The following is a 57671-nucleotide window of genomic DNA, read 5'->3' as shown; positions in this document are numbered from 1 at the left end:
CTGTTACTGGTGGCGCTGTTTGTCTTGGGTATGGCGATGTCCACGCAGTTCACCGCCATGAACACCATTACGCTGGCCGATTTAAATGATGAGAACGCCAGCGGCGGTAATAGCGTGCTGGCCGTCACGCAGCAGGTGGCGATAAGCTTTGGCGTCGCCGTTAGCGCGGCGGTGCTGCGCTTTTGGCAGGATGTGGAAAGCAGCACCGTAGGGCAGTTTCATGCCACCTTCTTGACCATGGGCGTGGTCACTGCGGCCTCGGCCGGCGCGTTTTTGCTGTTGCGGGCGGGCGACGGGCGCAACCTTATCGCCAATCGCGAGAAAAAGAAGAAAGCGGCTTAGGCCGAACCGCGTTCCACCAGCTCCGGCGTCAGCTCAAGCATTTGCTGGCTGGCGTCGGGATCGCGCAGGCGATTAATCAGGGTATCAATGGCTAACTCGCCCAAGGCATCCTTGGGCTGATGGACGGTGCTGAGCGGCGGCGTTAGATAGCGGGCCAGTTCGATATCATCGTATCCCACCACCGCCATATCCTGCGGCACCGAAAGTCCCGCCTGAAACAGAGCATGGTAAACGCCCACCGCCATCGCATCATTGCTCGTGAACACCGCCTGCGGTGGTGTCTCCAGCGCAAGCAGCTGGTTCATGGCATTAAAACCGCCCTGAAATTCGAAATCGCCGTCCACCACGTACGCCTCGGGCACCGACAATCCGCTGTTGCGCATGGCCTTATGAAAACCTTCAAGGCGCATACGCGCCGGCGTTTTATCCTGCGGTCCAGCAATGCAGGCAATGCGCGTATAGCCGCGATCGATAAGATACTGCGTGGCCAACTCACCGCCCAGCAGCGCATTGTCCTGAATAATGTCGCCGCGCCCTTCAAACGGCGCCCAGTCCATCATCACCATGGGCACGGACGGATAGCGGTTAAGAATTTCGGCCGAAGGCAGATGGCTTTCCGTACACATTAGCAGCAGCCCATCAACACGCTTTTGCATCAGCGTTTCCAGGCTGCGATTCATGCGCTCTTCGTCTCCTTCGGTATTACACAAAATCAGGCTGTAGCCGCGCTCGTAGCAGCAGTTTTCTACCCCGCGTACCACTTCAGCATAAAACGGGTTGCTGCTGGCGGTAAGCAACATACCAATGGTGCGCGTTTCGTTGAGCTTGAGGCTACGGGCCAGCGCTGAGGGCGCGTAGTTCAACTCGCTAATGGCCTGCTGTACGCGCGCCCGTACCCGCTCACTCACAAAGCGGTTGTTGTTAATAACGTGGGACACCGTAGAGGTGGAGACGCCCGCCAGGCGAGCGACATCTTTCATGGTAGCCAAGGGCTTAATCCTGTTGCAGCAGGAAGGCGTCAATTTCCGTGCGCCACGGCACGGAGGGCTGAGCGCCAGGACGCGTTACCGCGATGGCCGCCGCCGCATGGGCAAAGCGCACCGCCTCGCGCAGCGCCATGCCTTCCAGCCGCGCGGTAATAAACGCACCGTTGAACGTATCGCCCGCCGCAATGGTGTCGACCGACTGCACGCTGAATCCTGGGATGCGTTCTCCTTCGCCCGCAACGCTGAGCCACACGCCTCGACGTCCCAGCGTGATCAGCACCGTATTGATGCCTTTCGCATGCAGCGCAGCAGCGGCGCGTGCAGCATCGTCATCGTTTTTCACGGCGATGCCGGTCAGAATCTCGGCTTCGGTTTCGTTAGGCGTGATGATATCAATATGGGACAGCAGCGCATCGGAGAGCTGCGTGGCAGGTGCCGGGTTAAGAATCACTTGAGTGTGATGCGCACGCGCGATCTCTGCCGCCGCCAGCACGCTTTCCAGCGGTGACTCAAGCTGCATCAGCAGCGCGTCGGCCTCGGCGATCACCTGTTGATGACGCGCTACGCACGCAGGCGTCAGCGCCGCGTTGGCACCGGAATAGATCCCGATGTTGTTTTCACCTTCTGCATTCACAAAAATCATGGCGACGCCGGTCGCTTCACCCTCAACCGTTTCCACCGGTGCGATATCAATGCGGTCCTGCTCAAGCTGCTGACGAATACGCTCACCGATGTCATCGGCACCGACGCAGGCAATAAACGCTATCTCCGCGCCAGCACGACCCGCAGCCACCGCCTGGTTAGCGCCTTTGCCGCCAAAGGCGATCTGATACTGTTTCCCGATCACCGTTTCGCCCGGACGTGGGAAGTGCGCGAGATTAAGAATGTGGTCGGCATTGATGCTGCCAAGAACGGCCAGTTTTGCGTGTGTGCTCATTAGACGTGATCCAGAAAATGCGCCACCGAGACGGTGGCGCGTTGCCATGCTTTTCTTTGGTTTTTATTTAGTAACCAGCTTCAAGTCAACCGGATTGATTGCCTGCACTTTTTCGCCTTTCAGCACTTTATCTGCAGTATCGACGCCGATCACGCCAATTTTCTCAGGCATTTGCGCCACGGTCGCCGTGAGCTTACCGGATTCAACCGCTTTCACGCCGTCAGCCGTGCCGTCAAAGCCCACAACCAGCACATCGGTTTTACCGGCAGTTTGCAGCGCACGCAGTGCACCCAGCGCCATCTCATCGTTCTGCGCGAATACCGCCTGCACATCCGGATGCGCCTGCAGCAGGTTCTGCATAACGTTCAGACCTTTAGTACGATCGAAATCTGCGGGCTGGCTGGCCAGCACGTTGAATTTGTGTGCATCAGCAGCTTGCTTAAAGCCTTCACCACGCTCACGCGCTGCTGAAGTCCCCGCGATGCCCTGCAGCTCAATGATTTTCGCGCCGTCGCCCAGTTTTTTCGCGATGAAATCACCCGCCATTTTGCCCCCGAAGCGGTTGTCAGAGGCGACGTGGCTAACCACTTTGCCCTGCGCGGCCTGACGGTCCAGCGTGATCACCGGGATATTGGCCTGATTTGCCATTTTCACTGCATTGCCTACCGCGTCGGAATCCGTGGGGTTGATCAACAGCAGTTTGGTGCCGCGCACGGTCAGATCCTGCACGTTTGCCAGCTCTTTCGCCGGGTTGTTCTGCGAATCCAGCACCACCAGGTTATAGCCCAGCTTATCGGCTTCTTTCTGTGCGCCGTCTTTCAGCGACACAAAGAACGGGTTATTCAGGGTGGAAACCACCAGCGCAATCGTGTCCTTGGCCATTGCGCCAGCACTGAGGGTGGCGCCAAGGATGACGGCCAATGCAGTTAACTTTTTCATTTATATAATCCTGTGTGAAGGTCAGAGTGATTTACTGCTTTTGTTATCCACCAGCACGGCCAGCAGAATGACAACGGCTTTAACAATCATCTGGTAGTAAGAGGAAACGCCCATCAGATTCAGACCGTTATTAAGGAAGCCGAGGATCAACGCACCAATCAGCGTGCCCATGATGCGTCCTTTACCGCCCGCCAGGCTGGTGCCGCCCAGCACCACCGCGGCAATCGCATCCAGCTCATAGCCGGTTCCTGCCGTAGGCTGCGCAGAGGAGAGGCGCGCCACTTCAATCGTACCTGCCAGCGCCGCCAGCAGACCAGAGAGTGAATAGACAATAATCTTGACGCGGTTCACGTTGATGCCAGAAAGGCGCGTGGCGGATTCGTTGCCGCCCAACGCATAAATGTAGCGGCCCAAGCGCGTGTGATGCAGCATGTACCATGCGAGGGCAAACACCACGGCCATCAGCCACACTGGCGTCGGGATCCCCAACGGGCGACCGATACCAAACCAGCCGAACAGATCGGCGTTATCGCTGAAACCGGTATTAATCGGACTGCCGTTGGTATACACCATGGTGACACCGCGCAGCAGCAGCATCATCACCAGCGTGGCGATAAACGCCTGCACTTTGCCACGCGCCACGATCACCCCAGTTACGCCGCCAATGGCCGCCCCCAATGCCAGTGATGCCGCCACGGCGACCAGCGCATTGACTTCCATCCCCACGATCGAGGCCGCTACCGCGCCGGTCAGCGCCAGCAGTGAACCCACGGATAAATCGATGCCCGAGGTCAGGATCACCAGCGTCATGCCGACCGCCATAATGGCGTTAACCGACGTCTGCTGCAGAATATTGAACATGTTCGGCAGCGTGAAAAAGTTAGGGCTTTGGCTGGCCACCACCGCGATCAGCACCAGCAGCGCAATCAGCGACTTCTGCTCCATCAGCCAGGCTTTACTGAACCAGCGGCGACGGGCGGGTAAGGTTTGGGTACTCATACAACTAACTCCTCGCTGTGTTGCTTGCCTACTGCAGCGGCCATCAGGGATTCCTGAGAAGCCTCTTCACGGGAAAATTCGCCACTGAGATGGCCTTCGTGCATCACCAAGATGCGATCGCTCATGCCCAGTACCTCTGGCATTTCAGATGACACCAGAATGATGCTCAGCCCATCGGCTTTAAATTGGTTAATTAACTGATAAATTTCTTTTTTTGCGCCAACATCCACGCCGCGCGTAGGCTCATCCAGAATCAACACGTCTGGACGCGTCATCAAGCCGCGCGCAATCGCCACCTTTTGCTGATTCCCGCCCGACAGCAGGCCAATCGGCTGCGCCATCGACGGTGTTTTCACGTTAAACAGGCGGATAAAATCGCCCACGGCCAGCTGCTCTTCGCTATGTTTGAGGGTGCCCGAGGCGTGGCTGAAATAGCGCAGCGCCGTCAGCGACATGTTCTCTTTGACTGACATGCCCAGCACCAAGCCATCGCGCTTGCGATCTTCAGAGATATACACAATGCCGTTGGCCAGTCCGTCCTGCGGCGTGCGGGTGATCACCTGGCGGCCGTTGAGCGTTACCTTGCCCTGGGTGCGGGGCAGCGCGCCGTAGAGCACTTTCATCAGCTCCGTACGTCCGGCCCCCATCAGGCCGGAAATACCAAGAATTTCCCCTTCACGCAGGGTAAAGCTGACGTTATCCACACCCGGACCGCTGAGATTTTCCACCGTAAGCCGCACCGCGCCGGGTGGATTTTCGATATGGGGATATTGATCCTCGAGCTTACGGCCAACCATCATTTCGATCAGACGCTCTTCGCTGAGATCGCTTACCGCGCGCTCGGCAATAAATTGCCCGTCGCGAAACACGGTGACGTCGTCGCAAATCTCAAAGATCTCTTTCATGCGGTGCGAGATGTAAACGATGCCGCAGCCCTGCGCTTTCAATTCATTGATCACGCGGAACAGCGACAGCGTTTCGGTATCGGTAAGTGCGTCAGTGGGTTCATCCATAATGATGACTTTCGACTCAAAGCTAAGCACTTTGGCGATTTCCACCATCTGCTGATCGCCAATCGACAGCTCGCCGACCAGCTTGTGGCTATTAAAGCGCAAATTAAGACGCTTCAGCAGCGCATCGGCTTCGGCATACATCGTTTTCCACTGAATGCGGCCAATGCGGTTCACCGCTTCGCGCCCTAAGAAAATATTCTCAGCCACCGTCAGCTGAGGGATCAGGTTAAGCTCCTGATGGATGATGCCAATGCCCGCTTCCTGTGAGGCTTTGGGTCCGCTAAAGGTGACCTCTTTTCCCAACCACTGCAGCGAACCGGCGTCCATGGAGTAAATGCCGGTGAGCACTTTCATCATGGTGGATTTCCCGGCACCGTTCTCACCCACCAGCGCCATCACACGGCCGGGATAAACGGCCAGCGAGGCGCCATTCAGCGCTTTCACGCCGGGAAACGATTTTTCTATCCCTTTGAGTTGCAATAAAGGTTGCATGCTGACCTCAGAAGGTGACGCCGGCGCTCAGGATGACATTCGCATACGGAGAACACTCTCCGCTGCGAATGACCGCCTGACTGCTCTGCGTCTGTTGTTTGAACTGTTCATGACTGGTGTAATGAAGGCTAATCACATTTCCCTGGTGCTGTTGCAAGGCTTCGAGCACAGCGAGCAGTGCGTTGTGGAGCTGCGGATTGTGCTGCTTAATCTCCTCCGCCATCAGGGCGCTTTCGACCTGCATCTCCTGCGTGACGACCTCAACCACCTGTAAAAACGCAGGCGTGCCCGGTGTCAAAGCCAGATCAATGCGCTGCGGACCGGCTGGGATCGGCAAACCGGCATCGGCGATGGTCAGCGTGTCGGTGTGCCCCAGGCGAGCAATCACATGAGAGAGTTCAGCGTTAAGTAAGCGACCTTTTTTCATTTCTTCCACTCCACAGCGAAACGTTTCGCTTGCTGGAGTGTATAAAATGTACAAGGCAACTCAATGACGGAATAAGAGAAATGTGATCATTATCGAAACGTTTCGCGTGCGCCGTGAAAAATTTGAGTTTGGGGTAGAAAGCGGAGCCACGGACGGGCTCCGCGGCAGGCCTTAGGGAAGTTTACGCACCTGTTTAACATCCAGTTCAACGGCGTTGAAATCCTTATCCAGTTCGCCGGTGAGTTCAACCTGATCTTTCGGCGTGACGGTCACGCCATTCCAGCGCTTGTGGTCGATTTCCACTTTCATCGTGCCGCTGCTGTCTCGAAACTGGTAATCCTCATCGCCAATCTGTTTCTCAATATGGCCACGCAGGGTGATCCAGCTATCATCCTTCATCTCTTCAGCCTGTTTTACCGTGGTCACGCTGGCCTGATTCGGCTGAAAGCCGCCTTTAGCCGACTGACTCGCGGGCGCGCCGGGATCCACAAAGCCACCTGATTGCGCGGCCATCACCGGCGTTGTCGCTAAGGCTACGATTGCTAATAACGCTGCATGCTTTTTCATTTGCCTGCCTCTGTTGGGAAAGGGAAAGGTTACGTCCATGAGTAAAGCACAGCGTTCTTAACAGGATCTTAAGGGCTTATCATTGAGTAAAAATAAGCTAACGTCGGCGATAAATACTGTACTTGCACTAAATCGCTTCGTATAACGGCGCAGAGAGCAAAGGAGAACGCATGCGTATTATGTTAATTGAAGATGACGCGATCATTGGCGACGGGTTGAAAGTCGGATTGACCAAGCTGGGGTTTAGCGTGGACTGGTTCGCTTCGGGCGAAGCGGGCTATCGCGCCCTGGACGCGGCCCCGTGGGATGCCGTGATCCTCGATTTATCGCTGCCAGAGCGTGACGGATTAGCCATCCTGCGTGACTGGCGCCAGCAAGGGGCAGACGTGCCGGTGCTGATTCTTACCGCGCGCGATGCGCTGGATCAGCGCGTACAAGGATTACAGCTTGGCGCCGATGACTATTTGTGTAAACCGTTTGCCTTGACGGAAGTGGCCGCGCGCCTGGAAGCGCTGATTCGTCGCCGCCACGGTCAACTGCAGCCCGAGCTGCGCCATGGCAACGTCGTGATGGCACCGTCCAGCCACTGTGTCTGGCTGGACGGCGAGGCCATCGCGCTCAAGAGCCGCGAACTGGCGCTGCTGGAGCTGTTTCTGCGCCATCCCGGACGCGTCCTGACGCGCGCCCAGCTGGAGGAGAAGCTCTACAACTGGGACGATGACGTCTCCAGCAACGCCGTCGAAGTGCACATTCACCATCTGCGTAAGAAATTGGGCAGCGCGTTTATTCGCACCGTGCATGGCGTTGGCTACATGCTGGGAGCAGCAGAATGAGCCTGTTTTTGCGTCTCGCCGTCGGCGTTGTGTTGCTGATCCTGATGTGCGGCAGCCTGGCTGGCCTGCGCGCCTGGCAGCAAACGCGCGACAACGTGAACACGCTGTTTGATACCCAGCAGATGCTGTTCGCCAAACGCCTGCTGGCGCTCGACCCCAATAATTTGCACGAATACGCCCTGCCAAAAACCAAGCGTCTGCTGCGTCATCATCGCGGTAAACAGGATGATGACGCGCTGGCCTTTGCGCTGTTTACTGCCGCGGGCGAACCGCTGCTCAACGACGGTGAGAACGGGCGCGATATTCGTTTCGACCCCCAGCACGATGGGTTTCAAGACGATCAATTAGAAGACGACGACGACCGCTGGCGGCTGCTGTGGCTCTCGTCGGCGGACAAGCGCTACCGCGTGGCGGTAGGGCAGGAGTGGGAATACCGCGATGACATGACGCGCGATCTGGCGCTCAGCAGCTTACTGCCGTGGCTGATCGCTATGCCGTTAATGCTACTGCTGCTGCTAGCGCTGGTGTGGTTCGAACTGCGTCCCTTGAAACGTCTTACCGCGTCACTCCACCAGCGCCAACCGGACGATGCGACGCCGCTTGCCACGAAAGGCGTACCCAATGAAGTGAAACCGCTGTTGGCCGCGCTCAACGACCTGTTCAGCCGAACCGCGCAGCAGGTGGCACGCGAACGCCGCTTTACCGCCGATGCGGCCCATGAACTGCGCAGTCCGCTGGCGGCGCTGCGGGTGCAGAGCGAGGTGATTCAACTGGCGGACGATGATGAACCGATGCGCCAACGGGCGCTACACCAGCTCGACAGCGGTATTGCACGCGCCACGCGACTGGTGGATCAGCTGCTGACGCTGTCGCGTGTGGAGGCCGATGACTTACGCAGCGAATTTCAGTCGGTATCCTGGGCCACGCTGCTACAAAGCGCCATCGCTGAACAGATGTCGCAGGCCGACGCGCAGGGCATGCAGATACGGCTCCACCTTCAGGCGCAGCCAGTGATGAACGGTCATCCGCTGCTGCTGAGTTTGCTGCTGCGGAATTTACTGGATAACGCCTTGCGCTATGCACCTGCGGGTACGCAGATTCAGCTGACGTTGGCCGCGCGCCGCCTCACCGTGGAAGATAATGGCCCAGGCGTTAGCGAGCAGCAGCGGGAGAGGTTGGGGGAACGATTCTGGCGACCGCCGGGCCAGGCGCAGACTGGCAGCGGCTTAGGCTTATCCATCGTGAAAAACATTGCTCAGCTGCACGGCATGCGTCTTGAATTTGGTCATGCCGTGCCGCAAGGGCTGCGCGTCACGCTGCGTTGGTGAGGCGCCGCGTTAAATTTCCACCTGCGTACCGAGCTCGATCACGCGGTTAGGCGGGATCTCAAACTGATCCGGTGCGCGCAGCGCATTACGCTGTAGCGCCAGGAACAGCTTGCCACGCAGCCGTAAATACCAAGGCCGCTTGCCGATAATCAGTGACTCGTGCGACATAAAGAACGAGGTTTCAATCATCCGGCAGTTAAGCCCCTCTAAGCCACAGCGGTGGAATATCTCTTCAACGTTGGGCGTTTCTCGCCAGCCGTAGCTCGCCACCACGCGCCAGAAGGTCGGCGACAGCTGCTCAATGGTCACACGGCGCACGTTATGGACATAAGGCGCATCTTCGGTTCGCAGCGTGAGCAGCACCACGCGCTCATGCAACACCTTGTTATGTTTGAGATTATGTAACATAGCAAAGGGAATCACGTTCAGCGCGCGCGACATATACACGGCCGTGCCCGGCACGCGTACCGGCGGTGACTTCTCCAGGGAGGCGATCATCGCTTCCAGCGAGTTGCCGTGCTCGTGCATACGGCGCAGCAGGCGGAAGCGCTCGCTTTTCCAGGTGGTCATCACGATAAACATGATCAGGGCTAGCGTCAGCGGCAACCAGCCACCCGAGAAGATTTTGACCAGGTTCGCGGAGAACAGCGACACGTCAATGCACAGCATGCCCGCCAGCAGCAGGCCGACCAGATAGCGGTTCCAGTGCCAATTCTGAATCGCCACGGTGGCGCACAGGATCGCGGTCAGCACCATGGTGCCGGTCACGGCGATGCCATAGGCCGCCGCCAGGTTGCTGGAGTGCTCAAAGCCGATAATCACAATCAAGACCGAGAAATAGAGCAGCCAGTTAATCACCGGAATGTAAATCTGCCCCGACTCCTCTTCCGAGGTATGAACAATACGCATCGGCGGCAGATAGCCCAGGCGCACCGCCTGACGGGTCAGCGAGAACACGCCCGAGATCACCGCCTGTGAAGCGATCACCGTTGCCAGCGTCGCCAAAATCAGCATCGGGATCAGCGCCCAGTCCGGGGCCAGCAGGAAAAAGGGGTTTTTAATAGCTTCGGGATGCTTTAACAGCAGCGCACCCTGACCAAAGTAGTTAAGCACCAGCGACGGCAGCACCACCGCAAACCACGCCAGACGGATCGGCAATTTACCAAAATGCCCCATATCGGCGTAGAGTGCTTCAACGCCGGTGATGGCCAATACCACCGCGCCGAGCGCAAAGAACGACACTTTTTTGTATTCGATAAAGAAATGCACCGCCCAGCTCGGATTCAACGCCTGCAGCACTTCTGGATTGCCCATGATGCTGCGCGCGCCCAGTAAGGCGAGGACGATAAACCACAAGAGCATCACCGGTGCGAACAGCTTTCCAACGATACCGGTGCCGTGCTTTTGAATGATAAACAGCAGCGTCAGCACCGCAATGGCCAGCGGCACGATATAGGTATCCAGGCTCGGGGCCGCAATTTCCAGCCCTTCCATCGCCGACAGCACTGACACGGCGGGCGTGATCACCACTTCGCCATAGAAAAAGCTGCCGCCAATTAAGCCCATGATGACCAGAATGGCGGTAGCACGCGCGCCGGTGTTGCGTCCCGCCAGCGACATCAAGGTGAGAATACCGCCTTCTCCCGCGTTGTCCGCGCGCATGACATAGCTGATGTATTTCAGCGACACCACCAAAATCAGCAGCCAAAAAATCAGGGAAAGGAAGCCAAAGACCGCATCACGCTCCACGCCAAAGCCAAACTGTCCCGAAAGACATTCGCGTAAGGTATAGAGTGGGCTGGTGCCGATATCGCCATACACCACGCCAATTGCGGCCAGCGTGACGGCGCCAAGGGACTGTTTCTTATCCGAGCTCATAGGTTGTCTTTTTCAGGAGCGAAAGAGGCCGTAACGTTTCGCTCTCATCATCAAAAAGCGCACAGTATGCACATATTCCCAAAAAAACCCACTTTTCAAAAGCGTGATTATCCGCTTATCAACCCGTTAATTCGCCGACATTGGGCCAAAAAGCCTTACGAAACCCGCACGTTACTGCGTTTCAACCTTCTGAAACAAAAAAGCTGACGGCTATCAACGCTTTCACGCATGATAATCAGTAGAGTATTGCGCTCGCCAGAATGTGACGGCTCAAGGTTCAGAAGGACAATGATGTGATTATGGCTCAACCCCATCTTTTGGCAGAAAGAATTTCTCGCCTGAGTAACGCCCTGGAAAAGGGGCTGTATGAACGGCATCATGCGATTCGGCTCTGCCTGCTGGCGGCATTGAGTGGTGAAAGTGTCTTTTTGCTCGGGCCGCCGGGCATCGCCAAAAGCCTGATAGCCCGCCGCCTGAAATACGCCTTCCAGCACGCCCGCGCGTTTGAATATCTGATGACCCGTTTCTCCACCCCGGAAGAGGTGTTTGGCCCTTTGTCCATTCAGGCGCTCAAAGATGAGGGCCGCTATCAGCGGTTGACCAAGGGCTATCTGCCCGATGCCGAGATCGTTTTTCTCGATGAAATCTGGAAGGCGGGCCCGGCAATTTTGAACACGCTGCTCACTGCCATCAATGAACGCCGCTTTCGCAACGGCGACTGCGAAGAAAAAATCCCCATGCGTCTGCTGGTGACCGCCTCCAATGAGCTGCCGGAAGCCGACAGCGGACTGGAGGCGCTGTATGACCGCATGCTGATTCGGCTGTGGCTGGACAACGTACATGAAAAGCAGAATTTCCGTAGCCTGCTCACCCACCAGCAGGATGAAAATGATAATCCGGTAGCAGAAGCGCTGCGTATCAGCGATGAAGAGTACCAGCAGTGGCAAAAAGGCATCACCCAGGTGGCGCTGCCCGATCACGTGTTTGAGCTGATTTATCAGCTGCGTCAGCAGCTGGAAAATTTGCCGAACGCGCCCTACATCTCCGATCGCCGCTGGAAAAAAGCCATTCATCTTTTACAAGCCAGCGCGTTTTACAGCGGTCGCACAGCAATTGCGCCGATTGATCTGGTGCTGCTCAAAGATTGCCTGTGGCACGATGTTGCCTCCATGAAGCTGCTGGACAGTGAACTCAATGCTCTGATGACGCAGCACGCCTGGCAGCAGCAGTCGCTACTGCACACGCTGCAGCAGATAAACGCGCGGCGGCTGACGCTGCAACAGCAGCAGAGCGTGGCGCAGGCGCTTACGCTGGAAAAACACAGCAGCATGTTTAGCCGCAAGCCGCACTACGCACTGCCCGCCTCGCTGATCGAAGATTCGCTGACGCTGATGCTGCAGCAGCCATTGTTGTTGCACGATATCCAGGTTTCACACGTGGTGGTGGGACGAGAAGCGCTGGAACAGTGGCTGCTGAAAGGCGGCGATATACGCGGCAAGCTCAATGGCATTGGCTTTGCGCAAACGCTGGATCTGCTGGTGGATAGCCACCATTGCCTCACGCTGCGTGACACCAGTTTGCAGTCAACCCGTTTGACGCTACCGGGCGCCGCAAACAGCCAGGCCGTGCCGCAGGAAATTCAGGAAGCCTACGATGCACTGGAGACCCAGCTGCGCGCGCAGCGCACGCTGTTTAGCCAGCACCAGCGCTGTTTGTTCATCAGCGATGAGTGGCTGGCCCTTATTGAAACCAGCCTCCAGAACGTGGCGGAACAGCTGAAACAGGCGCGAAAATGATTTCACTGGAGTCGCTGAGCGCGCTGCTCTCCATCGGGGAAACGGAGCTTATCGAAGACCTGATCATCGCGCTGTTGGCGTCTCCACAGCTGGCGCTGTTCTTTGAAAAATTCCCTCGCATGAAGCAGGCGCTGATGCTCGATCTCCCACGCTGGCGACATGAGATCGCTGATCAGATCCGCGCCACGCCGGTGCCTGAAGCGCTGGCGCAAGAGTTTCAACTGTTTCAACAGATGCAGCTGATCGACACCGCTGCTTTTTCAAAACAGCTGCCGGCGATCATGCACCAGCTGACTCACCTGGCTTCCCCTTTTATCGCCGATGCCAGCAAACTGCTGCTGCACACCGACCATGCCCAGCTCAGTAACGCGCAGCATACGCTGTTTCTACAGCGCTGGCGGCTCAGCCTGACGCTGCAAACCCTGACCCTCAATGAATCGATCCTGGAAGAGCAGCGCGAGCGACTGATGGCCGAACTGCAACAGCAGATGGCGATCAGCGGTCAGCTGGCACCGATTTTAACCGATGATGATGAAGCCGCGGCCGGGCGCCTGTGGGATCTCAGCAAAACGTCATTGCAGCCGGGTGACGCCCAATTAATCGTGCAATTTGGTGATTTTCTGGCGCAGCAACCCGAGCTGATGCAACTGGCACAGCAGCTGGGGCGCAGCCGCGAGGCAAAGTCGGTGCCGTCGCAGGAGGCGCCGCTGGAAGCATTTCATCAGTTAGTACGCGAGCCGGATAACGTGCCAGAAGAGGTCAGCGGGCTGCATCAAAGCGACGATGTGCTGCGCCTGCTGCCGCCGGAGCTGGCGGCGCTCAGCATCAGCGAGCTGGAACTGGAGTTTTATCGCCGTTTGGTTGAAAAACGGCTGCTGACGTATCGGCTGCAGGGCGACGCCTGGCATGATAGCGTATCGCTCCGTCCGGTCAGCCACCAGCAGCATGAGGCGCAGCCGCGCGGGCCGTTTATTGTCTGCGTGGACACGTCGGGCTCCATGGGCGGCTTCAACGAACGCTGTGCCAAAGCGTTTTGTCTTGCGCTGCTGAAAGTGGCGCTAGCCGATCGGCGTCGCTGCTACATCATGCTGTTCGCGCATGACGTGATTGGCTACGAACTCACCGCCGATAACGGTATTGAACAAGCGATTCGCTTTCTGAGCCAGCGCTTTCGCGGCGGTACCGATTTGGCGGCCTGCCTTGCCGAGGTGGTGAAACGCATGGAGGGCAGCGCATGGCAAGAAGCCGATGCCGTGGTGGTCTCTGACTTTATTGCGCAGCGCCTGCCCGACGCGCTCATTGCCACCATCAAGCAGCGCCAGCTTCACCATCAGCAACGTTTCCACGCCGTGGCCATGTCGACCCACGGCAAGCCTGGGGTTTTACGGATATTCGATCATATTTGGCGGTTTGAGACAGGTCTCAAAAACCGCCTGCTGCGGCGCTGGCGGCGCTAATTCATCTTGCAGAAATGCATATTTGCTATAGTGAATTACCCGCTGTGTTTATTCAGCTTACGGAGTTCACTGTGACCACCGCCGATCCCCACTCTCACTTACCCGCGCCGACCCGTACCGTTCGGCTTTCTGGCACCAGCAGCGACGAAAAGCGCGCCGAGTTACTGGCCTACTTTACGCAAACCTGGACGCTCTACGAGAGCCTGTTTGACTGCCTGCAGGATGAACGCGCCTATTTCAATAAGGCGATTTCGCTGCGGCATCCGCTGATCTTTTACTACGGTCATACCGCTACGTTTTACGTAAATAAACTGATGGCGGGACGCTATCTGGAACAGCGCGTGGACGATCGCATCGAAGCGATGATGGCGATCGGCGTGGATGAGATGAGCTGGGACGATCTGGATGAGAGCCATTATGACTGGCCGACGGTTGCGGAAGTTCGCGATTATCGCGGCAAAGTAAAAAGCCTCGTCAGTGACTTTATCCGCACCATGCCGCTGGATTTGCCTATTACCTGGGAAAGCCCAGCATGGGTGGTTCTGATGGGCATTGAGCATGAACGCATCCATCTGGAAACGTCCAGCGTACTGATTCGCCAGCTGCCCGTAGCGTGGGTAAAATCACAGCCGCACTGGCCCGCCTGCCCACTTGCCCGTCACGACCGCGCGGCAGTGCCCGACAATACGCTGGTTGCCCTGTCGGGCGGACACGTGCAGCAGGGTAAAACCGACGATACGTACGGCTGGGACAACGAATATGGCCGCCTGCATACCGAGCTTAAACCGTTCAAAGCCAGCAAAATGCTGGTCAGTAATGCGGAGTTTTATCGGTTTATCACCGCGGGCGGCTACGACGAACGCCGCTGGTGGGATGAGGAAGGCTGGGGCTGGCGCGAATTTTCTGCGGCACAGATGCCCACCTTCTGGGTCGGCGACGTTGCGCAGCCTGAACAGCTTAAGCTGCGCCTGATGACGGAAGAAGTGCCTATGCCGTGGGACTGGCCCGCAGAGGTGAATCAGCTGGAAGCCTCCGCATTCTGCCGCTGGCTGGCGGCGGAGACCGGTAAGCAAATTCAGCTGCCGTGCGAAGCCGAGTGGATGCAGCTACGTGAGCAGGTTAACGGCGATCAGCCAGACTGGACAGACGCGCCCGGCACGCCCGGCAACATCAATCTCGCCTGGTGGGCCTCCTCCTGTCCGGTGGATCGCTTCGCACAAGGCGAATTTTACGACATCGTCGGCAACGTCTGGCAGTGGACCACTACGCCGATCAACGGCTTTGATGGCTTCAAAGTGCATCCGCTTTATGACGATTTCTCAACGCCCACTTTTGACGGCAAGCACAGCATTATTAAAGGCGGCAGCTGGATCTCCACCGGTAATGAGGCGCTGAAATCGTCACGTTACGCCTTTCGTCGCCACTTTTTCCAGCACGCCGGTTTCCGCTATGTGGTTTCCTCTCATCAGGAAACCATGGCGCAAAATCCCTACGAAACCGATGGGATGGTGTCGCAGTACCTCGATTTCCAATACGGCCCCTCTTATTTCAACGTGCCCAATTACGCGGCGGCCTTGGTAGAAAAACTGCTGCCACACTGTAAACAGCGTGGTGAAGCACTGGATATTGGCTGTGCCACCGGCCGCGCCAGTTTTGAACTGGCCCGCTACTTTGACGCCGTCACCGGCATGGATTACTCGGCGCGCTTTATTGATGTCGCGCTGCAGCTCACCTCCGGTGAAGATTTCCGCTATGTGGTACCGGAAGAGGGCGATCTGGTGGAATATCGTCAGGTACGTCTCAATACTTTTGGCCTGGGTAAAGCGCAAGCGCAGCGCATTCAGTTTGTCCAGGGCGATGCCTGCAATCTGAAGCCGCAGCCCAATCGCTACGATTTGGTACTGGCGTCTAACCTGATCGATCGCCTGCGTCAGCCAGCGCGCTTCTTGCAGGACATCACGCCGATGATTCGCGCGGGTGGAATGCTGGTGCTCTCTTCACCTTATACCTGGCTGGAAGAATTTACGCCGAAGGAGAACTGGCTGGGCGGCATTCGTGAAAACGGAGAAGCGCTGACCACCTATCAGGCGCTACAGCGCTTGCTGCGCGACGACTTTGAGGAGATCGCGCCACCGCAGGATGTGCCGTTTGTGATCCGCGAGACCGCGCGCAAGTTTCAGCACACGCAAGCGCAGCTGACTTTCTGGCGTAAGCGCTAAAAAAGCGTGCAGACCGCGGCAGCCACGCGGTCTGCACCTTGCCTACCTCTTTTATTTCCTGCACATTCTTTCCCACTCACACAACATGACCTTAACGAGGCTGGATAATGGCGGACTCTGTGCAACTGGATAATCTTGATCGCGGCATTTTGAATGCGCTGCTGCAAAACGCGCGCACGGCATATGCTGAACTCGCCAAACAGTTCAACGTCAGCCCCGGCACGATTCACGTGCGCGTTGAAAAAATGCGCCAGGCAGGAATTATTCTGGGCACGCGCGTAGAGATTGATCCCCGCCAGCTGGGATTTGATGTGTGCTGCTTTATTGGCATCATCCTGAAGAGCGCCCGCGATTATCCTGCCGCGTTGCGCAAACTGGAGGCGTTGGATGAAGTGGTGGAAGCCTGGTATACCACCGGCCATTACAGCATCTTCATTAAGGTGATGTGCCGCTCGATCGATGCCCTACAACAGGTGTTGATCAACAAGATCCAGACCATTGATGAAATCCAGTCCACTGAGACGTTGATCTCTCTGCAAAACCCCATCATGCGCACGATCAAGCCGTAACGCCCTTTTCTGTGCATAGAGTTATCCCGCACAGATCGCATGCTGGGTGCGCTTTGTCGCGTGATGCTTTCTGCTATTAACCCTGTTGTCCACAGGTGGATCACCGCTTGATCACAGCGTACAATGCTGGCCTTTAGTGCGGGAGAGCATCATGGCCAATATTACGTTAATCAGCGGCAGCACCTTGGGCAGCGCCGAATACGTCGCTGAACATTTAGAAGAAAAACTGCAGGACGCAGGCTTCTCCACGGAGACGCTGCACGGGCCAGAGCTGGATGACGTGCCGCTGGAAGGTATTTGGCTGTTGGTGACCTCAACGCACGGCGCAGGCGAGCTGCCCGATAATTTGCTGCCTTTTTTCGACGCGCTGCAGGAAAAGCGCCCCGATCTTTCCGCCGTGCGCTTTGGCGCAGTGGGGATTGGCAACCGCGAGTACGATCTGTTTTGCGGCGCGATCAAACAGCTGGAGACGCTGCTGAGTGAGTTAGGTGCAAAACGCGTGGGCGATCGTCTTGAGATCGATGTACTGGAGCACGAGATTCCTGAAGATCCCGCCGAGGAGTGGGTGGCGAGCTGGTATCCGCAGCTTTAAGCCGATCCTGAGGCGGTGAAGGATCGGGAATTTAGCCCGATCCGCAGTTTTTTTCCCTGTATTTTGCGTTTTCTCTGCCGCCTGTCTGTGGATAACCTAGCTGATTAGATGCGTATAACCGGTAGTTATCCAGATAATAACCGCTGTTGCTTTTTTAATCTGTGTATAACTCGCTATTTTGATCTCAGCTTATACGGATCAGGATCACCGATCACTCACAGCATGCGATCCTTATTAATCTCTTGATTTGCATCCTCTTTCCCGAGTTATCAACAGAACATTGCGATCCTAATAAGAGATCTAACAAGAAGATCATATAAAAGAATAAAGATCCTTTCTTTTAAACCACAGGATCCCGCCGCTTTCGCCGTCGCCATAATTTAAGTAGAATCCACCGCCCAGGGCATTGAACCCTGCCTGAACATTAACGAGGTATCCCTTCATGTTTTATCCAGATCCTTTTGACGTCATCATCATTGGTGGTGGTCATGCGGGAACAGAAGCCGCGATGGCCGCTGCCCGAATGGGTCAGCAAACCCTGTTACTTACCCATAACATTGATACGCTTGGACAAATGTCCTGCAATCCGGCAATCGGTGGCATCGGGAAAGGACACCTGGTTAAGGAAGTGGATGCCTTAGGTGGGTTGATGGCAACGGCAATCGACCACGCCGGTATTCAGTTTAGGATACTAAACGCCAGCAAAGGACCCGCAGTACGTGCTACCCGTGCTCAGGCCGATCGCGTGCTTTACCGGCAGGCCGTTCGCACCGCACTGGAAAACCAGCCGAACCTGATGATCTTCCAGCAGGCGGTTGACGATCTGATTGTTGAAAACGATCGTGTGGTGGGCGCTGTCACCCAAATGGGACTGAAATTCCGCGCAAAAGCCGTGGTGCTGACCGTAGGGACTTTTCTGGACGGTAAAATTCATATCGGGCTGGATAATTACAGCGGGGGCCGCGCAGGTGATCCTCCGTCGATCCCGCTGGCGAAGCGCCTGCGTGCCTTGCCGCTGCGCGTTAACCGCCTCAAGACGGGAACGCCGCCGCGTATTGATGCGCGCAGCATCGACTTTTCAGCGTTGACGCCACAGCACGGCGACAACCCCATGCCTGTCTTCTCGTTTATGGGCAACGCGTCGCAGCACCCTCAGCAGGTGCCGTGCTGGATCACCTATACCAACGAGCAGACTCACGACGTGATCCGCCAGAATTTGGATCGCAGTCCGATGTATGCCGGGATCATTGAAGGGATCGGGCCGCGCTATTGTCCTTCCATTGAAGACAAAGTGATGCGCTTTGCCGATCGTAACGCGCATCAGATCTTCCTGGAGCCCGAAGGGCTGACCAGCAACGAGATTTACCCAAACGGCATCTCCACAAGCTTGCCTTTTGACGTGCAGATGCAGATTGTGCGCTCGATGAAAGGGCTTGAGGACGCGAAAATAGTGCGTCCGGGTTACGCCATTGAATATGACTTCTTCGATCCGCGCGATCTCAAGCCGACGCTGGAAAGTAAATTTATTCACGGACTCTTTTTTGCCGGCCAGATTAATGGCACCACCGGTTATGAAGAAGCTGCCGCTCAAGGCTTGCTGGCCGGGTTGAATGCAGCGCGTCTGTCGGCGGATAAAGAGGGCTGGGCACCCCGTCGCGATCAGGCCTACCTTGGCGTGCTGGTGGACGATCTCTGTACGCTGGGCACCAAAGAGCCGTACCGCATGTTTACTTCACGTGCGGAATACCGACTCATGTTGCGAGAAGATAACGCGGATTTGCGTTTAACCGAGACTGGACGCGCGTTGGGGCTGGTGGATGATGCTCGCTGGGCACGCTACAACCAAAAACTGGAAGCCATTGAGTTGGAACGTCAGCGCCTGCGCGATCTGTGGGTGCATCCCAAATCGGAAAACGTGGCCAACGTTAACCTGGCGATCAGTGCACCGTTAACCAAAGAGGCGAGCGGCGAAGATCTGCTGCGTCGCCCGGAAATGACGTATGAACGGCTGATGACCGTGCCCGGTTACGGTCCTGCCCTGGCAGATGCGCAAGCGGCCGAGCAGGTTGAGATACAGGTTAAGTACGAGGGCTATATCGCGCGTCAGCAGGAAGAGATCGACCGCCAGCAACGCAACGAAAACACGTTGCTGCCTGTTGACCTGGACTATCGTCAGGTCAATGGTTTGTCGAATGAGGTGATTGCCAAACTCAACGATCATAAACCGACGTCCATCGGCCAGGCATCGCGTATTTCCGGCATCACGCCTGCCGCGATTTCAATTCTGCTGATCTATCTGAAGAAACAGGGGCTGCTGCGTAAAAGCGCCTGATTGACCTTGGGCGAGGCAACTCGCCCCGTGACTGGAACTCTCGTTGTGATTAACAAACTCTCCCAGCTGCTGAACGCGGCGAACATTTCCCTAACCGATCAGCAAAAACAGCAGCTGGTGGGCTACGTTGAGCTGCTGCACAAGTGGAATAAAGCCTATAACCTCACCTCGGTGCGCGACCCACAACAGATGCTGGTGCGCCACATTCTCGACAGCGTGGTCGTGGAACCGCATTTGCAAGGTGAGCGGTTTATTGATGTCGGCACCGGCCCGGGGTTACCCGGTATTCCGCTGGCCATTGTGCGTCCGCAGGCGCATTTCACGCTGTTAGACAGTTTGGGGAAACGCGTTCGATTTCTCCGTCAGGTACAGCATGAGTTAGGACTTACTAACGTCACGCCAGTACAGAGCCGCGTTGAAGAGTTCATCGGTGAGCCTCCCTTTGACGGCGTCATCAGTCGTGCCTTTGCTTCGCTGGAAGATATGTTGAACTGGTGTCATGCGCTGCCAGGCAAGCACGGGCGCTTCTATGCGTTAAAAGGCGTGCGCCCCGACGATGAGATTGCGTCGCTGCCGGTGGGCTTTACTGTAGAGAGTGTGGTTCCGCTCCAGGTACCTGAGCTGGACGGCGAACGGCATTTGGTCGTGATTTGTCACCAATAACCCGACAAGTTACAGGGATAATAGCGATATATTGCATGAAGTCCATGCACGGTGGCTGAATAAAAAAACAGCGATCGAACCGCGTAACGCGCTGAATTGGACAGGGCAGGGGAGGGAATTACGATTAACATCCCCACTGGAAATTATCCGAAAAGCCCTGTTACATTTAACGAATAATTCACATTTCATTAGCAGCGCTATTACTTGGGGCAACGCATTTGCCGCTCCGGATAGTCACGAGAGAAAATATAACGCGGTAATAAATCGGCGAGCGTAATAGACATTTTACGTTTTTATTACGCAGAGTGATGTCAATAGCCCGTTTTTATCAGATAAGTCCTTATTTTACGGGCGATGTAATTTTATCTGCATGAATGATAAGGGTTTCAAGTTAGTGAGTAATGCTCGTTCATGGATTTGCAGCAAACTTTCAGGTTGGCCTATTGCTTATTATGTGATCTAAAGCACGCTTTAAAGGCACGCTGACTCACTATTAAATTTCCCCTATTCCGGCGCGTGTGGAATCGAATCTTTTAAAAAATAGGCCTTCAGAAAGAAATTTAAATAATTGTTCACCTTTTCTCTACTTAGCGATTGAAATCGCAGGTGGCGCCCGTATAATTTGCACGGCTTTTGCTGCTTGACTCAAAAGAGTAAAGGCAGTCTTATACGACACGCGACATACCCCGTTCGGGGCAGGAGAGTTCAGCGTCATGTCAGTGTCTCTTTACAGTGTGAAATTAGCCCGGACCGTGCTGGTCATCCAGCTGGTGACCTTCGTCATCATCGGCGCATGCTTCGCCCTGAAAGATGTCACCTGGGGCGCCTCTGCCATTGCGGGTGGCGCGGCAGCCTGGCTGCCAAACGTGTTGTTTATGTTTTTAGCCTGGCGCCTGCAAGATCAAACACCGGCTAAAGGACGTGTCGCCTGGAGTTTCGCCCTCGGCGAAGTTCTCAAGGTGTTTGCCACCGTTATTTTTCTCGTTGTGGCGTTGGGTGTGTTTGGGGCGGTCTTCTGGCCACTCGCAATCACCTGGTTATCGGTGCTGGTTGTTCAAATCGTGGCACCGACTGTAATTAACAACAAAGGGTAAGAGGCATCATGGCCGCAGGAGAAATCTCAACGCCGCAGGAATACATAGGTCATCATCTGACGCATTTGCAGATGGACTTACGTACTTTCGAGCTGGTGAATGCACACGACGCGCCAGCGACGTTCTGGACGTTAAACCTGGACTCCATGTTTTTCTCTGTAGTGCTGGGACTTGTGTTCCTGCTGCTGTTCCGTAAAGTGGCGAAAAGCGTCACCAGCGGTGTGCCAGGGAAAATGCAGGCGGCTATCGAACTGGTTGTCGGCTTCGTTGATAGCAACGTGCGCGACATGTATCACGGTAAAAGTAAACTTATCGCCCCGCTGGCTCTGACGATTTTTGTCTGGGTCTTCCTGATGAACTTCATGGATCTGCTGCCTATCGATCTGCTGCCTTATATTGGTGAGCATTGGTTAGGCCTGCCGGCGCTGCGTATTGTGCCGTCTGCAGACGTGAACATCACGCTGTCTATGGCGCTGGGCGTATTTATTTTGATTCTGTTCTACAGCATCAAAATGAAAGGCATTGGCGGCTTCACCAAAGAGTTGACGCTGCAGCCTTTTAATCACCCGATCTTCATCCCCATCAACCTGATTCTTGAAGGCGTTAGCCTGCTGTCCAAGCCCGTTTCACTTGGTTTGCGACTGTTCGGCAACATGTATGCGGGTGAGCTGATCTTTATCCTGATTGCCGGTCTGCTGCCGTGGTGGTCGCAGTGGGTGCTGAATGTGCCATGGGCCATTTTCCACATCCTGATTATTTCGCTGCAGGCTTTCATTTTCATGGTCCTCACGATCGTCTATCTCTCGATGGCATCTGAAGAACATTGATTTTTTATCTCAACAACTTAGCTTTTAACTGAAACAAACTGGAGACTGTCATGGAAAACCTGAATATGGATCTGCTGTACATGGCTGCCGCTGTGATGATGGGCCTGGCGGCAATCGGTGCTGCGATCGGTATCGGCATCCTCGGAGGTAAATTCCTGGAAGGCGCAGCGCGTCAGCCGGATCTGATTCCTCTGCTGCGCACGCAGTTCTTTGTTGTAATGGGTCTGGTGGATGCAATCCCAATGATCGCTGTAGGTCTGGGTCTCTACGTGATGTTTGCTGTCGCCTAAACCTGGTAGCCTTGTTCTCTCATGGCACCCGGTGCGATGAGCGACGGATTCTGCCGTTTATCACTGATAGCGGCAGAGCAAGTTAACTTAATAAGAGGCATTGTGCTGTGAACATTAATGCAACAATCCTCGGCCAGGCCATCGCGTTCATTCTGTTTGTCGCGTTCTGCATGAAGTACGTATGGCCGCCGATTATGGCTGCCATCGAGAAGCGTCAGAAGGAAATTGCTGATGGTCTCGCTTCTGCTGAACGCGCGAAGAAAGATTTAGATCTCGCGCAGGCCAATGCGACCGACCAGCTGAAAAAAGCCAAAGAAGAAGCTCAGGTCATTATCGAGCAGGCGAACAAACGCCGTGCCCAGATTCTGGACGAAGCCAAAACTGAAGCTGAAACTGAACGTAACCGCATCGTGTCTCAGGCGCAGGCAGAAATTGAAGCCGAGCGCTCACGTGCACGTGAAGAGCTGCGTAAGCAAGTCGCGTTGCTGGCATTAGCTGGCGCCGAGAAGATCATCGAACGTTCCGTGGATGAAGCTGCTAACAGCGACATCGTTGATAAACTGGTCGCTGAACTGTAAGGAGGGAGGGGCTGATGTCTGAAATGATTACTGTAGCTCGCCCCTACGCCAAAGCAGCTTTTGACTTTGCTGTTGAGCATCAAAGTATTGAACGCTGGCAAACCATGCTGGCGTTTGCCGCAGAAGTGGCGCGCAACGATCAGATGGCCGATCTCCTTTCCGGTGCACTTGCGCCGGAAGCGATGTCTGCTTCTTTCATTGCCGTTTGTGGTGATCAACTTGATGAACCCGCTCAGAACCTGATCAAGGTAATGGCGGAAAACGGACGTTTGACCGCGCTTCCGGCGGTACTGGAACAGTACATTCAACTGCGTGACGCGTATGAAGCGACAGCCGAAGTTGATGTGATTTCTGCCAGTGCGCTGAGTGACAGCCAGCTGACAAAAATCAGCACCGCGATGGAAAAACGTCTGTCACGCAAAGTTAAGCTGAATTGCAAAATTGATAAGTCTGTAATGGCAGGTGTGGTTATCCGTGCGGGTGACCTGGTCATTGATGGCAGCGTACGCGGCCGTCTTGATCGTCTGGCAGACGTCTTGCAGTCTTAAGGGGACTGGAGCATATGCAACTGAATTCCACCGAAATCAGCGAACTGATCAAGCAGCGCATTGCTCAGTTCAATGTCGTGAGTGAAGCTCACAACGAAGGTACTATTGTTTCTGTAAGTGACGGTATCATCCGCGTACACGGCCTGGCCGATGTGATGCAGGGTGAGATGATTGCCCTGCCGGGTAACCGTTACGCTATCGCACTGAACCTCGAGCGCGACTCGGTTGGTGCGGTCGTGATGGGCCCGTACGCTGACCTTGCCGAAGGCATGAAGGTTAAGTGCACCGGCCGTATCCTTGAAGTACCTGTTGGTCGTGGCCTGCTGGGTCGCGTGGTCAACACGCTGGGTGCACCGATTGACGGCAAAGGCGCTATCGACAACGACGGCTTCTCGCCAGTTGAAGTGATTGCTCCGGGCGTTATCGATCGTCAATCTGTCGACCAGCCTGTACAGACCGGTTATAAATCTGTCGATGCGATGATTCCAATCGGCCGTGGCCAGCGTGAGCTGATCATCGGTGACCGTCAGACCGGTAAAACTGCAATGGCGATTGACGCCATCATTAACCAGCGCGACTCAGGCATTAAATGTGTCTACGTGGCGATTGGTCAGAAAGCGTCAACCATCTCTAACGTGGTACGTAAGCTGGAAGAGCACGGTGCGCTGGCTAACACCATCGTGGTTGTGGCTTCTGCGTCAGAATCTGCTGCACTGCAATACCTGGCACCGTATGCCGGTTGCGCAATGGGTGAATACTTCCGTGACCGCGGTGAAGATGCCCTGATCGTATACGATGACCTGTCTAAGCAGGCTGTTGCTTACCGTCAGATTTCACTGTTGCTGCGCCGTCCACCGGGCCGTGAAGCTTTCCCTGGCGACGTGTTCTATCTCCACTCTCGCCTGCTGGAGCGCGCATCACGCGTTAGCGCTGATTACGTTGAGCGCTTCACTAACGGTGAAGTAAAAGGTAAAACCGGTTCACTGACCGCGCTGCCGATCATTGAAACTCAGGCGGGTGACGTTTCTGCGTTCGTTCCGACCAACGTAATTTCGATTACTGATGGTCAGATCTTCCTGGAATCTAACCTGTTCAACTCCGGTATTCGTCCAGCTGTTAACCCCGGTATCTCTGTATCCCGCGTGGGTGGTGCTGCACAGACCAAGATCATCAAGAAACTGTCCGGTGGTATCCGTACCGCGCTGGCACAGTATCGTGAACTGGCAGCGTTCTCTCAGTTCGCTTCCGATCTGGATGATGCAACCCGTAAACAGCTGAGCCACGGTCAGAAAGTGACCGAGCTGCTGAAGCAGAAACAGTATGCACCGATGTCTGTTGCTCAACAGGGTCTGGTACTGTTTGCTGCTGAGCGCGGCTTCCTGAACGACGTTGAACTGGCGAAAATCGGCAGCTTCGAAGCCGCTCTGCTGGCGTTCGCTGACCGCGATCACGCTGAGCTGATGGCTGAAATCAACCAGGCGGGTAACTACAACAACGACATCGAAGAGAAGCTGAAAAGCCTCCTCGAAACGTTTAAAGCAACCCAGTCCTGGTAATGTCTGGCGGCTTGTCTGAAAAGGCAGGCCGCAAGGCTTTGAGGAGAAGCTAATGGCCGGCGCAAAAGAAATACGTACCAAGATCGGAAGCGTAAAAAATACGCAGAAGATCACTAAAGCGATGGAAATGGTCGCCGCCTCCAAAATGCGTAAAACGCAGGAACGCATGGCGGCCAGCCGTCCGTATGCAGATACCATGCGCAAAGTGATTGGTCACCTTGCCTTAGGAAATCTGGAATACAAGCACCCTTACCTGGATGAGCGCGACGTTAAGCGCGTCGGCTACCTGGTCGTTTCGACTGACCGCGGGCTTTGTGGTGGTTTGAACATTAACCTGTTCAAAAAATTGCTGGCAGAAATGAAAGGCTGGGCGGATAAAGGCGTACAGAGCGATCTGGCCATTATCGGTTCAAAAGGCGTTTCATTCTTCGGCTCTGTTGGTGGCAACGTCGTGGCCCAGGTTACCGGTATGGGCGATAAGCCTGCGCTGTCTGACCTGATTGGTCCGGTAAAAGTGATGTTGCAGGCCTACGATGAAGGCCGCATCGACAAGCTGTATATCGTCAGCAACAAGTTTAATAACACCATGTCTCAGACTCCGACCATTACCCAACTGCTGCCGTTACCGCCAGCAGAAGGTGAAGAAGAGATGAAGGCGAAGACCTGGGATTACCTGTACGAACCCGATCCAAAAGCGCTGCTGGATACCCTGCTGCGTCGTTATGTTGAATCGCAGGTTTATCAGGGTGTGGTGGAAAACCTGGCCAGTGAGCAGGCCGCACGTATGGTGGCAATGAAAGCTGCAACCGATAACGGCGGAAACCTGATCAAAGAGCTGCAGTTGGTTTACAACAAGGCTCGTCAGGCCAGCATCACTCAGGAACTTACCGAGATCGTCTCGGGAGCCTCCGCGGTTTAACCAGGCATTCCCTGATTAGCTGACGTTACAAAAAGGCAGCAGGTAAGCGAACCCCTGAAGCGCTGATGAAACGCGGCGATTCAGCTGAAAACGCGAACAACATCGTCGTAACGTCGGGTATGACGGGAAAAACGAATTAGGTAGAGGATTCAAGATGGCAGCTGGAAAGATTGTCCAGATTATCGGCGCCGTAGTTGACGTCGAATTCCCTCAGGACGCGGTACCGCAGGTATATAGCGCTCTCGAGGTTAAAAATGGTGATGCTCGTCTGGTGCTGGAAGTTCAGCAGCAGCTGGGTGGTGGCGTGGTGCGTACCATTGCCATGGGTTCTTCTGATGGCCTGAAGCGTGGCCTGGAAGTCGTTGACCTGAAAAAACCTATTCAGGTTCCAGTGGGTAAAGCCACCCTCGGCCGTATCATGAACGTGCTGGGTGAGCCTATCGACATGAAAGGCGACCTGAAAGAAGAAGACGGCAGTGCAATAGAGGTTGCCTCTATTCACCGCGCGGCGCCTTCTTATGAAGATCAGTCTAACTCCCAGGAACTGCTGGAAACCGGCATCAAGGTTATCGACCTGATGTGTCCGTTCGCCAAGGGCGGTAAAGTTGGTCTGTTCGGCGGTGCGGGCGTAGGTAAAACCGTTAACATGATGGAGCTGATCCGTAACATCGCGGCTGAGCACTCAGGTTATTCGGTCTTCGCCGGTGTGGGTGAGCGTACTCGTGAGGGTAACGACTTCTACCACGAAATGACTGACTCTAACGTTATCGATAAAGTTGCGCTGGTGTATGGCCAGATGAACGAGCCGCCGGGTAACCGTCTGCGCGTGGCACTGACCGGTCTGACCATGGCGGAAAAATTCCGTGATGAAGGCCGTGACGTTCTGCTGTTCATCGACAACATCTACCGTTACACCCTGGCCGGTACAGAAGTTTCTGCACTGCTGGGTCGTATGCCTTCTGCGGTAGGTTATCAGCCAACGCTGGCTGAAGAGATGGGTGTGTTGCAGGAGCGTATTACCTCCACCAAGACCGGTTCAATCACCTCCGTACAGGCCGTTTACGTTCCTGCGGATGACTTGACTGACCCGTCACCAGCAACCACCTTTGCGCACCTGGACTCAACCGTTACGCTGAGCCGTCAGATCGCTTCTCTGGGTATCTACCCTGCTGTTGACCCGCTGGATTCCACCAGCCGTCAGCTGGATCCACTTATTGTGGGCCAGGAGCACTACGACGTAGCGCGTGGCGTGCAGTCTCTGCTGCAGCGTTACCAGGAACTGAAAGACATCATCGCCATCCTCGGTATGGACGAGCTGTCTGAAGAAGACAAACTGCTGGTGGCACGCGCGCGTAAGATTCAGCGCTTCCTGTCTCAGCCGTTCTTCGTTGCTGAAGTCTTCACCGGTTCTCCGGGCAAGTACGTGACCCTGAAAGACACCATTCGTGGCTTCAAGGGCATCATGGACGGCGAATTCGACCACCTGCCAGAGCAGGCGTTCTACATGGTCGGCGCGATCGAAGAAGCGGTAGAAAAAGCGAAGAAACTGTAATTACGGTTTCCCAGGAGGAAGAGTATGGCTATGACTTTTCATCTGGACGTGGTCAGCGCGGAGCAGCAAATGTTCTCCGGTCTGGTTCAGCGTATCCAGGTGTCAGGTAGCGAAGGCGAACTGGGTATTCATCCCGGACACGCACCGCTGCTGACCGCCATCAAGCCTGGTATGATTCGCATCGTAAAACAGCACGGCGACGAGGAGTATATTTACCTCTCCGGTGGCGTGCTGGAAGTACAGCCGGGCAGCACGACCGTTCTGGCCGATACCGCTATCCGCGGTGAGGACCTGGACGAAGCGCGCGCGCTGGAAGCGAAACGTAAGGCAGAAGAGCACATGAACAGCAGCCACGGCGACGTGGACTATGCTCAGGCTTCTGCGGAACTGGCGAAAGCTATCGCAAAACTGCGTGTTATCGAGCTGACTAAAAAAGCGATGTAATCAGGCTTTATGCGTCACGAAATGCCAGCCCTCGGGCTGGCATTTTTTTTAGCTGAAACACCGCCGGGTCGCCGCATGCACCCCCCGCTCGCCTTCTAATTTCGACATGAAAAAAATGTAGTAATCTCAGGGCTAAACCCTAAACTTTCGAAAGTTAAATTGAGCCAGGATAGTTATGTCGACAAGTGCAATGAGTGTGGTGATCTTAGCCGCTGGCAAGGGCACCCGTATGTATTCCGATCTGCCGAAAGTGCTGCACACGCTGGCAGGTAAACCCATGGTTCAGCACGTGATTGATGCCGCAAAAGGCCTCGGTGCGCAGCAGGTTCATCTGGTTTATGGACACGGCGGCGAGCAGCTGAAAGAGAAGCTGGCACATAACGCGCTTAACTGGGTCTTGCAGTCTGAACAGCTCGGCACCGGACACGCCATGCAGCAGGCGGCGCCCTTTTTTGCTGATGACGAAGATATTCTCATGCTGTACGGCGATGTTCCCCTCATCACGCAAAGCACCTTGCAGCGCCTGCGCGAAGCCAAACCGGCTGGCGGCATTGGCTTATTGACCGTCGTGCTCGACGATCCCACTGGCTACGGCCGTATTGTGCGCGAAAACGACACCATTACCGGCATCGTTGAGCAGAAAGACGCCTCGCCGGCACAACGCCTTATCCAGGAAATCAACACGGGGATTCTGATCGCCAATGGCGGCGACCTGAAGCGCTGGCTGGCGCAGCTTGATAACAACAATGCGCAGGGCGAATTTTATATTACCGATATCATCGCCATGGCGCACCGCGAAGGCCATACGATCAACGCGGTTCATCCCGCGCGCATCAGCGAAACCGACGGCGTGAACAACCGCCTGCAGCTGGCGACCCTTGAACGCACCTGGCAGCAGGAACAGGCAGAGGCGCTGCTGCTGGCCGGCGTAATGCTGCGCGATCCGGCGCGCTTTGATCTACGCGGTACGTTACAGCATGGTCGTGACGTCGAGATTGACGCGAACGTCATCATTGAAGGCGATGTGACGTTAGGCGACCGCGTAAAAGTCGGCGCAGGCTGCATCATTAAAAACAGCGTGATTGGCGACGACTGTGAAATCAGCCCCTATTCGGTGATCGAGGATGCCTCCCTGGCCGCCGCCTGTACGGTAGGGCCATTTGCCCGTCTGCGTCCCGGCAGCGCGCTGGCAGAGCAGGCGCACGTCGGCAACTTTGTTGAGATGAAGAAAGCGTCGCTGGGCAAAGGATCCAAAGCCGGTCACCTTTCCTACCTCGGCGATGCCGAGATTGGCGCGGGGGTGAATATTGGTGCGGGCACCATCACCTGTAACTACGACGGTGCGAATAAATTTAAAACTATCATCGGCGATAACGTGTTTGTGGGCTCTGATACGCAGCTGGTCGCGCCCGTCACGGTTGCCGCTGGGGCAACCATCGCCGCCGGTACCACGGTAATGAAGGATGTCACCGCAGGCGAGTTGATTTACAACCGCAAAGAGCAGGTACAAAAAGCCGGCTGGCAGCGTCCTGTGAAGAAAAAATAACCTTTAGGGCAGACAATGATCTGCCCATTAGCAGTGCCATAAAAATATCCCCACTCTCTACAAGGCTCGGGGAAACCGGCCACGCCGGCTATCAGGTCACATGACAACGCAATGGCTGAACGCCATGAAGTCAGGAAATTATTATGTGTGGAATTGTTGGTGCAGTAGCGCAGCGTGACATTGCAGAGATTCTGCTGGAAGGCTTGCGTCGTCTTGAGTATCGCGGTTACGACTCTGCCGGTCTGGCAGTGGTGGATCGCCAGGGGCACGTGACGCGCCTGCGCCGCGTAGGCAAAGTTCAGAACCTGGCGGATGCCGCCGACCAGCAGCCGTTGATTGGCGGCACCGGGATCGCCCACACGCGCTGGGCGACACACGGTGAGCCTTCAGAAGCCAATGCGCATCCGCATATCTCTGAGCACATCATCATCGTGCACAACGGCATTATTGAGAACCACGAGCCGCTGCGCGCGCAAATGATCGCCCGCGGCTACCGCTTTGCCTCAGAAACCGACACCGAAGTGGTGGCGCACCTGCTGCACTGGGAGCAGAAACAGGGCGGAACGCTGCGTGAGGTCGTGCTGCGCGTGATCCCGCAGCTGCGCGGTGCTTACGGCATGGTCATCATGGACAGCCGCGATCCCTCCGTGCTGATCGCCGCGCGCTCCGGCAGCCCGCTGGTGATTGGCCGCGGCGTGGGGGAAAACTTTATCGCCTCCGATCAGCTGGCGCTGCTGCCGGTGACGCGCCGCTTTATCTATCTGGAAGAGGGCGATATCGCGGAAGTCACCCGCCGTGAAGTGGCCGTATTTGACCGCGAAGGTAACCCGATGAAGCGCGCCGAGATTGAATCCACGGCGCAATATGACGCGGGCGATAAAGGTCTCTACCGCCATTACATGCAGAAAGAGATTTACGAACAGCCCAATGCGATCAAAAACACCCTAACCGGACGCTTTCATCACGGCGAGGTGGATCTCAGCGAGCTGGGTGCCGATGCCGAATCGCTGCTGAGTCAGGTTGAACACGTGCAGATCATCGCCTGCGGCACCTCATACAACTCAGGCATGGTGGCGCGTTACTGGTTCGAAGCGCTGGCTAACCTTCCCTGCGACGTCGAAATCGCCTCAGAATTCCGCTATCGCAAATCCGCCGTGCGCAAAAACAGCCTGCTGATCACCCTGTCACAGTCAGGTGAAACCGCCGATACGCTGGCCGCGCTGCGCCTGTCCAAAGAGCTGGGATACCTCGGCTCGCTGGCGATTTGCAACGTGGCGGGCTCGTCGCTGGTGCGTGAATCGGATCTGGCATTGATGACACGCGCGGGCACCGAGATTGGCGTTGCGTCGACCAAAGCCTTTACCACCCAGCTGGCCGTACTGCTAATGCTGGTGGCGAAACTGGGCCGACTGCACGGCATGAAACCGGAAACCGAGCATGAGATCGTACACGCGCTGCAGGCGCTGCCCAGCCGCATTGAGCAGATGCTGGCGCAGGATAAAGTGATTGAAAGCCTGGCAGAAGGCTTCTCTGATAAGCATCACGCGCTGTTCCTTGGCCGTGGCGATCAATATCCGATCGCCATGGAGGGCGCGCTGAAGCTAAAAGAGATCTCGTATATCCACGCCGAGGCGTATGCTGCGGGTGAACTCAAGCACGGCCCGCTGGCGCTGATTGATGCCGATATGCCGGTGATTGTGGTGGCGCCCAATAACGAACTGCTGGAGAAGCTGAAATCCAATATCGAAGAGGTGCGCGCACGCGGCGGCTTGCTGTATGTGTTTGCCGATCGCGATGCCGGCTTCAGCGACAGCGACGGCATGAAAATCATTTCACTGCCGCACGTGGAAGAGGTCATTGCGCCGATCTTCTATACCGTGCCGCTGCAGCTGCTCTCCTATCACGTTGCCTTAATTAAAGGCACCGATGTCGATCAGCCGCGTAATTTGGCGAAATCGGTCACGGTCGAGTAAGGTGTCTTACGCGTGAATCCCGCCAAGGATTCACGCATTTCTTTTATTTAATCCTGTTGCTTACTTGATCAAGTGCGCGCTGCTGACTGTCGATTCTGCGATTAGCCTCATCCAGTGACCGCTGCAGATTGTTGATATCATCTTGTTTTCTGCTTAACTCCCGTGAGAGTTGATCGAACGTATTATTCTGTTTTTCCTGCATTCTGAGTAACTGAGCGACGTCGTCTTTCATTTTTCTCACCTCTTCAGCCGTGACAGAGGATTGCTTAAGCGTGCCTCTACTTTCCAGTATGGCCAGTGCGCCTATATTGGCCGGCATTTGATAATAGGGGTCCAAACGTGCCGCCGGCTCGTTATCCGCCCATGCGCTGGTCAGCGTAGAGAGTGCTATTACGTGGCATACCCAAAGCGTCTTCATGAATTTCATCGAACATCTCCTTTTCGATAGGGTTTTATAAAAAAAACCAATGAGTGTACCTGTCATATAACTGTCATATTTCGTACATTTCACTGTCATCAAACTGTCCTATTTTCCCTCCAGCAGCAATCACTGACTCCTACTAAAACGGCATTTAGCCTGATTATTTCAATCCCCTGGAGGGAATATGACACTGATGCGTAGCACCGTAGCCCGAATCATTGCCGCCACCGTCGCAGTAAGCGCGGTATCTGCTTTTGCAGCCACCGATCTGACGGGCGCAGGCGGTACGTTCCCGGCGCCGGTTTATGCCAAGTGGGCAGCCGAATACCAGCAAGCCACCGGTAGCAAAATTAACTATCAGGGCATTGGTTCTTCCGGCGGCGTGAAGCAAATCATCGCCAAAACTGTTGATTTCGGTGCTTCTGATGCGCCAATGAAAGAAGAAGACCTGCAGAAAAACGGCCTGTTCCAGTTCCCTACCGTGATCGGTGGTGTTGTGCTGGCCGTGAACATTCCGGGCGTGAAATCCGGCGAGCTGACGCTGGACGGAAAAACCGTCGGTGATATTTACTTGGGCAACATCAAAAAGTGGAACGATCCGGCGATCGTCAAGCTGAACCCTGGCGTGAAGCTGCCAGACACCAACATCAACGTGGTGCGCCGCGCGGACGGTTCCGGCACCTCTTTCGTGTTCACCAGCTACCTGTCCAAAGTTAACGCTGACTGGAACAGCAAAATTGGTAAAGGCAACACCGTAAACTGGCCAACCGGCTTGGGCGGTAAAGGTAACGATGGCGTCGCCGCCTTCGTACAGCGTCTGCCGGGTTCAATTGGCTATGTTGAGTATGCCTATGCCAAACAGAACAATCTGACTTACACCAAGCTGGTGGATGCCGACGGTAAAGCGGTCGCGCCAAGCGAAACCAGCTTCTCGAATGCGGCGAAGGGCGCAGACTGGAGCAAATCCTTTGCCCAGGACCTGACGTTCCAGAAAGGCAATGATGCCTGGCCAATCACCTCCACCACGTTCATCCTGATTTATAAAGAGCAGGCGAATGCGGCGAAAGGCAGTGAAGTGTTGAAGTTCTTTGATTGGGCCTATAAAGGCGGCAGTAAAACGGCTAACGCGCTGGATTATGCAACGCTGCCAGAGAGCGTCGTGACCCAGATCCGCGCAGCCTGGAAAGCCAACATCAAAGACAGCAGCGGCAAAGCGCTCTACCAGTAAGCGACCGACACGGCCAGCCGCTTGGCTGGCCGCATGCACGGGCGGCATACAGGTCGCCCTGAGTTTTCCCTGAAAATCGAGAATTCTATGGCTGCAACTAAGCCGACATTTAAAGCACCCGGTAAGCAAGGCGACATGATTTTCGGCGCACTGGTTAAACTCGCTGCGCTGATCGTGTTATTGCTGATGGGTGGCATCATCGTTTCCCTGATTTTCTCCTCATGGCCAAGCATCCAAAAGTTTGGTTTTTCTTTCCTGTGGAGCAAGACCTGGGATGCGCCGAATGAGGAATTTGGTGCGCTGGTGCCCATTTACGGCACGATCGTCACCTCGCTGATTGCGCTGATCATCGCTGTGCCGGTGAGCTTCGGCATCGCACTGTTTCTGACGGAACTGGCACCCGGCTGGTTGCGTCGTCCGCTCGGTACCGCGATTGAGCTGCTGGCGGCGATTCCCAGTATTGTCTACGGCATGTGGGGCCTGTTTATTTTTGCCCCGCTGTTTGCCGAGTACTTCCAGACGCCGGTGGGCGATGTGTTATCGAATATTCCGATCGTGGGCACCCTGTTCTCCGGCCCGGCCTTTGGCATCGGTATTCTGGCGGCGGGCGTTATCCTCGCCATCATGATCATCCCCTACATCGCTTCGGTGATGCGTGATGTGTTTGAGCAAACGCCGGTGATGATGAAAGAGTCGGCGTACGGCATCGGCTGCACCACATGGGAAGTGATTTGGCGCATCGTGTTGCCCTTCACCAAAAACGGGGTGATTGGTGGCGTCATGCTCGGACTGGGCCGCGCGCTGGGCGAAACCATGGCCGTGACCTTTATCATCGGCAACACCTACCAACTCGACAGCGCGTCGCTGTACATGCCAGGCAATAGCATCACCTCCGCGCTGGCCAACGAATTTGCCGAAGCGGAGTCGGGCGTGCACGTCGCGGCGCTGATGGAGTTGGGCCTGATTCTGTTCGTGATCACCTTTATCGTTCTGGCTATCTCCAAACTGATGATCCTGCGTCTGGCGAAGAGTGAAGGAGCCCGTTCATGACGGCTATAGAAATGACAGCCCGCGCCGAGCTGGAAGCGTCGCGCCGCAAAATGCAGGCGCGCCGCAGTACCAAAAATAAAATCGCCTTAACGCTGTCGATGCTTACCATGGCGTTTGGCCTGTTCTGGCTGATTTGGATCCTGTTTACCACCGTGACCAAAGGCATTGATGGCCTAAGCTGGTCGCTGTTTACGGAATCTACGCCGCCGCCTAACACGGCCGGTGGCGGGCTTGCTAACGCGCTGGCGGGCAGCGGCTTATTGATTTTCTGGTCCACCTTTTTTGGCACGCCGTTGGGGATTATGGCGGGCATTTATCTGGCGGAATATGGCCGCAAGCACTGGCTGGCGGAAGTCATTCGCTTCATCAACGATATTCTGCTGTCCGCCCCCTCCATCGTGGTCGGGCTGTTCGTGTACACCATTGTGGTGGCGCAGATGCAGCACTTCTCCGGCTGGGCTGGCGTGGTGGCGCTGGCGCTGCTGCAAATCCCGATTGTGATTCGCACCACGGAAAACATGCTGCGCCTGGTACCGGACAGTATGCGCGAGGCCGCCTACGCGCTGGGCACGCCCAAGTGGAAGATGATTTCCGCCATCACCCTCAAGGCCTCGGTGTCCGGCATCATCACCGGCGTGCTGCTGGCGATCGCGCGCATTGCCGGTGAAACCGCGCCGCTGCTGTTTACCGCACTGTCGAACCAGTTCTGGAGCACCGACATGATGCAGCCGCTGGCCAACCTGCCGGTGACGATCTTTAAATTCGCCATGAGTCCGTTTGCCGAGTGGCAAAACCTGGCGTGGGCGGGCGTGCTGATCATCACGCTGTGCGTGCTGCTGTTAAACATCGTCGCGCGGGTTGTCTTCGCGAAAGGCAAACACTAATTTTTACGGCGCGGCTCTGGCGGCGCTGCACATGAGAGAAGAGCAATGAGTATGGCAACGACTTCTGCCGATAAAATCCAGGTGCGTAATCTGAACTTCTATTACGGTAAGTTCCATGCCCTGAAGAACATTAATCTGGATATTGCCAAAAACCAGGTCACGGCCTTTATCGGGCCGTCAGGCTGTGGTAAATCCACGCTGCTGCGCACGTTCAATAAAATGTACTCGCTCTATCCTGAGCAGCGGGCGGAAGGCGATATTCTGCTGGACGGTGAAAATATTCTGGCTTCGCATCAGGATATCGCGCTGCTGCGCGCGCGCGTTGGCATGGTGTTTCAGAAGCCGACGCCGTTCCCTATGTCCATTTATGACAACATCGCCTTTGGCGTACGCTTGTTTGAAAAGCTGTCGCGGGCGGATATGGATGAGCGCGTGCAGTGGGCGCTGAGCAAAGCTGCGCTGTGGAACGAAACCAAAGATAAGCTGCATCAGAGCGGTTACAGCCTGTCTGGCGGCCAGCAGCAGCGCCTGTGCATCGCTCGTGGCATTGCTATTCGTCCGGAAGTGCTGCTGCTGGACGAGCCCTGTTCGGCGCTGGACCCCATCTCAACGGGCCGCATCGAAGAGCTGATTACTGAACTCAAGCAGGATTACACCGTGGTCATCGTGACCCACAATATGCAGCAGGCGGCGCGATGCTCTGACCATACTGCTTTTATGTATCTGGGTGAACTGATTGAGTTCAGCGACACGGATACGTTGTTTACCAAGCCGGCGCAGAAGCAGACCGAAGATTACATTACCGGTCGCTACGGCTGATTCAGGAGACGCACATGGATAATTTAAATCTGAACAAACACATCTCCGGTCAGTTTAATGCCGAGCTGGAGCACATTCGCACCCAGGTGATGATCATGGGCGGGATGGTGGAGCAGCAGCTCACCGATGCCATTACCGCGATGCACAACCAGGACGGCGAGCTGGCGCGTCGCGTCATTGACGGTGACCAAAAGGTCAACATGATGGAAGTGGAGATCGATGAGGCCTGCGTGCGTATCATCGCCAAGCGGCAGCCTACCGCCAGCGATTTGCGTCTGGTGATGGCGATCATCAAAACCATCTCTGAGCTGGAACGCATTGGCGATGTGGCGGAAAAGATCAGCCGTACCGCGCTGGAGAAGTTTAGCCAGCAACATTTGCCGCTGTTGGTTAGCCTGGAGTCGCTGGGCCACCATACCGTGCAGATGTTGCACGACGTGCTGGACGCCTTTGCGCGCATGGATCTCAATGAAGCCATCAAAATTTACCGTGAAGACTCAAAAGTCGACAAAGAGTACGAAGGTATTGTGCGCCAGCTGATGACCTACATGATGGAAGATCCGCGTACCATTCCCAGCGTATTAACGGCGCTGTTCTGCGCGCGCGCCATCGAGCGCATCGGCGACCGCTGCCAGAATATCTGTGAAATCATCTTCTATTTCGTGAAGGGACAGGATTTCCGCCACGTGGGCGGCGATAAGCTGGACGAACTGCTGTCAGGCGATGACGGCAGCAACAAACCACTGTCATAGCCGCATGGGCTGCCTGTGACCGCGGGTGAAGCAGGCAGCCATCATCAATTCTGATTAGTGCGTAGGGTCCCCTCTCTTTATACTTGGCGCATCTTTTCCTGCCAGGTGCTGTGACATGTCTCCTCTCAACACAACGAAAACAGCCGTTACGCCAGCAAAAGCGATGGTTGCGGCCATCAGCGGCTACGCGATGGACGGCTTTGATCTGCTTATTCTCGGCTTTATGCTGCCAGCGATCAGCGTCTCGCTGATGCTCGACCCTTCCCAGGCCGGATCGCTGGTGACCTGGACGCTGATTGGCGCCGTGGTGGGCGGCATCGTGTTTGGCCAACTTAGCGACCGCTTTGGTCGTATTCGCATGCTCACCGTGACGATCCTGATGTTTTCCCTGTTTACCGGCCTGTGCGCAGTGGCGCAGGGATACTGGGATTTGCTGGCGTATCGGACGCTGGCAGGCATGGGGCTGGGCGGTGAGTTTGGCATCGGCATGGCGCTGATTGCGGAAGCTTGGCCGAAAGAGAAACGCAACCGCGCTTCGGCGTGGGTGGGCATCGGCTGGCAGCTCGGCGTACTGCTGGCGGCGTTTATTACCCCGCCGCTGCTGAACGTAATTGGCTGGCGCGGCATGTTTCTGGTTGGGCTGCTGCCCGCGCTGGTATCGTTTCTGATTCGCCGCAGCATGGGCGAGCCGGAAGCGTTCACGCGCCACGTGCAAAGCGCACCGCCGCTCTCCTTCCGCGCCCGTTTCCGGCTGCTGTGTGCCGATCGCGCCACCTGTAAAGCCAGCCTCGGCATTTTTATTCTCTGCTCGGTGCAGAACTTTGGCTACTACGGCCTGATGATCTGGATGCCGAGCTACCTCTCCGCCAATTTTGGCTTTAGCCTGACGAAATCGGGACTGTGGACTGCCGTTACCGTGGTGGGCATGACATTTGGCATCTGGCTGTTTGGCCTGCTAGCCGATCGCTTTGCGCGCTGGAAGATTTTTCTGCTGTATCAGTTTGGCGCGGTGGCGATGGTAGTGATCTACGCGCAGCTGCGCGATCCCACCGTGATGCTCTTTACCGGCGCCATCATGGGGATGTTTGTGAATGGCATGATTGGGGGTTACGGGGCGCTGATTTCCGACACCTTCCCGCCGCAGGCGCGCGCCACGGCGCAGAATGTGCTGTTTAATCTGGGGCGTGGCGTGGGCGGTTTCGGCCCGCTGGTTATCGGGATGCTGGCGAGCAGCATCGCGTTCAACGCTGCGATCACGCTGCTGGCGCTGATCTATCTTCTGGATATTGTCGCCACGCTGTTCCTGTTGCCGCGGAAACAGGGCAAAGAGGATGCGCTGGGCGCGATTGGCTGAGCCGTCCGGCTCGCCCTCAGCGGGCGAGCTCCTTATTTCAACAGGTTCCAGCCGCGTGCGCGCCATAAAGCAGGCAGCTGGGCCATATTGTCGAAACGCGTGACCAGCGGATGATCCAGATCGGGATTGTGTGCGTCGGCGCAGTAATAAAATACGGCGATGCCAGCAGCGATACCGGCGCGCGCGCCCGCTTCGGAATCGTCCACTAAAATGCATTTCTCAATAGGCACCTGCATCTGCTCTGCGGCGTGGTACATCAGCTCGGGATCGGGCTTCCAGTGCAGGATGTCATACCCGCTAAACAGACGCCCCTCAAAGTAAGGCAGCATGCCGGTTAACCCCAGCGAGTGTTGCATCTTTTTTACCGTGCCGTTCGAGACCACGCACATCGGCGTACGTATCTGGCTCACCAGCGCGTTGGCACCGGCGATGGGCTTAAGCTCACGATCAAACAGGCGCGCGACTTCGGCGCGGTAGGCGGTTTCCACCTCTTCCAGCGGTAACTCGCGCTGATGCGCTGCGAGCACATCACGCACGATGTCATACAGTTTTACCCCTTTGTAGCGCTCAAACATCTCCTGCAGCGAGAGCGTAATGCCGTAGGTAGCAAAGGTATTGACGTAGGCTTGCGTACACAGCACTTCGCTGTCGACCAGCGTGCCATCGCAATCGAAAAACACACATTCAATGGACATCGCACAGCATCCTTTTAAGAAACAATGATCTGACACTCTAGCGCACTGAGCGCAGAAAGCGACCCCAGGCAACCGGTTGCGAAAATTCCGTGTTTTGCCGCGCCAAACTCTATAGGATACGCGGCGATAAATTTTTCAGCGGAACAGCGAAATGACCAATCCCGGCTTATTACAGCGCCTTTTCAAACTGCAGGAACACGGCACGACCGCACGTACAGAAATGATTGCGGGTTGCACGACGTTCCTGACCATGGTGTACATCGTCTTTGTTAATCCACAGATTCTCGGCGCGGCAGGCATGGATACGCGCGCGGTGTTCGTGACCACCTGTTTAATTGCGGCTTTTGGCAGCATTCTCATGGGGCTGGTGGCCAATTTACCGGTGGCACTGGCACCAGCGATGGGATTGAACGCCTTTTTTGCCTTTGTGGTGGTAGGCGCAATGGGGTATTCGTGGCAAATCGGCATGGGCGCGATTTTTTGGGGCGCGCTGGGACTGCTGTTGCTCACGCTGCTGCGCGTGCGCTATTGGATGATCGCCAATATTCCTCTCAGCCTGCGCGTGGGGATCACCGCCGGGATCGGGCTATTTATCGCCCTGATGGGACTAAAAAATGCCGGTATTATCGTGCCGAATGCCGACACCCTCGTGACCATCGGTAATCTGACCTCGCACAGCGTACTGCTGGGTGCGCTGGGTTTTTTTATCATCGCGATTCTGGCTTCACGCAATATCCACGCGGCGGTACTGGTCTCAATCGTGATCACGACGGGCATTGGCTTGTTGCTCGGTGATGTCACTTTCAGTGGCGTGTTCGCCTCGCCGCCCGCGATCGGCTCGGTGGTGGGCCAGGTGGATATCAAAGGCGCTTTCAACATCGGCATGTCGGGGGTGATCTTCTCGTTTATGCTGGTCAACCTGTTTGACTCCTCCGGCACGCTGATTGGCGTTACGGATAAAGCGGGTCTGACCGATAAAAACGGCACGTTCCCGCGCATGCAGCAGGCGCTGTACGTTGATAGCATCAGCTCGGTCACCGGTTCGCTGGTGGGTACCTCATCGGTCACCGCCTACATTGAGAGCTCCTCTGGCGTGGCGATCGGCGGGCGCACCGGCTTGATGGCGGTGGTCACAGGCGTGCTGTTTCTGCTGGTGACGTTCCTGTCGCCGCTGGCCGCAATGGTGCCTGGCTATGCGGCGGCCGGGGCGTTGATTTACGTCGGCGTACTGATGACCGCCTCTTTATCACGCGTGCGCTGGGACGATCTCACCGAGTCGGTACCGGCCTTTGTGACGGCGGCGATGATGCCTTTCAGCTTCTCTATCACCGAAGGCATTGCCCTGGGCTTTATTGCCTACTGCGTCATGAAACTCGGCACCGGACGCTGGCGTGAAATCAGCCCGTGTGTGGTGGTGGTGGCGCTGCTGTTTGTACTAAAAATCGCGTTTATCGACGCACATTAAAGGCGGTGTAGGATACGCCGCGCAATAAGGCGCGGCGGATGGCACCGAGACCAAACTGGTGAGGCGTAGCGAGCGCGGCCCCAGTTTGGGTTTGCTCATCTCCACCTCGTGCAGCGGCTGCCATTGCTGCTGCGCATCGATTTCCCACAGGTTTAACCGCTCCGCACTGGGCGAGAGGGCGCACGACCACACCAGCGTCGGCTCGGCATCACACACCGCTTGAACATCAGGTAAGACGCTGGAGCGCAGACGACCCGCTGCGGGATGCAGCTGTAAGGTGCTGTGCTGAGCGTCATCGCTTAATTTCAGAATACTTTGGCGCAGCGTCCAAAGCTGCGTCACCGCTTCCATAAAATCCTGCTGCGCGTTGATCCATGCTTTCTCGCCCGAGGAGAGGCCATGCGTCAACGCATCCTGCGTCTGGCGACTGTGAGCGCGAACGATCTCCATATCCAGTCCAGCGCAACCGCCTTCGTCTGCCAGCAGGACGCCAATGGTATTGCCGGCATAGGCGATGCTGAAATCGGGCAGTTGCGTATCGATAAAGCGCGGGCGGCCGTTGGGGCCGGTGGTCAATGCGGGAAGTTCGTGGATACCGTAAATGCGCTGCATCAGCTGCGCCAGCAGCTGGCGCGCAATAAGAAACCGTTTGCGCCGCTTTTCTGGCAGCGCCCGGGCGCGGTTGAGCACATCCTGTGGTAAGCGCTGCACTGTGCTGCAAAGGGCATCGCCCGTACAACGTACAAAATGACTAGCCATCTGTCGCTCCGTGAAAATGGTCAGATAATCATCAGGCGTATTGTAGGAATTTTCTCATGATTTTGCATCTGGCGTTATCATCAAGCGCGCAAATTCAGACAACGCTGAACGCGGCGCGGTGGGTTATAGCAAGTAAATGGCCGTTGAATAGATGCTGAATAACGTGATGTGGTGTAGGATTTGCACAAGTAAACAGCACGTTGACGTGCGCACTTTCATTCACCTTACGCCGCACGCGCTTTTCGCCGTACAGGCACGCCGGAGTTTTTATATGTCAGTTACGCCATCTACTCACCCGGAATCGATCACTCTGGATGAATTTCGTCACGGTATGCGTCGCCTGAGTGCGGGCGTTTCGTTGGTGACGACTGCGCTGGGTGAGGAGAGAGTCGGCCTGATCGCCACTTCCGTGAGTTCATTGGCCGCCGAGCCGCCAAGTCTTCTGGTGTGCGTGAATCGCAGTGCATCCAGTCATGATGCCATTATCAACGCAGGACACTTTGCCGTTAACGTCTTGCGTGAGCACCACAGCGATCTCTGTGCGCAGTTTAGCCAGTCTGCACGCCGCGCCGAACGGTTCCAGCAGGGAGAGTGGCAGACGCTGAACACCGGTGCGCCCATTCTGGCGGACGCGCTGGTCAGCTTTGATTGTCAATTGGAGAAGGTCGCGGAGTGGCATACGCACAGCGTACTGATGGCGCGTATTGTGGGCATTGCGCTGCCCGGTGAAGCCGCCGCGCCGATGATCTACTTCAACAGTGGTTTTCACCGCTTGGGTGAATAATCTTTTCGCGGCGCCGGATTCGCTCCGGCGCGCTCGGCATCAGGCGAATTTCGTCGCCTGATCAAAGTGCAGACGCGGTAGACGCGGATGCAGTTTGCTTGTGTCGCCATAACCCAGATTTATCAAGACGTTAACCTGCCATTTATTGTCACTGAAAAATGCCGCATTGACTTTCGCCGGATCAAATCCGGACATCGGGCCGGCATCCAGCCCCAGCGAGCGCGCCGCCAGAATCAGATAACCCGCCTGCAGGCTGCTATTGCGAAACGCCGTCTCTTTTGTCAATTCGGGGCTGCTGGTAAACCAGCTGCGGGCGTCACCAAAGGGAAACAGCGTGGGCAGCGCTTCGTAAAATTCCGGATCCCAGGCGACGATGACCGTGACCGGCGCGGACATTGTTTTGTCGACGTTGCCTGAAGAGAGAGCGGGTTTGAGCTTCTCTTTACCTGCCTGCGAGGTGACAAAAACAAAACGGCCTGGTGAGCAGTTGGCCGACGTTGGGCCGAGTGCGGTCAGCTGATAGAGCTGCGCCAGCAGATCTTTTGAGACCGGCTTTTCCTGCCAGTGGCTGTGGGTGCGGGCGTCATTAAACAGCGCGTTCAGCGCCGCACTGTCGAGCGGTGTACTCATGTCCTTCTCCTGTCTGGCGACGATATCCGCCTGATTCTTCTGTATAAGTGGTGACGTGAGCCGAAGCGCTTTCGCCTCGACGCTCCACCGTTATACTGCAAACACGAGAGGGCGCAAAATAACAAAGATGCATGTTTCCCGCCGCGGAGAACGGCGGGGATGGGCTACTTGCCGATACAGAAACTGGAGAAAATCCGGCCCAGCAGATCGTCTGAGGTGAACTCGCCGGTGATCTCGCTCAGCGCTTGCTGCGCCAGGCGCAGCTCTTCCGCCAGCAGTTCGCCCGCCCATGCGCCGAGCAGCTGTGATTTACCCTGTTCTAAATGCGTGGCGGCAAGCTCCAACGCCTGAAGGTGGCGGCGACGCGCCAGGAAACCGCCTTCCATATTGCCGGCGAAGCCCATGCTTTGCTTCAGATGGTCGCGCAGCGTCTCAACGCCCTCGCCAGTCCGCGCTGAAAGCCGAAGAAGTGAGTGGCCATTTACTTCGGTTAAGCCGAGCGTTTCGCCTGTCATGTCCGCTTTGTTACGCACCACGGTGATAGGCAGCTCGCGCGGCAGTCGCGCCACGAAATCTGGCCATATGTCGGCGGCTTCGGTGGCGGCGGTGGTCGTGCCGTCCACCATAAACAGCACGCGATCGGCCTGCTCAATCTCTTGCCACGCGCGCTCAATCCCGATGCGCTCCACTTCATCACTGGCTTCACGCAGGCCAGCCGTATCAATAATGTGCAGCGGCATGCCATCAATGTGGATATGCTCGCGCAGCACATCGCGCGTGGTGCCCGCAATATCCGTGACAATCGCCGCTTCACGCCCAGCCAATGCATTCAGCAGGCTGGATTTACCCGCATTGGGACGACCCGCAATAACGACTTTCATCCCCTCGCGCAGCAGGCTGCCCTGACGCGCTTCAGCCCTGACGTTATTCAGGTCGCCGATCACCGCATTCAGCTGTGCTTCAATTTTGCCGTCCGAGAGGAAGTCGATCTCCTCATCAGGGAAGTCAATCGCTGCTTCCACATAGATGCGCAGGTGAGTAAGTGCTTCCACAAGCGTATTGATGCGCAGCGAAAAAGCACCCTGTAGCGAGTTCACGGCCGAGCGCGCGGCCTGCTCTGAGCTGGCATCAATCAGGTCGGCGATGGCTTCTGCCTGCGCCAGGTCCAGTTTGTCATTGAGGAAGGCACGCTCGGAAAATTCCCCCGGCTGGGCGATGCGTAAACCCGGCAGCGCCACGATGCGCTTCAGCAGCAGATCGAGAATCACCGGTCCGCCGTGGCCTTGCAGTTCCAGCACATCTTCACCGGTAAAGGAGTTGGGGCCAGGGAACCACAGCGCGATACCCTGATCCAGCACGCTGCCTTCCGCATCATTGAACGGCAGGTAGTCGGCGTAACGCGGCTTCGGCACTTTGCCCAATACCGCCTGCGCGACGTCTGCCGCACGGGCGCCGGAAATTCGCAGAATGCCCACGCCGCCGCGGCCGGGAGGCGTAGCTTGGGCAACGATCGTGTCGCTGTGGCTCATGGTGTGGTTCTCTATTACGTGAAAAAAAAGGGGCGACATAAATGTCGCCCTTGATTATACGTCCTGCAGCGTGGTGCGGGGCGTTATGCTTTCTTCTTCTCTCGGCTGTGCAGACCGCGTTTTTCCAGGCCGCGATAAATCAGCTGCTGCTGGAGAATGGTCACCAGGTTGCTGACGATGTAGTACAGCACCAGACCAGACGGGAACCACAGGAAGAACACGGTGAAGATAACCGGCATGTACGTCATGATCTTCTGCTGCATCGGATCGGTCACGGTGGTCGGTGACATCTTCTGAATGAAGAACATGGTGATGCCCATGATCACCGGCAGGATGTAGTACGGATCCTGCGCGGACAGATCGTGAATCCACAGGATAAACGGCGCATGACGCAGTTCAACCGAGCCTGACAGCATGTAGTAGAGCGCCAGGAAGATAGGCATCTGAATAACCAGTGGCAGACAGCCGCCCAGCGGGTTGACCTTCTCCGCTTTGTACAGCGCCATCATCTCCTGGCTCATCTTCTGCTTGTCATCACCCAGACGTTCACGCATCGCCTGAATTTTTGGCTGCAGCATGCGCATTTTGGCCATCGAGGTGTACTGCGCTTTAGTCAGCGGGTACATGATGCCACGCACGATGAAGGTGATCACGATAATGGAGAAGCCCCAGTTACCGATGAAGCTGTGCAGGAATTTCAGCAATTTAAATAGCGGCTGAGAGATAAACCACAGCCAGCCGTAATCCACGGTCAGATCGAGGTGAGGCGCGATGGCCGCCATCTTGTCCTGGATTTCAGGGCCAACCCACAGCGTCGCGCCGAGGTCTTGCTGGGCGCCCGCCGCAATGCTGACCGGCGCTGATTTATAACCAATTGCCGCCACACCGTTACCGAGGTTGCTGGTATACAGGGTGTTGTTGCCCTGCGTGCGCGGTACCCACGCCGTCGCGAAGTACTGCTGCAGCATCGCCACCCAGCCGTTACTGGTGGTGGTGTTCAGGTTCTCGTTATCTGCGATGGTGTCGAACTTATACTTTTCATATTTTGCCTCGCTGGTGGAGTAAGCGGCACCACGGAAGGTGTGCAGGGCAAAATTGTTGCTGCCGGTGTCACGGTGCTTAGGCAGATCAATGGTCTGCTTCAGCTGACCAAACATCGCCACTTCCAGCGGCTGCGAAGAGGCATTGTTGATGTTGTAGTCAACGTTTACCGCAAATTCACCGCGCTTGAACACGAAGGTTTTGGTGTAAACCACACCGTTTTCTCCGGTCCAGGTCAGCGGGACACGCAGCTCGCTCTGGCCATCGGCCATCTCAAAGTGATCCTGAGCAGTGGTATAGAGCGGGCGTGCGCCATTGTTCGGGTTATCCGGGCCGTTACGACCGGTCAAGCCGCTCTGCGCCTGGTAAACGAACGCCGGCGTGGTTTCCAGCAGTTGGAACGGTGCATCAGAACCCAGCTTGTCCGGGTAGGTCAGCAGCTGTGCTTGTTCAATATCGCCACCGCGCGTATTGATGTTGAGTGACAGGACATCTGTCTTAACGGTGATCGTTTTGCCCTGGCCGCTGGCCGGCACGCCGGAAGTGGCGGCATCACCCGCTGTGCTGCTTGTGTTCTGCGTGGTCTGAGTTTGCTGTGGCTGCGGAGCGTGGTCCGTCTGCCAGGCTTGCCAGATCATAAAAGACACGAACAGAAAAGCGATGAGAAAGAGATTGCGTTGCGAATCCATCGTTAATGTTCTCTGGTATCAAAGGTTTTTGGCGGCACAGGATCGTCGCCACCCGGGTTCAAAGGGTGGCATTTTAATACGCGTTTTAACGTCAACCAACTGCCTTTTATGATGCCAAAGCGGCGTAAGGCCTCAATCCCATACTGCGAACAGGAGGGATGGAACCGGCAATGGGGTCCCAGCAGTGGGCTGATGACGCGCTGGTAAACGCGTATCAAGGCGATCAGGAGCCGCGCGCCAGGCGACAGTGACGACGCCATAATTTCTCCAACGCTTCCGTCAGCGCACGGTTATCAAGGTCGGCAATCCCTTTTTTTGCCACGATCACAAAATCCATCGCCGGCAGTTCGTGTTGACGAAGACGAAAGCTTTCACGGGTCAATCGCTTGATCCGGTTGCGTTCGTGCGCGCGTTTCACATGCTTTTTGGCGACGGTAAGACCGATGCGGGGATGCCCCAGCGAATTTAGGCGGCCGAGGATGGTGATTTGCGGCGTGCCAGCCCGAAGAGGTTGCTGGAAGACGAAAGTGAAATGAGCGGGAGTTAACAAGCGTAACTCCCTGGGAAATGCGAGCTTAACCACGAGGGTTAGCTTTTATTACTTAGAAACGGTCAGACGAGAACGGCCTTTAGCACGACGACGTGCCAGAACCTGACGACCATTTTTTGTTGCCATACGAGCACGGAAGCCGTGTGAACGGTTGCGCTTCAGTACGGACGGTTGAAAAGTGCGTTTCATGGCGATTTCTACCTAAACTTGAAAAATTTCACTGGGTGACGCGTTTTCTGGCCAGTAAAAGGACCGACGCCTCAATGTGTCTTTAATAAAGAGGCGGGATTGTAATAATTGTACAGTCCAGAGTCAATTTACTTCGCTTGCCGCAGTGCCTGGAAAACCCGGATACAGCCCACTTATTCCGGGCATCAAGACCCTACGAACCAATGCCGGGTGGAGAATTATACGGGCAATAAAGGAAAGCGCAAGGATCGTCCAGGATCTTCTTGCGATCGCGTCGGCGCGATCCACATTAAAAAGTGCGATGCAAGCGTAAAATCTGCCGCTTTCAGCAAGATCCTGGCCTGCTTTTTCGCCAGACGGCGTAAACTCATTGGCACCTGAGCAGCCTGTGGATAAATTGCAGCAAAACTGTGTAGAAAGGGAAGATCTCTGTGCCGCTTTGCGCTATGATCCGCCCTTCCGCTAACGATCCTTCCCGCGATCGCCAGCGGAGACTACCGCAAATAGCGGTCGCAGGCGCTTTCTGACCGCCTGTGTCAAAAAAGACAGTTTCTATTATTAGCGCCTAAATTCTTATCGATTTTGTACGAGTGGAGTCCGCCGTGTCACTTACGCTTTGGCAACAGTGTCTTGCCCGTTTGCAGGATGAGCTTCCTGCCACCGAATTCAGTATGTGGATTCGTCCGCTACAGGCTGAATTAAACGACAATACGCTGGCCTTGTATGCACCAAATCGGTTTGTACTCGACTGGGTTCGGGATAAATACCTCAATAGTATCAACGGGCTGCTGAATGAGTTCTGCGGTGCGAACGTACCGCTTTTGCGTTTTGAAGTGGGCACGCGCCCGGTGGCTCAACAACCTGTGGCGCAACCGGCTATGGCCAGCAGCGTCGCGGCGCCTGCGCCAGCGGAACCGCGTCCGGCACCGGCGCCGCCGGTTCGTCCTAGCTGGGATTCTGTACCGGCACCCGCCGACGTCACTTACCGTTCTAATGTCAATAATCGTCACAATTTCGATAACTTCGTTGAAGGTAAATCTAACCAACTGGCCCGCGCGGCGGCGCGTCAGGTGGCGGACAATCCTGGCGGTGCGTATAACCCTTTATTCCTTTATGGCGGCACGGGGTTAGGGAAAACGCACCTGTTACATGCGGTGGGCAACGGCATTATTGCGCGCAAACCCAACGCGAAGGTGGTCTACATGCACTCCGAGCGTTTCGTTCAGGACATGGTAAAAGCGCTGCAAAACAACGCCATCGAGGAGTTTAAGCGTTATTACCGCTCCGTTGACGCACTGCTGATCGATGACATTCAGTTTTTTGCCAACAAAGAGCGTTCTCAAGAGGAGTTTTTCCATACCTTCAACGCGCTGCTGGAAGGCAACCAACAGATTATCCTGACGTCTGACCGCTATCCAAAAGAGATCAATGGTGTAGAAGATCGCCTGAAATCCCGCTTCGGCTGGGGACTGACCGTCGCCATTGAGCCGCCTGAGCTGGAAACGCGCGTGGCCATCCTGATGAAGAAAGCCGATGAAAACGACATCCGTCTGCCGGGTGAAGTGGCGTTCTTTATCGCCAAGCGCCTGCGTTCTAACGTGCGCGAGCTTGAAGGGGCATTGAACCGCGTCATCGCGAACGCTAACTTTACCGGCCGCGCGATTACTATCGACTTTGTGCGTGAAGCCCTGCGCGATCTGCTGGCGCTGCAGGAGAAGCTGGTCACCATTGATAACATCCAAAAAACGGTGGCGGAATATTACAAAATCAAAGTGGCGGATTTACTCTCGAAGCGCCGTTCGCGCTCGGTAGCCCGTCCGCGCCAAATGGCGATGGCGATGGCCAAAGAGTTAACCAACCACAGCCTGCCGGAGATCGGCGATGCGTTTGGTGGCCGCGATCATACTACCGTGCTTCATGCCTGCCGGAAAATTGAGCAGCTGCGTGAAGAGAGCCACGACATCAAAGAAGATTTCTCTAACCTCATTCGAACTTTATCTTCCTGACGCTTATGAAATTTATTGTTGAACGTGAGCAGTTGCTAAAACCCCTGCAACAGGTAAGCGGTCCGCTTGGCGGACGCCCGACGCTGCCCATTCTGGGCAACTTATTGCTGCAGGTGAATGACGGTACGCTGTCGCTTACCGGCACCGATTTAGAAATGGAAATGGTCGCGCGCGTGGCGCTGACCCAGGCGCATGAGCCCGGTGCCACCACCGTGCCTGCACGAAAATTTCTCGATATTTGCCGCGGATTGCCCGAAGGGGCAGAGATCAGCGTGATGCTGGAAGGCGATCGCATGCTGGTGCGCTCTGGCCGCAGCCGCTTTTCGCTCTCAACGCTGCCCGCCAGCGATTTCCCGAACCTGGATGACTGGCAAAGCGACGTCGAGTTTACGCTGCCACAGGCCACGCTGAAACGTCTGATTGAAGCGACCCAGTTTTCCATGGCGCATCAGGACGTTCGTTACTATCTCAACGGCATGCTGTTTGAGACGGAAGGCGAGGAGCTGCGCACGGTTTCCACCGATGGTCATCGTCTTGCGGTCTGCTCAATGCCGATTGGTCAGGCGCTGCCTAGCCATTCTGTGATTGTGCCGCGTAAAGGCGTTATTGAGCTGGTGCGTCTGCTGGATGGCGGTGAGACGCCGCTGCGGGTGCAAATTGGCAGCAGCAATATTCGCGCGCACGTGGGTGATTTTATCTTCACCTCTAAGCTGGTGGACGGACGTTTCCCGGATTACCGGCGCGTCTTGCCTAAAAATCCCGACAAGGTGCTGGAAGCCGGCTGCGATCTGCTCAAGCAGGCTTTTGCCCGTGCGGCGATCCTGTCGAACGAGAAGTTCCGCGGCGTTCGCATCTATATTACCGAAAATCAGCTTAAGATAACGGCAAATAACCCGGAGCAAGAAGAAGCCGAGGAGATGCTGGACGTGTCTTATAGCGGCACCGAATTAGAGATCGGCTTCAACGTCAGCTATGTGCTGGACGTGCTTAATGCGCTGAAGTGCGAGAATGTGCGCCTGCTGCTTACCGACTCTGTGTCCAGCGTGCAGATTGAGGACGTGGCAAGCCCTGCCGCAGCCTATGTCGTCATGCCGATGCGCTTGTGATCGTTTAGCGGGCTAACTTACTCGCTATTTTGCTCCCGGGCAGCGCTCGTCCCTGGAAGCATACTTCAGTATGCTTCAGGGGCTGCGCGCTGGCCGTGTGCAAACTGGCTTCGCCGTTTACGCCCTGAATAACAGGGTGAGGTGAACACTCCCTTCTTAATGCGCAGCTGGATTGATTCATGGCTTTAACCCGCCTCCTGATTAAAGATTTCCGCAATATTGAGCAGGCCGATTTACAGCTAGCGCCGGGCTTTAACTTTTTGGTCGGTGCTAACGGCAGCGGCAAAACCAGCGTGCTGGAGGCGATTTACACGCTGGGCCACGGGCGTGCGTTTCGCAGCTTGCAAGCCGGCCGCGTGATCCGTCATGAGCAGGATGCGTTTGTCCTGCATGGCCGCATTGAAGGCCGCGAGCGCGACCTGTCCGTGGGCCTAACCAAAAACCGCGCGGGCGACAGCAAAGTGCGCATTGACGGCAGTGACGGGCACAAAGTGGCCGAGCTGGCGCAGTTGTTGCCCATGCAGTTGATTACGCCCGAAGGGTTTACGCTGCTTAACGGCGGCCCCAAGTATCGACGAGCTTACGTTGATTGGGGCTGCTTCCATGCCTACCCAGGCTTTTTTCTGGCCTGGAGCAATCTGCGCCGTCTGCTTAAGCAGCGCAACGCGGCCCTGCGCCAGGTATCGCACTATGGCCAGCTGCGTCCCTGGGATCAGGAACTGGTGCCGCTGGCAGAGCAAATTAGTCAGTGGCGCGCCGAATACAGTGCCGCGATCGCCAAAGAGATCGTGGCGACCTGCAGTCAGTTTTTACCTGAGTTCGCGCTCTCTTTCTCTTTTCAGCGCGGCTGGGATAAAGAGAGCGACTACGCGGAACTGCTGGCGCGCAACTTCGAGCGCGACCGCGCGCTCACCTACACCGCCAGCGGCCCGCATAAAGCCGATTTTCGCATTCGTGCGGACGGCACGCCGGTAGAAGATTTACTCTCACGCGGTCAGCTTAAGCTGCTGATGTGTGCGCTGCGCCTGGCGCAGGGTGAATACCTGACAAACAGCAGCGGACGCCGCTGTTTGTATCTCATTGATGATTTTGCGTCGGAGCTGGATGACAGCCGTCGTCGGCTGCTGGCCGATCGGCTCAAAGCCACGCGGGCACAGGTGTTTGTTAGCGCCATCGGCGTTGAACATGTAATCGACATGAGCGACGAAAAGGGCAAGATGTTCCGCGTGGAACAGGGTAAAATAGCGGTTCAACCTGAAGATTAAATGAGCGAGAAACGTTGATGTCGAATTCTTATGACTCCTCAAGTATCAAAGTCCTTAAAGGGCTTGATGCGGTACGCAAGCGCCCGGGCATGTACATCGGCGATACGGATGACGGCACCGGTCTGCACCACATGGTATTCGAGGTCGTGGATAACGCAATCGACGAAGCACTCGCCGGTCACTGTAGTGAAATCCAGGTGACCATCCATGCAGACAACTCCGTTTCCGTTCAGGATGATGGTCGTGGTATTCCCACCGGCATTCACCCGGAAGAAGGGGTGTCGGCTGCTGAAGTCATCATGACCGTGCTGCACGCAGGCGGTAAATTTGATGACAACTCTTACAAAGTCTCCGGCGGTCTGCACGGCGTGGGTGTTTCCGTGGTCAATGCGCTGTCACAAAAGCTGGAGCTGACCATCCGTCGCGACGGCAAAGTGCATCAGCAAACTTACGTGCACGGCGTGCCGCAGGCACCGCTCGCCGTGACCGGCGATACCGAGACCACCGGTACCCGCGTGCGCTTCTGGCCAAGCCATGACACCTTTACTAACGTCACCGACTTCGAATACGAGATTCTGGCTAAGCGCCTGCGCGAGCTGTCCTTCCTGAACTCTGGCGTCTCCATTCGCCTGGAGGACAAGCGCGACGACAAGCAGGACCATTACCACTACGAAGGCGGGATCAAAGCGTTTGTTGAGTACCTCAACCGCAACAAAAATCCGATCCACCCCAACGTGTTTTATTTCTCTACCGAGAAAGACGGCATTGGCGTGGAAGTGGCGCTGCAGTGGAACGACGGTTTCCAGGAAAATATTTACTGCTTCACCAACAACATTCCCCAGCGCGACGGCGGTACGCACCTGGCGGGCTTCCGCGCGGCGATGACCCGTACGCTGAATGCGTATATGGACAAAGAAGGGTACAGCAAAAAAGCCAAAGTCAGCGCTACCGGTGACGATGCGCGTGAAGGCCTGATTGCCGTGGTATCGGTGAAGGTGCCGGACCCGAAATTCTCCTCGCAGACCAAAGACAAGCTGGTCTCTTCCGAGGTGAAATCCGCGGTTGAGCAGCAGATGAATGAGCTGTTGAGCGAATACCTGCTGGAGAACCCTACCGACGCAAAAATCGTCGTGGGCAAAATCATTGATGCCGCGCGCGCGCGCGAAGCCGCTCGTCGCGCCCGTGAAATGACGCGTCGTAAAGGCGCACTGGATCTCGCAGGCCTGCCGGGCAAACTGGCGGACTGCCAGCAGCGCGATCCGGCGCTGTCAGAAATCTACCTGGTGGAGGGTGACTCCGCAGGCGGCTCCGCTAAACAGGGCCGCAACCGTAAAAACCAGGCGATTCTGCCGCTGAAGGGAAAAATCCTCAACGTAGAGAAAGCGCGCTTCGACAAAATGCTCGCGTCGCAGGAAGTCGCCACGCTGATTACCGCGCTTGGCTGCGGCATTGGTCGTGACGAGTACAATCCCGATAAGCTGCGCTACCATAGCATCATCATCATGACCGATGCGGACGTTGATGGCTCACACATCCGCACGCTGCTGCTGACGTTCTTCTACCGTCAGATGCCTGAAATCATCGAGCGTGGCCACGTCTACATCGCGCAGCCGCCGCTCTACAAAGTGAAAAAAGGCAAGCAAGAGCAGTACATCAAAGATGATGAAGCGATGGATCAGTATCAGATTGCGATCGCCCTGGATGGCGCAACGCTGCACACTAACGCCAGCGCCCCCGCGCTCGGCGGCGAGCCGCTGGAAAACCTGGTGGCGGAGTTCAACAGTACGCAGAAGATGATCAAACGCATGGAGCGCCGCTTCCCGATGGCGCTGCTGCGCGCGTTGATTTATCACCCAACGCTGAAGGCGCTGACCGACCGTGCTGAGGTAGAGGGCTGGCTGAATGCGCTGGTGGCGTATCTCAACGAGCGTGAAGCACACGGCAGCACCTACATGGCGGTGCTGCGTGAAAACAGCGAGCAGCAGCTGTTTGAACCGGTGGTGCGGGTGCGCACCCACGGCGTGGACACCGATTATGCGCTGGATAGCGAATTCATCGATGGCGGCGAGTACCGTAAAATCTACACGCTGGGCGAGAAACTTCGCGGCCTGATCGAAGAAGATGCGTACATTGAGCGTGGCGATCGTCGTCAGCCGGTGGCCAGCTTTGAGCAAGCGATTGAGTGGCTGGTCAAAGAGTCACGCCGCGGCTTGTCGGTACAGCGCTATAAAGGCTTGGGCGAGATGAACCCGGATCAGCTGTGGGAAACCACCATGGACCCGGACAGCCGTCGCATGCTGCGCGTGACCATCAAAGACGCTATCGCGGCCGATCAGCTGTTCACCACGCTGATGGGCGATGCGGTGGAGCCACGTCGTGCGTTCATTGAAGAGAACGCCCTGAAGGCGGCGAACATCGATATCTGATAAACCGCGCAGACGTGAAAAACCCTTCTTCGGAAGGTTTTTTTTTTGGCCGCCGCAGACGCGCGGCGGCCACAGGCGCGAAGCGGCGTGGTTTTGGCTTTCTGGGCCTTTAGGCGCGGATTACGCGTGCGTGCTGTTCGTTTGAGACATTTCTTGTATGGCCGAAAGGGGGGTTAACGAAATATTGAGGCCGCACCGCAGCCGCGCGTGTGAATGCTTATCCCAAAGCCCTCTCTTCCATATGTTAATTAAGGACACAGTGAATGAAAAAGACCGCTCTGGCCCTTCTGGCCGCCGCTGCGATGACCGTTTCAGCCGCGCACGCAGCCGATGCCATGAAAAAAGACGCCATGATGAGTGATGACATGCACATGGAAATGTCGAAAGACCAAAAAAGCATGAAAGAGACCATGCACAAAGACGGCATGGAGATGAAAGAGACCCAGCAGCAAGACGGCACGGACATGAAAGACATGAGTAAAGAGAACATGCATCACTAAGCGCCCGCGCATCAGCACAAAAAAAGCCATTGCGACACGGATGGCTTTTTTGTTGCGCTTAGAAAAAGGCCGCGCAAACAGCCATAATGGTTAATGTGAACTGAATCGCGTTAGCATTCAGGCAAACTCTGACTTAACGAGGATGGTATGGCGATAAAATTGGTTGCGATCGATATGGACGGTACGCTGCTGAATCCACAGCATGAGATCACCCCTGCCGTGAAATCCGCGATTGCACGTGCGCATCAAAAAGGCGTGAAGGTGGTGTTAACCACCGGGCGACCGTTGGTCGGCATTCAGCGCTACCTGAAGGAGCTGGATCTGGCGGAAGCCGGGGAGTACTGCATCAGCTATAACGGTGCGCTGGTGCATCATGCCGATACGGGCGAGTGCATCGCAGAGATCACGCTGGGCTTTGAAGATTATCTGTATGTGGAACAGCTCGCGCGCGAGCTGGGCGTCCACTTCCAGGCCTTTGATCGCAGCGCGCTTTACACGCCTAACAAAGACATCAGCGAATTTACCATTCATGAAGCCAACCTGACCGGCATTCCCTTGCGCTATCGCGCGGTGGATGAAATGGACCGCGCCACCCGTTTTCCCAAACTGATGATGATCGACAAACCCGTGCTGCTGGACGCGGCTATCCAGCGTTTGCCGCAGGAGGCGCGCGAAAAATACACGCTGCTGAAAAGCGCCGCGTACTTCCTTGAGATTCTCGATCCGCGCGTCAATAAAGGGCAGGGCGTAAAAATGCTGGCCGAGAAGCTGGGCCTGACCCGAGACGAAGTGATGACTATCGGCGATCAGGAAAACGATCTGGCGATGATTGAGTACGCGGGCACCGGCGTGGCGATGGGTAACGCGATTGAGTCCGTAAAAGCCATTGCGCAGTTCGTTACCAAAAGCAATGGGGAAGATGGCGTTGCGCATGCCATTGAGGAACTGGTGCTGTAATACGCCGCACCGCCTGCGCCCCAGGCGGTGCACACTTTTTCTCCTTTACTCCCGCAAAAATCCTGCAGCGCAGGGCATTATCACGTACTTTATTTGGCAACGTTGAAAGTAAGGTTGTCCTATGTCAGAGAAGCAGCTCACCTTTGCCCCCCGTCATCATCAGCTAACCAATATCAATGTCTGGACAGCAGACAGCCAGTGGCTGGCGTTTGACGTGCGTCCCTCCGGCGCGTCGTTTACCGGCTTAACCATTGAGCGCGTCCATGCAGAGAGCGGCACCACGGAGGTGCTGTATCAGGCGCGTGACGGGGCGCACGTGGGGGTTGTCACGGTGAGTCCGGATAATCCGCCGCGCTATGTCTGTATCCACGGCCCCGAACACCCCGATGCGCACTGGCACTATGATTTTCATCACCGACGCGGCGTGATCGTTCAGCAGGGGCGTGCGGAAAATCTGGACGCTTGCGATATCACGGCGCCTTTTACGCCCGGTGCCCTGCGCGGCGGTTCCCACGTGCATGTGTTTAGTCCGGACGGATCGCGCCTGAGCTTTACCTACAACGATCACGTGATGCACGCGTGGGATGCGCGCGAAGATCTGCGCAACGTGGGCGTGGCGCTTCCGCTGCATCCGGTGTGCCCACCGAAGCAGCATCCGCGCGAATACGATGGCAGCCATTTCTGCGTGCTGGTCAGCCAGACGCAGCGCGATCCGCAGCCGGGCAGCGACCAGATCGATCGCGCCTATGAAGAGTGCTGGATTGGCCATCAGGGCTATCAAAAGACGAACGGAGAGTGGCAGCGCTGGGCCATCGCCTTTATCGGCGACACGCGCGCGGTGGACGGCAGCAAGGTGCCCGAAGTGTTCGTGGTGGATCTGCCGGAAGCGTTAAGTGATTACGCGCAGGCGGGCAGCGCGCCGTTAGAAGGCACGGCCACCACGCTGCCCGCGCCACCGGCAGGCGTTCAGCAGCGCCGGATCACTTATACGCACGGCTTGGCGCTGCAGCCGCGGCACTGGCTTCGTGCCTCGCCCGACGGCAGCGCTATCGCATTTTTGATGACTGACCACCGCCAGACCGTTCAGCTCTGGACCGTGTCACCCAACGGCGGCGCGCCGCGTCAGGTAACGCAGCTGCAGCACAGCATCCAATCGGCTTTTAGTTGGCATCCGGCGGGCAATGCGGTGGCGTTTGTGTGTGATAACAGCGTGATGGTCTGTGACGTTGCCAGCGGCCAGTGCCAGCGGCTCACTGCGCGCAGCGCGCGCGCGCCGTCTGGTGATGCGGTGGTGTGGTCACCAGACGGAGAGAAAATTGCCTATATGCGGGACGTTGCGGGATGGCGTCAGCTGTTTTACGTTAGTGCGCAGTCGCAGGCATAGCGGCGGCAGTTGCCAGGCTGGCCTCGGTGCCCGCTTGTTTTTCACTCTGCAGCACGCGATCGTGCGCGGAATTTTTATGGGTGCCGTCATCGGCACGCAGCCAGTCCCACGGCAGTAAAAGCGTATCCATCACCGCCGAGAACGGTAAGTCGATCACCGCCAGCGGCTTCATGACCCAGCCGCTGTTATCGTCAGCAATGATACGGGCGCTGGCGCGCGTACCGGGATAATACCCCTGATCGCCGCCGGTGTGCGACATGACGCTGGCGCAGCCCGACGTGGTGAGCGCACAGCAAACAAACAGGCTGGATAGCGATAGGCTTTTCATCAATTTCATGTTGGTCTTCCCTTCAGTCATGGCATCGCCTTGGCTGGAGTGTTTCACCGGAAGGACGCAGCGCTCTGTGGCAGTGTCAAACCGATCCGGGGATTAATGCACTGAGTGTATGTCAATTTGTGAATTATGCTGAAAAAAAATACGCATTGACCCCTTGAAAGCGACCGCGTTGTACCCATTTTTAACATGCGGTTGCCTGATTGTTGCCGACAGGGACAGTCAGGAACCACACAGCCTGTCCTGCATGGAAGGTTGCCAAAACTTGCTGAAAATCAGGAGTCTTATTATGCGTAATTTTGATCTGTCACCACTTTATCGCTCATCTATCGGTTTTGATCGTCTGTTCAACCTGTTGGAATCCAATCCTAACCAGGCGAACGGCGGCTACCCTCCTTATAACGTCGAGCTGGTGGACGAAAACCATTACCGTATTACCATTGCGGTGGCCGGTTTTTCCCAGAGCGAGTTAGAGATTACCGCCCACGACAACATGCTGATCGTGCGCGGCGCCCATCCGGACGAGCAGCCCGAACGCAAATACCTGTACCAGGGCATTGCCGAGCGTAATTTTGAACGTAAATTCCAGCTGGCCGACCACATCGTGGTGCGCGATGCGCGCCTTGAGCTGGGCCTGCTGAGCATCGATCTGGAGCGTATCGTCCCCGAAGAGGCGAAACCGCGCCGCATTGAAATCCTGAAGTAAGACGTGTAAACACCCCAAACGCCGCAGCGATGCGGCGTTTTTTTTACCTGCTTTAACGCCGCACGAACATCAGGTGCGCACCAGCAAGCGCTGGCTCACCATGCCGCCAAAGACATTCACCAGCAAGCCTGCAACGATGACGGCCGCGCCCACGATTTGCTGCGGCGAGAGCGTCTCGTCGAGCACCAGCGCGGCGCTGACAATCCCTACCACCGGCACCAACAGCGACAGTGGCGCGATGCGCCACGTCTCATAGCGACTGAGCAAATTCCCCCAAATCGCATAGCCTACGATGGTGGCGATAAAGGCGAGATATACGAGCGCCAGCAGAGTTTGCAGAGAGATATTAGCCAAGCTGGCGACGATGGTTTCACTGCCTTCAAACCACCACGAACACGCAAAGAACGGGACTATCGGCACCAGCGCACTCCACACCACCAGCGACATCACGG

At 56.1% G+C, this 57671-nt stretch carries 56 protein-coding genes (2 of these 56 cut by a window edge); 37 read left to right on the top strand and 19 right to left on the bottom strand.

The genetic code is table 11. The annotated features are described in order from the left end of the window. On the top strand, window positions 1-342 hold the end of the coding sequence (gene mdtD / locus LU196_RS17435; protein WP_232760780.1) for a multidrug transporter subunit MdtD. Its footprint begins 1062 nt before the window's first position; the window shows 342 of its 1404 coding nt (coding positions 1063-1404); its start codon lies beyond the left edge, outside the window; the stop codon is at window positions 340-342. Here mdtD and rbsR read toward each other — a convergent pair. The 7 genes from rbsR to LU196_RS17400 all read right to left on the bottom strand — a co-directional run bounded on the left by rbsR (window position 339) and on the right by LU196_RS17400 (window position 6702). After that, the gene (gene rbsR, locus LU196_RS17430) at window positions 339-1331 is read right to left on the bottom strand and encodes a ribose operon transcriptional repressor RbsR (protein ID WP_370641016.1); all 993 of its coding nucleotides are present in this window, start codon (window positions 1329-1331) and stop codon (window positions 339-341) included. The two genes, mdtD and rbsR, sit on opposite strands and share 4 nt — an antisense overlap. Window positions 1332-1335: 4 nt before the next feature. Further along, window positions 1336-2265, bottom strand: coding sequence for a ribokinase (rbsK, locus tag LU196_RS17425; protein ID WP_232760779.1), 930 nt, complete (start codon window positions 2263-2265; stop codon window positions 1336-1338). 63 nt (window positions 2266-2328) lie between these two features. Then, window positions 2329-3204: a ribose ABC transporter substrate-binding protein RbsB gene (rbsB, locus tag LU196_RS17420; RefSeq protein ID WP_232760778.1), complete on the bottom strand. Its 876-nt coding sequence runs from the start codon at window positions 3202-3204 to the stop codon at window positions 2329-2331. Between the two features lie 21 nt (window positions 3205-3225). Next, complete coding sequence (gene rbsC / locus LU196_RS17415) at window positions 3226-4203, bottom strand: ribose ABC transporter permease (RefSeq protein WP_232760777.1); 978 nt, start codon at window positions 4201-4203, stop codon at window positions 3226-3228. Beyond that, complete coding sequence (rbsA, locus tag LU196_RS17410; protein ID WP_232760776.1) at window positions 4200-5708, bottom strand: ribose ABC transporter ATP-binding protein RbsA; 1509 nt, start codon at window positions 5706-5708, stop codon at window positions 4200-4202. Before rbsA ends, rbsC begins: the two co-directional genes overlap by 4 nt. A gap of 7 nt (window positions 5709-5715) precedes the next feature. Continuing rightward, complete coding sequence (rbsD, locus tag LU196_RS17405) at window positions 5716-6135, bottom strand: D-ribose pyranase (RefSeq protein ID WP_232760775.1); 420 nt, start codon at window positions 6133-6135, stop codon at window positions 5716-5718. Between the two features lie 171 nt (window positions 6136-6306). Further along, window positions 6307-6702: a YgiW/YdeI family stress tolerance OB fold protein gene (locus LU196_RS17400; RefSeq protein ID WP_232760774.1), complete on the bottom strand. Its 396-nt coding sequence runs from the start codon at window positions 6700-6702 to the stop codon at window positions 6307-6309. Window positions 6703-6872: 170 nt separating this feature from the next. Here LU196_RS17400 and qseB point away from each other — a divergent pair, with 170 nt between their 5' ends. Both qseB and qseC read left to right on the top strand, forming a co-directional pair. Beyond that, entirely contained in the window at window positions 6873-7535 is a 663-nt protein-coding gene (gene qseB, locus LU196_RS17395; protein WP_232760773.1) for a quorum sensing response regulator transcription factor QseB, read from the top strand. Then, a complete protein-coding gene (qseC, locus tag LU196_RS17390; protein ID WP_232760772.1) occupies window positions 7532-8863 on the top strand; it encodes a quorum sensing histidine kinase QseC in 1332 nt (443 codons plus the stop codon). Before qseB ends, qseC begins: the two co-directional genes overlap by 4 nt. A gap of 9 nt (window positions 8864-8872) precedes the next feature. Here qseC and kup read toward each other — a convergent pair whose 3' ends face one another. Continuing rightward, window positions 8873-10741: a low affinity potassium transporter Kup gene (kup, locus tag LU196_RS17385; RefSeq protein ID WP_232760771.1), complete on the bottom strand. Its 1869-nt coding sequence runs from the start codon at window positions 10739-10741 to the stop codon at window positions 8873-8875. A 299-nt stretch (window positions 10742-11040) separates the two neighbouring features. Between kup and ravA the strand changes: the two genes are divergently transcribed. The 18 genes from ravA to glmS all read left to right on the top strand — a co-directional run bounded on the left by ravA (window position 11041) and on the right by glmS (window position 31696). Further along, complete coding sequence (ravA, locus tag LU196_RS17380) at window positions 11041-12537, top strand: ATPase RavA (RefSeq protein WP_232760770.1); 1497 nt, start codon at window positions 11041-11043, stop codon at window positions 12535-12537. Next, on the top strand, window positions 12534-13994 hold the full coding sequence (gene viaA / locus LU196_RS17375) for an ATPase RavA stimulator ViaA (protein WP_232760769.1): 1461 nt from the start codon (window positions 12534-12536) through the stop codon (window positions 13992-13994). Before ravA ends, viaA begins: the two co-directional genes overlap by 4 nt. Window positions 13995-14065: 71 nt before the next feature. Further along, the gene (ovoA, locus tag LU196_RS17370; protein ID WP_232760768.1) at window positions 14066-16213 is read left to right on the top strand and encodes a 5-histidylcysteine sulfoxide synthase; all 2148 of its coding nucleotides are present in this window, start codon (window positions 14066-14068) and stop codon (window positions 16211-16213) included. 107 nt (window positions 16214-16320) lie between these two features. Beyond that, a complete protein-coding gene (gene asnC, locus LU196_RS17365; RefSeq protein WP_232760767.1) occupies window positions 16321-16782 on the top strand; it encodes a transcriptional regulator AsnC in 462 nt (153 codons plus the stop codon). Between the two features lie 151 nt (window positions 16783-16933). After that, window positions 16934-17374, top strand: coding sequence for an FMN-binding protein MioC (gene mioC / locus LU196_RS17360; protein ID WP_232760766.1), 441 nt, complete (start codon window positions 16934-16936; stop codon window positions 17372-17374). 442 nt (window positions 17375-17816) lie between these two features. Beyond that, window positions 17817-19706 carry a tRNA uridine-5-carboxymethylaminomethyl(34) synthesis enzyme MnmG gene (gene mnmG, locus LU196_RS17355; RefSeq protein WP_232760765.1) on the top strand — a complete coding sequence of 630 codons (1890 nt, stop codon included), beginning with the start codon at window positions 17817-17819 and terminating at the stop codon, window positions 19704-19706. 45 nt (window positions 19707-19751) lie between these two features. Further along, window positions 19752-20369: a 16S rRNA (guanine(527)-N(7))-methyltransferase RsmG gene (gene rsmG, locus LU196_RS17350; RefSeq protein ID WP_232760764.1), complete on the top strand. Its 618-nt coding sequence runs from the start codon at window positions 19752-19754 to the stop codon at window positions 20367-20369. Between the two features lie 713 nt (window positions 20370-21082). Then, on the top strand, window positions 21083-21463 hold the full coding sequence (gene atpI, locus LU196_RS17345; protein ID WP_232760763.1) for a F0F1 ATP synthase subunit I: 381 nt from the start codon (window positions 21083-21085) through the stop codon (window positions 21461-21463). A gap of 8 nt (window positions 21464-21471) precedes the next feature. Next, complete coding sequence (gene atpB, locus LU196_RS17340) at window positions 21472-22290, top strand: F0F1 ATP synthase subunit A (protein WP_232760762.1); 819 nt, start codon at window positions 21472-21474, stop codon at window positions 22288-22290. A gap of 50 nt (window positions 22291-22340) precedes the next feature. Continuing rightward, window positions 22341-22580 (top strand): F0F1 ATP synthase subunit C, encoded by a 240-nt coding sequence (gene atpE, locus LU196_RS17335; RefSeq protein WP_003849523.1) that lies wholly within the window; start codon window positions 22341-22343, stop codon window positions 22578-22580. A gap of 107 nt (window positions 22581-22687) precedes the next feature. Continuing rightward, on the top strand, window positions 22688-23158 hold the full coding sequence (gene atpF, locus LU196_RS17330; protein WP_232760761.1) for a F0F1 ATP synthase subunit B: 471 nt from the start codon (window positions 22688-22690) through the stop codon (window positions 23156-23158). A 14-nt stretch (window positions 23159-23172) separates the two neighbouring features. Then, the gene (gene atpH / locus LU196_RS17325) at window positions 23173-23706 is read left to right on the top strand and encodes a F0F1 ATP synthase subunit delta (RefSeq protein WP_232760760.1); all 534 of its coding nucleotides are present in this window, start codon (window positions 23173-23175) and stop codon (window positions 23704-23706) included. A 14-nt stretch (window positions 23707-23720) separates the two neighbouring features. After that, the gene (gene atpA, locus LU196_RS17320; RefSeq protein WP_232760759.1) at window positions 23721-25262 is read left to right on the top strand and encodes a F0F1 ATP synthase subunit alpha; all 1542 of its coding nucleotides are present in this window, start codon (window positions 23721-23723) and stop codon (window positions 25260-25262) included. A 52-nt stretch (window positions 25263-25314) separates the two neighbouring features. Beyond that, window positions 25315-26181, top strand: a complete 867-nt coding sequence (atpG, locus tag LU196_RS17315; protein WP_232760758.1) for a F0F1 ATP synthase subunit gamma — start codon at window positions 25315-25317, stop codon at window positions 26179-26181. A gap of 154 nt (window positions 26182-26335) precedes the next feature. Then, window positions 26336-27733, top strand: a complete 1398-nt coding sequence (gene atpD, locus LU196_RS17310; protein ID WP_232760757.1) for a F0F1 ATP synthase subunit beta — start codon at window positions 26336-26338, stop codon at window positions 27731-27733. Window positions 27734-27757: 24 nt separating this feature from the next. Next, entirely contained in the window at window positions 27758-28177 is a 420-nt protein-coding gene (locus LU196_RS17305) for a F0F1 ATP synthase subunit epsilon (RefSeq protein ID WP_232760756.1), read from the top strand. A gap of 175 nt (window positions 28178-28352) precedes the next feature. Then, the gene (gene glmU / locus LU196_RS17300; RefSeq protein WP_232760755.1) at window positions 28353-29723 is read left to right on the top strand and encodes a bifunctional UDP-N-acetylglucosamine diphosphorylase/glucosamine-1-phosphate N-acetyltransferase GlmU; all 1371 of its coding nucleotides are present in this window, start codon (window positions 28353-28355) and stop codon (window positions 29721-29723) included. A 143-nt stretch (window positions 29724-29866) separates the two neighbouring features. Continuing rightward, window positions 29867-31696: a glutamine--fructose-6-phosphate transaminase (isomerizing) gene (gene glmS / locus LU196_RS17295; RefSeq protein WP_232760754.1), complete on the top strand. Its 1830-nt coding sequence runs from the start codon at window positions 29867-29869 to the stop codon at window positions 31694-31696. 43 nt (window positions 31697-31739) lie between these two features. On the opposite strand, the gene LU196_RS17290 is transcribed toward glmS, so the two are convergent. Beyond that, window positions 31740-32123: a hypothetical protein gene (locus LU196_RS17290; protein WP_232760753.1), complete on the bottom strand. Its 384-nt coding sequence runs from the start codon at window positions 32121-32123 to the stop codon at window positions 31740-31742. A 178-nt stretch (window positions 32124-32301) separates the two neighbouring features. Between LU196_RS17290 and pstS the strand changes: the two genes are divergently transcribed. The 6 genes from pstS (at window position 32302) to LU196_RS17260 (ending at window position 38204) form a co-directional block, all read left to right on the top strand. Continuing rightward, a complete protein-coding gene (pstS, locus tag LU196_RS17285) occupies window positions 32302-33345 on the top strand; it encodes a phosphate ABC transporter substrate-binding protein PstS (RefSeq protein ID WP_232760752.1) in 1044 nt (347 codons plus the stop codon). A gap of 87 nt (window positions 33346-33432) precedes the next feature. Next, entirely contained in the window at window positions 33433-34395 is a 963-nt protein-coding gene (pstC, locus tag LU196_RS17280) for a phosphate ABC transporter permease PstC (RefSeq protein ID WP_232760751.1), read from the top strand. After that, window positions 34392-35279 carry a phosphate ABC transporter permease PstA gene (gene pstA / locus LU196_RS17275; protein ID WP_232760750.1) on the top strand — a complete coding sequence of 296 codons (888 nt, stop codon included), beginning with the start codon at window positions 34392-34394 and terminating at the stop codon, window positions 35277-35279. Before pstC ends, pstA begins: the two co-directional genes overlap by 4 nt. Before the next feature lie 45 nt (window positions 35280-35324). Continuing rightward, window positions 35325-36098, top strand: coding sequence for a phosphate ABC transporter ATP-binding protein PstB (pstB, locus tag LU196_RS17270; RefSeq protein ID WP_232760749.1), 774 nt, complete (start codon window positions 35325-35327; stop codon window positions 36096-36098). Window positions 36099-36112: 14 nt separating this feature from the next. Then, window positions 36113-36850 carry a phosphate signaling complex protein PhoU gene (gene phoU, locus LU196_RS17265; protein ID WP_232760748.1) on the top strand — a complete coding sequence of 246 codons (738 nt, stop codon included), beginning with the start codon at window positions 36113-36115 and terminating at the stop codon, window positions 36848-36850. A 115-nt stretch (window positions 36851-36965) separates the two neighbouring features. Beyond that, on the top strand, window positions 36966-38204 hold the full coding sequence (locus tag LU196_RS17260) for an MFS transporter (protein WP_232760747.1): 1239 nt from the start codon (window positions 36966-36968) through the stop codon (window positions 38202-38204). 32 nt (window positions 38205-38236) lie between these two features. On the opposite strand, the gene yieH is transcribed toward LU196_RS17260, so the two are convergent. Then, window positions 38237-38899, bottom strand: coding sequence for a 6-phosphogluconate phosphatase (gene yieH / locus LU196_RS17255; RefSeq protein WP_232760746.1), 663 nt, complete (start codon window positions 38897-38899; stop codon window positions 38237-38239). 151 nt (window positions 38900-39050) lie between these two features. Between yieH and LU196_RS17250 the strand changes: the two genes are divergently transcribed. Continuing rightward, on the top strand, window positions 39051-40364 hold the full coding sequence (locus LU196_RS17250; RefSeq protein WP_232760745.1) for an NCS2 family permease: 1314 nt from the start codon (window positions 39051-39053) through the stop codon (window positions 40362-40364). Here the strand turns inward: LU196_RS17250 and LU196_RS17245 are convergent. Next, entirely contained in the window at window positions 40335-41123 is a 789-nt protein-coding gene (locus LU196_RS17245) for a 4'-phosphopantetheinyl transferase superfamily protein (RefSeq protein ID WP_232760744.1), read from the bottom strand. The two genes, LU196_RS17250 and LU196_RS17245, sit on opposite strands and share 30 nt — an antisense overlap. A 271-nt stretch (window positions 41124-41394) precedes the next feature. Here LU196_RS17245 and LU196_RS17240 point away from each other — a divergent pair, with 271 nt between their 5' ends. Beyond that, window positions 41395-41907, top strand: coding sequence for a flavin reductase family protein (locus tag LU196_RS17240; RefSeq protein ID WP_232760743.1), 513 nt, complete (start codon window positions 41395-41397; stop codon window positions 41905-41907). Window positions 41908-41946: 39 nt separating this feature from the next. On the opposite strand, the gene LU196_RS17235 is transcribed toward LU196_RS17240, so the two are convergent. The 6 genes from LU196_RS17235 to rpmH all read right to left on the bottom strand — a co-directional run bounded on the left by LU196_RS17235 (window position 41947) and on the right by rpmH (window position 46535). Then, entirely contained in the window at window positions 41947-42537 is a 591-nt protein-coding gene (locus LU196_RS17235; RefSeq protein WP_232760742.1) for a malonic semialdehyde reductase, read from the bottom strand. Window positions 42538-42701: 164 nt separating this feature from the next. Continuing rightward, window positions 42702-44066, bottom strand: a complete 1365-nt coding sequence (gene mnmE, locus LU196_RS17230; RefSeq protein WP_232760788.1) for a tRNA uridine-5-carboxymethylaminomethyl(34) synthesis GTPase MnmE — start codon at window positions 44064-44066, stop codon at window positions 42702-42704. An 83-nt stretch (window positions 44067-44149) separates the two neighbouring features. Further along, the gene (gene yidC / locus LU196_RS17225) at window positions 44150-45796 is read right to left on the bottom strand and encodes a membrane protein insertase YidC (RefSeq protein WP_232760741.1); all 1647 of its coding nucleotides are present in this window, start codon (window positions 45794-45796) and stop codon (window positions 44150-44152) included. Between the two features lie 2 nt (window positions 45797-45798). Then, a complete protein-coding gene (gene yidD / locus LU196_RS17220; protein WP_232760740.1) occupies window positions 45799-46056 on the bottom strand; it encodes a membrane protein insertion efficiency factor YidD in 258 nt (85 codons plus the stop codon). Then, the gene (rnpA, locus tag LU196_RS17215) at window positions 46020-46379 is read right to left on the bottom strand and encodes a ribonuclease P protein component (RefSeq protein WP_232760739.1); all 360 of its coding nucleotides are present in this window, start codon (window positions 46377-46379) and stop codon (window positions 46020-46022) included. The genes yidD and rnpA overlap by 37 nt, the downstream gene beginning before the upstream one ends. 15 nt (window positions 46380-46394) lie before the next feature. After that, the gene (rpmH, locus tag LU196_RS17210) at window positions 46395-46535 is read right to left on the bottom strand and encodes a 50S ribosomal protein L34 (RefSeq protein ID WP_003849659.1); all 141 of its coding nucleotides are present in this window, start codon (window positions 46533-46535) and stop codon (window positions 46395-46397) included. A gap of 602 nt (window positions 46536-47137) precedes the next feature. Between rpmH and dnaA the strand changes: the two genes are divergently transcribed. From dnaA to LU196_RS17175, 7 genes are all read left to right on the top strand, one after another. Next, window positions 47138-48541, top strand: a complete 1404-nt coding sequence (dnaA, locus tag LU196_RS17205) for a chromosomal replication initiator protein DnaA (protein WP_232760738.1) — start codon at window positions 47138-47140, stop codon at window positions 48539-48541. A 5-nt stretch (window positions 48542-48546) separates the two neighbouring features. Next, a complete protein-coding gene (dnaN, locus tag LU196_RS17200) occupies window positions 48547-49647 on the top strand; it encodes a DNA polymerase III subunit beta (RefSeq protein ID WP_232760737.1) in 1101 nt (366 codons plus the stop codon). A gap of 179 nt (window positions 49648-49826) precedes the next feature. Next, complete coding sequence (gene recF, locus LU196_RS17195; RefSeq protein ID WP_232760736.1) at window positions 49827-50912, top strand: DNA replication/repair protein RecF; 1086 nt, start codon at window positions 49827-49829, stop codon at window positions 50910-50912. A gap of 17 nt (window positions 50913-50929) precedes the next feature. Next, the gene (gene gyrB, locus LU196_RS17190; protein ID WP_232760735.1) at window positions 50930-53338 is read left to right on the top strand and encodes a DNA topoisomerase (ATP-hydrolyzing) subunit B; all 2409 of its coding nucleotides are present in this window, start codon (window positions 50930-50932) and stop codon (window positions 53336-53338) included. 263 nt (window positions 53339-53601) lie between these two features. After that, window positions 53602-53838, top strand: coding sequence for a hypothetical protein (locus tag LU196_RS17185; RefSeq protein ID WP_232760734.1), 237 nt, complete (start codon window positions 53602-53604; stop codon window positions 53836-53838). A gap of 147 nt (window positions 53839-53985) precedes the next feature. Next, the gene (gene yidA / locus LU196_RS17180) at window positions 53986-54795 is read left to right on the top strand and encodes a sugar-phosphatase (protein WP_232760733.1); all 810 of its coding nucleotides are present in this window, start codon (window positions 53986-53988) and stop codon (window positions 54793-54795) included. A 121-nt stretch (window positions 54796-54916) separates the two neighbouring features. Further along, window positions 54917-56179 (top strand): DUF3748 domain-containing protein, encoded by a 1263-nt coding sequence (locus LU196_RS17175; RefSeq protein ID WP_232760732.1) that lies wholly within the window; start codon window positions 54917-54919, stop codon window positions 56177-56179. Here the strand turns inward: LU196_RS17175 and LU196_RS17170 are convergent. After that, window positions 56157-56516, bottom strand: coding sequence for a YceK/YidQ family lipoprotein (locus LU196_RS17170; protein ID WP_232760731.1), 360 nt, complete (start codon window positions 56514-56516; stop codon window positions 56157-56159). The genes LU196_RS17175 and LU196_RS17170 overlap by 23 nt on opposite strands. 286 nt (window positions 56517-56802) lie before the next feature. Here LU196_RS17170 and ibpA point away from each other — a divergent pair, with 286 nt between their 5' ends. Further along, window positions 56803-57219 carry a small heat shock chaperone IbpA gene (ibpA, locus tag LU196_RS17165; protein WP_232760730.1) on the top strand — a complete coding sequence of 139 codons (417 nt, stop codon included), beginning with the start codon at window positions 56803-56805 and terminating at the stop codon, window positions 57217-57219. Between the two features lie 69 nt (window positions 57220-57288). Here the strand turns inward: ibpA and LU196_RS17160 are convergent, their stop codons facing one another. After that, window positions 57289-57671: the final stretch of an EamA family transporter gene (locus tag LU196_RS17160; protein WP_232760729.1), read on the bottom strand. Its footprint extends 523 nt past the window's final position; only the last 383 of its 906 coding nucleotides appear in the window; its start codon lies beyond the right edge, outside the window; the stop codon is at window positions 57289-57291.

Origin of the sequence: Pantoea sp. Mb-10 (assembly GCF_021272205.1) — a bacterium.
Lineage (GTDB): Bacteria > Pseudomonadota > Gammaproteobacteria > Enterobacterales > Enterobacteriaceae > Pantoea.
The sequence above is the reverse complement of the archived record's forward strand: the minus strand, read 5'-3'. Positions and strand labels throughout refer to the sequence as shown.

Excerpts from the sequence above, each read along its gene's own strand:
- rbsK (WP_232760779.1), bottom strand. The coding sequence starts at position 2,265 with ATGAGCACACACGCAAAACTGGCCGTTCTTGGCAGCATCAATGCCGAC.
- rbsB (WP_232760778.1), bottom strand. The coding sequence starts at position 3,204 with ATGAAAAAGTTAACTGCATTGGCCGTCATCCTTGGCGCCACCCTCAGT.
- rbsC (WP_232760777.1), bottom strand. The coding sequence starts at position 4,203 with ATGAGTACCCAAACCTTACCCGCCCGTCGCCGCTGGTTCAGTAAAGCC.
- rbsA (WP_232760776.1), bottom strand. The coding sequence starts at position 5,708 with ATGCAACCTTTATTGCAACTCAAAGGGATAGAAAAATCGTTTCCCGGC.
- rbsD (WP_232760775.1), bottom strand. The coding sequence starts at position 6,135 with ATGAAAAAAGGTCGCTTACTTAACGCTGAACTCTCTCATGTGATTGCT.
- LU196_RS17400 (WP_232760774.1), bottom strand. The coding sequence starts at position 6,702 with ATGAAAAAGCATGCAGCGTTATTAGCAATCGTAGCCTTAGCGACAACG.
- qseB (WP_232760773.1), top strand. The coding sequence starts at position 6,873 with ATGCGTATTATGTTAATTGAAGATGACGCGATCATTGGCGACGGGTTG.
- qseC (WP_232760772.1), top strand. The coding sequence starts at position 7,532 with ATGAGCCTGTTTTTGCGTCTCGCCGTCGGCGTTGTGTTGCTGATCCTG.
- kup (WP_232760771.1), bottom strand. The coding sequence starts at position 10,741 with ATGAGCTCGGATAAGAAACAGTCCCTTGGCGCCGTCACGCTGGCCGCA.
- ravA (WP_232760770.1), top strand. The coding sequence starts at position 11,041 with ATGGCTCAACCCCATCTTTTGGCAGAAAGAATTTCTCGCCTGAGTAAC.
- viaA (WP_232760769.1), top strand. The coding sequence starts at position 12,534 with ATGATTTCACTGGAGTCGCTGAGCGCGCTGCTCTCCATCGGGGAAACG.
- asnC (WP_232760767.1), top strand. The coding sequence starts at position 16,321 with ATGGCGGACTCTGTGCAACTGGATAATCTTGATCGCGGCATTTTGAAT.
- mioC (WP_232760766.1), top strand. The coding sequence starts at position 16,934 with ATGGCCAATATTACGTTAATCAGCGGCAGCACCTTGGGCAGCGCCGAA.
- mnmG (WP_232760765.1), top strand. The coding sequence starts at position 17,817 with ATGTTTTATCCAGATCCTTTTGACGTCATCATCATTGGTGGTGGTCAT.
- atpI (WP_232760763.1), top strand. The coding sequence starts at position 21,083 with ATGTCAGTGTCTCTTTACAGTGTGAAATTAGCCCGGACCGTGCTGGTC.
- atpB (WP_232760762.1), top strand. The coding sequence starts at position 21,472 with ATGGCCGCAGGAGAAATCTCAACGCCGCAGGAATACATAGGTCATCAT.
- atpE (WP_003849523.1), top strand. The coding sequence starts at position 22,341 with ATGGAAAACCTGAATATGGATCTGCTGTACATGGCTGCCGCTGTGATG.
- atpH (WP_232760760.1), top strand. The coding sequence starts at position 23,173 with ATGTCTGAAATGATTACTGTAGCTCGCCCCTACGCCAAAGCAGCTTTT.
- atpA (WP_232760759.1), top strand. The coding sequence starts at position 23,721 with ATGCAACTGAATTCCACCGAAATCAGCGAACTGATCAAGCAGCGCATT.
- atpG (WP_232760758.1), top strand. The coding sequence starts at position 25,315 with ATGGCCGGCGCAAAAGAAATACGTACCAAGATCGGAAGCGTAAAAAAT.
- atpD (WP_232760757.1), top strand. The coding sequence starts at position 26,336 with ATGGCAGCTGGAAAGATTGTCCAGATTATCGGCGCCGTAGTTGACGTC.
- LU196_RS17305 (WP_232760756.1), top strand. The coding sequence starts at position 27,758 with ATGGCTATGACTTTTCATCTGGACGTGGTCAGCGCGGAGCAGCAAATG.
- glmU (WP_232760755.1), top strand. The coding sequence starts at position 28,353 with ATGTCGACAAGTGCAATGAGTGTGGTGATCTTAGCCGCTGGCAAGGGC.
- glmS (WP_232760754.1), top strand. The coding sequence starts at position 29,867 with ATGTGTGGAATTGTTGGTGCAGTAGCGCAGCGTGACATTGCAGAGATT.
- LU196_RS17290 (WP_232760753.1), bottom strand. The coding sequence starts at position 32,123 with ATGAAATTCATGAAGACGCTTTGGGTATGCCACGTAATAGCACTCTCT.
- pstS (WP_232760752.1), top strand. The coding sequence starts at position 32,302 with ATGACACTGATGCGTAGCACCGTAGCCCGAATCATTGCCGCCACCGTC.
- pstC (WP_232760751.1), top strand. The coding sequence starts at position 33,433 with ATGGCTGCAACTAAGCCGACATTTAAAGCACCCGGTAAGCAAGGCGAC.
- pstA (WP_232760750.1), top strand. The coding sequence starts at position 34,392 with ATGACGGCTATAGAAATGACAGCCCGCGCCGAGCTGGAAGCGTCGCGC.
- pstB (WP_232760749.1), top strand. The coding sequence starts at position 35,325 with ATGAGTATGGCAACGACTTCTGCCGATAAAATCCAGGTGCGTAATCTG.
- phoU (WP_232760748.1), top strand. The coding sequence starts at position 36,113 with ATGGATAATTTAAATCTGAACAAACACATCTCCGGTCAGTTTAATGCC.
- LU196_RS17260 (WP_232760747.1), top strand. The coding sequence starts at position 36,966 with ATGTCTCCTCTCAACACAACGAAAACAGCCGTTACGCCAGCAAAAGCG.
- yieH (WP_232760746.1), bottom strand. The coding sequence starts at position 38,899 with ATGTCCATTGAATGTGTGTTTTTCGATTGCGATGGCACGCTGGTCGAC.
- LU196_RS17250 (WP_232760745.1), top strand. The coding sequence starts at position 39,051 with ATGACCAATCCCGGCTTATTACAGCGCCTTTTCAAACTGCAGGAACAC.
- LU196_RS17245 (WP_232760744.1), bottom strand. The coding sequence starts at position 41,123 with ATGGCTAGTCATTTTGTACGTTGTACGGGCGATGCCCTTTGCAGCACA.
- LU196_RS17240 (WP_232760743.1), top strand. The coding sequence starts at position 41,395 with ATGTCAGTTACGCCATCTACTCACCCGGAATCGATCACTCTGGATGAA.
- LU196_RS17235 (WP_232760742.1), bottom strand. The coding sequence starts at position 42,537 with ATGAGTACACCGCTCGACAGTGCGGCGCTGAACGCGCTGTTTAATGAC.
- mnmE (WP_232760788.1), bottom strand. The coding sequence starts at position 44,066 with ATGAGCCACAGCGACACGATCGTTGCCCAAGCTACGCCTCCCGGCCGC.
- yidC (WP_232760741.1), bottom strand. The coding sequence starts at position 45,796 with ATGGATTCGCAACGCAATCTCTTTCTCATCGCTTTTCTGTTCGTGTCT.
- yidD (WP_232760740.1), bottom strand. The coding sequence starts at position 46,056 with ATGGCGTCGTCACTGTCGCCTGGCGCGCGGCTCCTGATCGCCTTGATA.
- rpmH (WP_003849659.1), bottom strand. The coding sequence starts at position 46,535 with ATGAAACGCACTTTTCAACCGTCCGTACTGAAGCGCAACCGTTCACAC.
- dnaN (WP_232760737.1), top strand. The coding sequence starts at position 48,547 with ATGAAATTTATTGTTGAACGTGAGCAGTTGCTAAAACCCCTGCAACAG.
- recF (WP_232760736.1), top strand. The coding sequence starts at position 49,827 with ATGGCTTTAACCCGCCTCCTGATTAAAGATTTCCGCAATATTGAGCAG.
- gyrB (WP_232760735.1), top strand. The coding sequence starts at position 50,930 with ATGTCGAATTCTTATGACTCCTCAAGTATCAAAGTCCTTAAAGGGCTT.
- LU196_RS17185 (WP_232760734.1), top strand. The coding sequence starts at position 53,602 with ATGAAAAAGACCGCTCTGGCCCTTCTGGCCGCCGCTGCGATGACCGTT.
- yidA (WP_232760733.1), top strand. The coding sequence starts at position 53,986 with ATGGCGATAAAATTGGTTGCGATCGATATGGACGGTACGCTGCTGAAT.
- LU196_RS17175 (WP_232760732.1), top strand. The coding sequence starts at position 54,917 with ATGTCAGAGAAGCAGCTCACCTTTGCCCCCCGTCATCATCAGCTAACC.
- LU196_RS17170 (WP_232760731.1), bottom strand. The coding sequence starts at position 56,516 with ATGAAATTGATGAAAAGCCTATCGCTATCCAGCCTGTTTGTTTGCTGT.
- ibpA (WP_232760730.1), top strand. The coding sequence starts at position 56,803 with ATGCGTAATTTTGATCTGTCACCACTTTATCGCTCATCTATCGGTTTT.